This window comes from Pseudomonas sp. B21-032 (assembly GCF_024748965.1).
Taxonomy (GTDB): Bacteria; Pseudomonadota; Gammaproteobacteria; order Pseudomonadales; family Pseudomonadaceae; genus Aquipseudomonas.
This window is the reverse complement of the sequence record NZ_CP087180.1, coordinates 4,989,814-5,044,472: the sequence shown is the minus strand read 5'-3', so window position 1 is coordinate 5,044,472 and position 54,659 is coordinate 4,989,814. Positions and strand designations below refer to the sequence as shown.

56 protein-coding genes, 5 tRNA genes and 1 pseudogene (2 of these 62 only partly in view) are annotated in these 54,659 nt (G+C 62.7%); 32 read left to right on the top strand and 30 right to left on the bottom strand.

What is annotated here, in order from left to right; all coding sequences use genetic code 11:
* The 4 genes in view from ileS to ispH are tightly spaced (at most 14 nt apart) and all read left to right on the top strand, a layout consistent with a single transcriptional unit that may run on beyond the window.
* On the top strand, positions 1–2,500 hold the 3' portion of the coding sequence (ileS, locus tag LOY54_RS23285) for an isoleucine--tRNA ligase (RefSeq protein ID WP_258608076.1). Its footprint begins 332 nt before the window's first position; only the last 2,500 of its 2,832 coding nucleotides appear in the window; the start codon falls outside the window, past its left edge; the stop codon is at positions 2,498–2,500.
* Entirely contained in the window at positions 2,493–3,008 is a 516-nt protein-coding gene (lspA, locus tag LOY54_RS23280) for a signal peptidase II (protein ID WP_045200792.1), read from the top strand. The genes ileS and lspA overlap by 8 nt, the downstream gene beginning before the upstream one ends.
* A complete protein-coding gene (fkpB, locus tag LOY54_RS23275; protein ID WP_045200794.1) occupies positions 3,001–3,438 on the top strand; it encodes an FKBP-type peptidyl-prolyl cis-trans isomerase in 438 nt (145 codons plus the stop codon). The genes lspA and fkpB overlap by 8 nt, the downstream gene beginning before the upstream one ends.
* A 14-nt stretch (positions 3,439–3,452) precedes the next feature.
* Positions 3,453–4,400, top strand: a complete 948-nt coding sequence (gene ispH, locus LOY54_RS23270) for a 4-hydroxy-3-methylbut-2-enyl diphosphate reductase (RefSeq protein ID WP_093379392.1) — start codon at positions 3,453–3,455, stop codon at positions 4,398–4,400.
* Here ispH and LOY54_RS23265 read toward each other — a convergent pair.
* A complete protein-coding gene (locus LOY54_RS23265) occupies positions 4,389–4,865 on the bottom strand; it encodes a GspH/FimT family protein (RefSeq protein WP_258608075.1) in 477 nt (158 codons plus the stop codon). The genes ispH and LOY54_RS23265 overlap by 12 nt on opposite strands.
* A gap of 142 nt (positions 4,866–5,007) precedes the next feature.
* Here LOY54_RS23265 and LOY54_RS23260 point away from each other — a divergent pair, with 142 nt between their 5' ends.
* From LOY54_RS23260 to thiO, 5 genes are read left to right on the top strand one after another with little or no spacing between them, the layout of a single operon-like run.
* The gene (locus LOY54_RS23260) at positions 5,008–5,211 is read left to right on the top strand and encodes a prepilin-type N-terminal cleavage/methylation domain-containing protein (protein WP_258608074.1); all 204 of its coding nucleotides are present in this window, start codon (positions 5,008–5,010) and stop codon (positions 5,209–5,211) included.
* Positions 5,208–5,867: a PilW family protein gene (locus tag LOY54_RS23255; RefSeq protein ID WP_258608073.1), complete on the top strand. Its 660-nt coding sequence runs from the start codon at positions 5,208–5,210 to the stop codon at positions 5,865–5,867. The genes LOY54_RS23260 and LOY54_RS23255 overlap by 4 nt, the downstream gene beginning before the upstream one ends.
* Positions 5,860–6,369: a pilus assembly protein PilX gene (locus tag LOY54_RS23250; RefSeq protein WP_258608072.1), complete on the top strand. Its 510-nt coding sequence runs from the start codon at positions 5,860–5,862 to the stop codon at positions 6,367–6,369. Before LOY54_RS23255 ends, LOY54_RS23250 begins: the two co-directional genes overlap by 8 nt.
* Before the next feature lie 20 nt (positions 6,370–6,389).
* The gene (locus LOY54_RS23245) at positions 6,390–6,788 is read left to right on the top strand and encodes a type IV pilin protein (RefSeq protein WP_093387269.1); all 399 of its coding nucleotides are present in this window, start codon (positions 6,390–6,392) and stop codon (positions 6,786–6,788) included.
* A 27-nt stretch (positions 6,789–6,815) separates the two neighbouring features.
* Positions 6,816–7,919, top strand: a complete 1,104-nt coding sequence (thiO, locus tag LOY54_RS23240; RefSeq protein ID WP_258608071.1) for a glycine oxidase ThiO — start codon at positions 6,816–6,818, stop codon at positions 7,917–7,919.
* Between the two features lie 74 nt (positions 7,920–7,993).
* Here the strand turns inward: thiO and LOY54_RS23235 are convergent, their stop codons facing one another.
* Positions 7,994–8,224, bottom strand: coding sequence for a PP0621 family protein (locus tag LOY54_RS23235; protein ID WP_038998721.1), 231 nt, complete (start codon positions 8,222–8,224; stop codon positions 7,994–7,996).
* A 93-nt stretch (positions 8,225–8,317) separates the two neighbouring features.
* The gene (locus LOY54_RS23230) at positions 8,318–9,340 is read right to left on the bottom strand and encodes an outer membrane protein assembly factor BamD (protein WP_045200810.1); all 1,023 of its coding nucleotides are present in this window, start codon (positions 9,338–9,340) and stop codon (positions 8,318–8,320) included.
* Between the two features lie 150 nt (positions 9,341–9,490).
* On the opposite strand from LOY54_RS23230, the gene rluD reads away from it, so the two are divergent.
* From rluD to LOY54_RS23190, 8 genes are all read left to right on the top strand, one after another.
* Positions 9,491–10,453 (top strand): 23S rRNA pseudouridine(1911/1915/1917) synthase RluD, encoded by a 963-nt coding sequence (gene rluD, locus LOY54_RS23225; protein WP_038998723.1) that lies wholly within the window; start codon positions 9,491–9,493, stop codon positions 10,451–10,453.
* Positions 10,450–11,190 carry a peptidoglycan editing factor PgeF gene (gene pgeF, locus LOY54_RS23220; protein ID WP_258608070.1) on the top strand — a complete coding sequence of 247 codons (741 nt, stop codon included), beginning with the start codon at positions 10,450–10,452 and terminating at the stop codon, positions 11,188–11,190. The genes rluD and pgeF overlap by 4 nt, the downstream gene beginning before the upstream one ends.
* Before the next feature lie 124 nt (positions 11,191–11,314).
* On the top strand, positions 11,315–13,879 hold the full coding sequence (clpB, locus tag LOY54_RS23215; RefSeq protein ID WP_045200814.1) for an ATP-dependent chaperone ClpB: 2,565 nt from the start codon (positions 11,315–11,317) through the stop codon (positions 13,877–13,879).
* A 303-nt stretch (positions 13,880–14,182) separates the two neighbouring features.
* Positions 14,183–14,258, top strand: a tRNA-Asn gene (locus LOY54_RS23210).
* A gap of 10 nt (positions 14,259–14,268) precedes the next feature.
* Positions 14,269–14,345, top strand: a tRNA-Pro gene (locus LOY54_RS23205).
* Between the two features lie 5 nt (positions 14,346–14,350).
* Positions 14,351–14,426, top strand: a tRNA-Lys gene (locus tag LOY54_RS23200).
* Positions 14,427–14,526: 100 nt separating this feature from the next.
* Positions 14,527–14,603: transfer RNA gene (locus LOY54_RS23195), tRNA-Pro, on the top strand.
* 96 nt (positions 14,604–14,699) lie between these two features.
* Positions 14,700–15,230 carry a dihydrofolate reductase family protein gene (locus tag LOY54_RS23190; RefSeq protein ID WP_093379425.1) on the top strand — a complete coding sequence of 177 codons (531 nt, stop codon included), beginning with the start codon at positions 14,700–14,702 and terminating at the stop codon, positions 15,228–15,230.
* A gap of 134 nt (positions 15,231–15,364) precedes the next feature.
* Here the strand turns inward: LOY54_RS23190 and LOY54_RS23185 are convergent, their stop codons facing one another.
* The 3 genes from LOY54_RS23185 to LOY54_RS23175 all read right to left on the bottom strand — a co-directional run bounded on the left by LOY54_RS23185 (position 15,365) and on the right by LOY54_RS23175 (position 17,716).
* Entirely contained in the window at positions 15,365–16,660 is a 1,296-nt protein-coding gene (locus LOY54_RS23185; RefSeq protein WP_045200816.1) for an NAD(P)/FAD-dependent oxidoreductase, read from the bottom strand.
* Between the two features lie 84 nt (positions 16,661–16,744).
* Complete coding sequence (locus LOY54_RS23180) at positions 16,745–16,918, bottom strand: DUF3094 family protein (RefSeq protein WP_045200819.1); 174 nt, start codon at positions 16,916–16,918, stop codon at positions 16,745–16,747.
* 168 nt (positions 16,919–17,086) lie between these two features.
* The gene (locus tag LOY54_RS23175; protein ID WP_010220617.1) at positions 17,087–17,716 is read right to left on the bottom strand and encodes a DUF1780 domain-containing protein; all 630 of its coding nucleotides are present in this window, start codon (positions 17,714–17,716) and stop codon (positions 17,087–17,089) included.
* A gap of 122 nt (positions 17,717–17,838) precedes the next feature.
* Here LOY54_RS23175 and LOY54_RS23170 point away from each other — a divergent pair, with 122 nt between their 5' ends.
* Both LOY54_RS23170 and LOY54_RS23165 read left to right on the top strand, forming a co-directional pair.
* A complete protein-coding gene (locus LOY54_RS23170; protein ID WP_213603237.1) occupies positions 17,839–18,300 on the top strand; it encodes a hypothetical protein in 462 nt (153 codons plus the stop codon).
* A 44-nt stretch (positions 18,301–18,344) separates the two neighbouring features.
* Positions 18,345–19,034, top strand: a complete 690-nt coding sequence (locus LOY54_RS23165) for an energy-coupling factor ABC transporter permease (RefSeq protein ID WP_258608069.1) — start codon at positions 18,345–18,347, stop codon at positions 19,032–19,034.
* A gap of 4 nt (positions 19,035–19,038) precedes the next feature.
* Here the strand turns inward: LOY54_RS23165 and yacG are convergent, their stop codons facing one another.
* From yacG to LOY54_RS23145, 4 genes are read right to left on the bottom strand one after another with little or no spacing between them, the layout of a single operon-like run.
* Entirely contained in the window at positions 19,039–19,239 is a 201-nt protein-coding gene (yacG, locus tag LOY54_RS23160) for a DNA gyrase inhibitor YacG (RefSeq protein ID WP_045200825.1), read from the bottom strand.
* Entirely contained in the window at positions 19,236–19,859 is a 624-nt protein-coding gene (coaE, locus tag LOY54_RS23155; RefSeq protein WP_258608067.1) for a dephospho-CoA kinase, read from the bottom strand. The genes yacG and coaE overlap by 4 nt, the downstream gene beginning before the upstream one ends.
* Positions 19,859–20,728, bottom strand: a complete 870-nt coding sequence (locus tag LOY54_RS23150; RefSeq protein WP_258608065.1) for an A24 family peptidase — start codon at positions 20,726–20,728, stop codon at positions 19,859–19,861. Before LOY54_RS23150 ends, coaE begins: the two co-directional genes overlap by 1 nt.
* Positions 20,729–20,730: 2 nt before the next feature.
* Positions 20,731–21,939 carry a type II secretion system F family protein gene (locus LOY54_RS23145; RefSeq protein WP_258608063.1) on the bottom strand — a complete coding sequence of 403 codons (1,209 nt, stop codon included), beginning with the start codon at positions 21,937–21,939 and terminating at the stop codon, positions 20,731–20,733.
* Positions 21,940–22,156: 217 nt separating this feature from the next.
* On the opposite strand from LOY54_RS23145, the gene LOY54_RS23140 reads away from it, so the two are divergent.
* From LOY54_RS23140 to LOY54_RS23125, 4 genes are all read left to right on the top strand, one after another.
* A complete protein-coding gene (locus tag LOY54_RS23140) occupies positions 22,157–22,567 on the top strand; it encodes a pilin (RefSeq protein ID WP_093379440.1) in 411 nt (136 codons plus the stop codon).
* A 70-nt stretch (positions 22,568–22,637) separates the two neighbouring features.
* Positions 22,638–22,713: transfer RNA gene (locus LOY54_RS23135), tRNA-Thr, on the top strand.
* A 357-nt stretch (positions 22,714–23,070) separates the two neighbouring features.
* Positions 23,071–23,787: a DUF4339 domain-containing protein gene (locus LOY54_RS23130; protein ID WP_258608062.1), complete on the top strand. Its 717-nt coding sequence runs from the start codon at positions 23,071–23,073 to the stop codon at positions 23,785–23,787.
* Between the two features lie 531 nt (positions 23,788–24,318).
* Positions 24,319–24,840, top strand: coding sequence for a hypothetical protein (locus LOY54_RS23125; RefSeq protein WP_258608060.1), 522 nt, complete (start codon positions 24,319–24,321; stop codon positions 24,838–24,840).
* Between the two features lie 66 nt (positions 24,841–24,906).
* On the opposite strand, the gene LOY54_RS23120 is transcribed toward LOY54_RS23125, so the two are convergent.
* From LOY54_RS23120 to LOY54_RS23110, 3 genes are all read right to left on the bottom strand, one after another.
* On the bottom strand, positions 24,907–25,275 hold the full coding sequence (locus LOY54_RS23120) for a YcgJ family protein (protein WP_258608059.1): 369 nt from the start codon (positions 25,273–25,275) through the stop codon (positions 24,907–24,909).
* Between the two features lie 63 nt (positions 25,276–25,338).
* Positions 25,339–25,641 (bottom strand): DUF3077 domain-containing protein, encoded by a 303-nt coding sequence (locus tag LOY54_RS23115; RefSeq protein ID WP_258608058.1) that lies wholly within the window; start codon positions 25,639–25,641, stop codon positions 25,339–25,341.
* 65 nt (positions 25,642–25,706) lie between these two features.
* The gene (locus LOY54_RS23110; protein ID WP_045197124.1) at positions 25,707–25,934 is read right to left on the bottom strand and encodes a hypothetical protein; all 228 of its coding nucleotides are present in this window, start codon (positions 25,932–25,934) and stop codon (positions 25,707–25,709) included.
* A gap of 464 nt (positions 25,935–26,398) precedes the next feature.
* Here LOY54_RS23110 and LOY54_RS23105 point away from each other — a divergent pair, with 464 nt between their 5' ends.
* Positions 26,399–27,001 carry a hypothetical protein gene (locus tag LOY54_RS23105; protein WP_045197126.1) on the top strand — a complete coding sequence of 201 codons (603 nt, stop codon included), beginning with the start codon at positions 26,399–26,401 and terminating at the stop codon, positions 26,999–27,001.
* Here LOY54_RS23105 and LOY54_RS23100 read toward each other — a convergent pair.
* Positions 26,998–27,873 (bottom strand): EamA family transporter, encoded by an 876-nt coding sequence (locus LOY54_RS23100; RefSeq protein ID WP_258608057.1) that lies wholly within the window; start codon positions 27,871–27,873, stop codon positions 26,998–27,000. The genes LOY54_RS23105 and LOY54_RS23100 overlap by 4 nt on opposite strands.
* A gap of 94 nt (positions 27,874–27,967) precedes the next feature.
* Between LOY54_RS23100 and LOY54_RS23095 the strand changes: the two genes are divergently transcribed.
* The gene (locus LOY54_RS23095) at positions 27,968–28,744 is read left to right on the top strand and encodes a helix-turn-helix domain-containing protein (RefSeq protein ID WP_258608056.1); all 777 of its coding nucleotides are present in this window, start codon (positions 27,968–27,970) and stop codon (positions 28,742–28,744) included.
* Positions 28,745–28,747: 3 nt separating this feature from the next.
* Positions 28,748–29,095 carry a nucleotidyltransferase family protein gene (locus LOY54_RS23090; RefSeq protein ID WP_309475656.1) on the top strand — a complete coding sequence of 116 codons (348 nt, stop codon included), beginning with the start codon at positions 28,748–28,750 and terminating at the stop codon, positions 29,093–29,095.
* Between the two features lie 394 nt (positions 29,096–29,489).
* On the opposite strand, the gene LOY54_RS23085 is transcribed toward LOY54_RS23090, so the two are convergent.
* The 4 genes from LOY54_RS23085 to cra form a co-directional block, all read right to left on the bottom strand.
* A complete protein-coding gene (locus LOY54_RS23085; RefSeq protein ID WP_258608055.1) occupies positions 29,490–30,194 on the bottom strand; it encodes a DUF4225 domain-containing protein in 705 nt (234 codons plus the stop codon).
* A complete protein-coding gene (locus tag LOY54_RS23080) occupies positions 30,191–30,685 on the bottom strand; it encodes an Hcp family type VI secretion system effector (protein WP_093379509.1) in 495 nt (164 codons plus the stop codon). Before LOY54_RS23080 ends, LOY54_RS23085 begins: the two co-directional genes overlap by 4 nt.
* Positions 30,686–30,783: 98 nt before the next feature.
* Complete coding sequence (locus tag LOY54_RS23075; RefSeq protein WP_045197135.1) at positions 30,784–31,563, bottom strand: TatD family hydrolase; 780 nt, start codon at positions 31,561–31,563, stop codon at positions 30,784–30,786.
* A gap of 2 nt (positions 31,564–31,565) precedes the next feature.
* Complete coding sequence (gene cra / locus LOY54_RS23070; protein ID WP_258608054.1) at positions 31,566–32,561, bottom strand: catabolite repressor/activator; 996 nt, start codon at positions 32,559–32,561, stop codon at positions 31,566–31,568.
* A 424-nt stretch (positions 32,562–32,985) separates the two neighbouring features.
* Between cra and ptsP the strand changes: the two genes are divergently transcribed.
* From ptsP to LOY54_RS23055, 3 genes are read left to right on the top strand one after another with little or no spacing between them, the layout of a single operon-like run.
* Positions 32,986–35,844, top strand: a complete 2,859-nt coding sequence (gene ptsP / locus LOY54_RS23065; RefSeq protein ID WP_258608053.1) for a phosphoenolpyruvate--protein phosphotransferase — start codon at positions 32,986–32,988, stop codon at positions 35,842–35,844.
* The gene (gene pfkB / locus LOY54_RS23060) at positions 35,844–36,794 is read left to right on the top strand and encodes a 1-phosphofructokinase (RefSeq protein WP_258608052.1); all 951 of its coding nucleotides are present in this window, start codon (positions 35,844–35,846) and stop codon (positions 36,792–36,794) included. The genes ptsP and pfkB overlap by 1 nt, the downstream gene beginning before the upstream one ends.
* Positions 36,791–38,527: a PTS fructose-like transporter subunit IIB gene (locus tag LOY54_RS23055; protein WP_213603270.1), complete on the top strand. Its 1,737-nt coding sequence runs from the start codon at positions 36,791–36,793 to the stop codon at positions 38,525–38,527. The genes pfkB and LOY54_RS23055 overlap by 4 nt, the downstream gene beginning before the upstream one ends.
* Here LOY54_RS23055 and LOY54_RS23050 read toward each other — a convergent pair whose 3' ends face one another.
* The gene (locus LOY54_RS23050; protein WP_045197143.1) at positions 38,528–38,758 is read right to left on the bottom strand and encodes a DUF3820 family protein; all 231 of its coding nucleotides are present in this window, start codon (positions 38,756–38,758) and stop codon (positions 38,528–38,530) included.
* Positions 38,759–38,959: 201 nt separating this feature from the next.
* Between LOY54_RS23050 and LOY54_RS23045 the strand changes: the two genes are divergently transcribed.
* A complete protein-coding gene (locus LOY54_RS23045; RefSeq protein ID WP_045197145.1) occupies positions 38,960–39,436 on the top strand; it encodes a PA2169 family four-helix-bundle protein in 477 nt (158 codons plus the stop codon).
* On the opposite strand, the gene LOY54_RS23040 is transcribed toward LOY54_RS23045, so the two are convergent.
* The 7 genes from LOY54_RS23040 to LOY54_RS23010 all read right to left on the bottom strand — a co-directional run bounded on the left by LOY54_RS23040 (position 39,433) and on the right by LOY54_RS23010 (position 49,346).
* Positions 39,433–40,926: a diguanylate cyclase gene (locus LOY54_RS23040; protein ID WP_093387284.1), complete on the bottom strand. Its 1,494-nt coding sequence runs from the start codon at positions 40,924–40,926 to the stop codon at positions 39,433–39,435. The genes LOY54_RS23045 and LOY54_RS23040 overlap by 4 nt on opposite strands.
* A 195-nt stretch (positions 40,927–41,121) precedes the next feature.
* Positions 41,122–42,453 (bottom strand): OprD family porin, encoded by a 1,332-nt coding sequence (locus tag LOY54_RS23035; protein WP_156160193.1) that lies wholly within the window; start codon positions 42,451–42,453, stop codon positions 41,122–41,124.
* A 205-nt stretch (positions 42,454–42,658) separates the two neighbouring features.
* On the bottom strand, positions 42,659–42,874 hold the full coding sequence (locus LOY54_RS23030; protein WP_258608050.1) for a hypothetical protein: 216 nt from the start codon (positions 42,872–42,874) through the stop codon (positions 42,659–42,661).
* A 175-nt stretch (positions 42,875–43,049) separates the two neighbouring features.
* Positions 43,050–44,432 carry a heavy metal sensor histidine kinase gene (locus LOY54_RS23025; RefSeq protein ID WP_045197148.1) on the bottom strand — a complete coding sequence of 461 codons (1,383 nt, stop codon included), beginning with the start codon at positions 44,430–44,432 and terminating at the stop codon, positions 43,050–43,052.
* Complete coding sequence (locus LOY54_RS23020; protein WP_045197149.1) at positions 44,407–45,081, bottom strand: heavy metal response regulator transcription factor; 675 nt, start codon at positions 45,079–45,081, stop codon at positions 44,407–44,409. The genes LOY54_RS23025 and LOY54_RS23020 overlap by 26 nt, the downstream gene beginning before the upstream one ends.
* A 9-nt stretch (positions 45,082–45,090) precedes the next feature.
* Positions 45,091–48,183 carry a multidrug efflux RND transporter permease subunit gene (locus tag LOY54_RS23015; RefSeq protein WP_258608048.1) on the bottom strand — a complete coding sequence of 1,031 codons (3,093 nt, stop codon included), beginning with the start codon at positions 48,181–48,183 and terminating at the stop codon, positions 45,091–45,093.
* Entirely contained in the window at positions 48,180–49,346 is a 1,167-nt protein-coding gene (locus LOY54_RS23010) for an efflux RND transporter periplasmic adaptor subunit (protein ID WP_258608046.1), read from the bottom strand. The genes LOY54_RS23015 and LOY54_RS23010 overlap by 4 nt, the downstream gene beginning before the upstream one ends.
* Before the next feature lie 291 nt (positions 49,347–49,637).
* On the opposite strand from LOY54_RS23010, the pseudogene LOY54_RS27735 reads away from it, so the two are divergent.
* Positions 49,638–49,919: pseudogene (locus LOY54_RS27735) on the top strand (PAS domain-containing protein); the annotation flags it as partial.
* 216 nt (positions 49,920–50,135) lie between these two features.
* Positions 50,136–51,221, top strand: coding sequence for a methyl-accepting chemotaxis protein (locus LOY54_RS23005; RefSeq protein WP_371128667.1), 1,086 nt, complete (start codon positions 50,136–50,138; stop codon positions 51,219–51,221).
* Positions 51,222–51,227: 6 nt separating this feature from the next.
* Here the strand turns inward: LOY54_RS23005 and LOY54_RS23000 are convergent, their stop codons facing one another.
* From LOY54_RS23000 to norR, 4 genes are all read right to left on the bottom strand, one after another.
* The gene (locus LOY54_RS23000) at positions 51,228–51,977 is read right to left on the bottom strand and encodes a YkgJ family cysteine cluster protein (protein ID WP_258608044.1); all 750 of its coding nucleotides are present in this window, start codon (positions 51,975–51,977) and stop codon (positions 51,228–51,230) included.
* Positions 51,974–52,285 (bottom strand): hypothetical protein, encoded by a 312-nt coding sequence (locus LOY54_RS22995; RefSeq protein WP_093379574.1) that lies wholly within the window; start codon positions 52,283–52,285, stop codon positions 51,974–51,976. The genes LOY54_RS23000 and LOY54_RS22995 overlap by 4 nt, the downstream gene beginning before the upstream one ends.
* A gap of 79 nt (positions 52,286–52,364) precedes the next feature.
* The gene (locus tag LOY54_RS22990; RefSeq protein WP_045197161.1) at positions 52,365–53,264 is read right to left on the bottom strand and encodes a chemotaxis protein; all 900 of its coding nucleotides are present in this window, start codon (positions 53,262–53,264) and stop codon (positions 52,365–52,367) included.
* 80 nt (positions 53,265–53,344) lie between these two features.
* A protein-coding gene (gene norR, locus LOY54_RS22985; protein WP_213603281.1) for a nitric oxide reductase transcriptional regulator NorR crosses the window boundary here: on the bottom strand, positions 53,345–54,659 show its 3' portion. Its footprint extends 239 nt past the window's final position; 1,315 of the gene's 1,554 nt are visible here — the last part of the coding sequence; the start codon falls outside the window, past its right edge; it ends in the stop codon at positions 53,345–53,347.

Here is a 54,659-nt window from a genome sequence, read left to right as displayed (position 1 = left end):
CAAGCACCTGAGCGCCGACCAGACCCGCGAGCTGTGCCGCGCCTACGCCGCCGAGCAGATCGAAGGGCAGAAGACCGAGTTCATCCGCCTGGGTGTGCTGGGCGACTGGGACAACCCATACAAGACCATGAACTTCGCCAACGAAGCCGGTGAAATCCGCGCGCTGGCCGAAATGGTCAAGCACGGCTTCGTGTTCAAGGGCCTGAAACCGGTCAACTGGTGTTTCGATTGCGGTTCGGCCCTGGCCGAAGCCGAGGTCGAGTACGCCGATAAAAAATCGCAGACCATCGACGTCGCCTTCCCGGTGGTCGATGAGGCCAAGCTGGCCGCCGCGTTCGGCCTGGCTTCGCTGGCCAAGCCTGCCTCGATCGTGATCTGGACCACCACGCCGTGGACCATCCCGGCCAACCAGGCGCTGAACGTCCACCCGGAGTTCAAGTACGCCCTGGTCGATACCGGCGACAAGCTGCTGGTGCTGGCCGAAGAGCTGGTCGAGTCGTGCCTGAAGCGTTATGCGCTGGAAGGTTCGGTGATCGCCACCGCGCCAGGCTCGGCGCTTGAGCTGATCAACTTCCGTCACCCGTTCTACGATCGCCTGTCGCCGGTATACCTGGCCGACTACGTCGAGCTGGGCGCCGGTACCGGTGTGGTGCACTCCGCGCCAGCCTACGGTGAAGACGACTTCGTCACCTGCAAACGCTACGGCATGGTCAACGACGACATCCTCACCCCGGTGCAGAGCAACGGCGTGTACGTGCCGTCGCTGGAATTCTTCGGCGGCCAGTTCATCTGGAAGGCCAACCCGGCCATCGTCGAAAAACTCTCGGAAGTCGGTGCGCTGATGCACACCGAAACCATCAGCCACAGCTACATGCACTGCTGGCGCCACAAGACCCCGCTGATCTACCGCGCCACCGCGCAATGGTTCGTCGGCATGGACAAGCAGCCCGACAACGGCGACACCCTGCGCAAGCGTGCGGTCAAGGCCATCGAAGAGACCAAGTTCGTCCCGGCCTGGGGCCAGGCGCGCCTGCACTCGATGATCGCCAACCGTCCGGACTGGTGCATCTCGCGTCAGCGCAACTGGGGCGTACCGATCCCGTTCTTCCTCAACAAGCAGTCCGGCGAGCTGCACCCGCGCACCGTCGAGCTGATGGAAGAAGTGGCCAAGCGTGTCGAGAAGGAAGGCATCGAAGCCTGGTTCAAGCTCGACGCCGCCGAACTGCTCGGTGACGAGGCCGGCCAGTACGACAAGATCGCCGACACCCTCGACGTCTGGTTCGACTCCGGTACCACCCACTGGCACGTGCTGCGTGGCTCGCACAGCATCGGCCACGAAACCGGCCCGCGCGCCGACCTGTACCTGGAAGGTTCCGACCAGCACCGCGGCTGGTTCCATTCCTCGCTGCTGACCGGTTGTGCCATCGACAACCACGCACCGTACCGCGAGCTGCTGACGCACGGCTTCACCGTCGACGAGAACGGTCGCAAGATGTCCAAGTCGCTGGGTAACACCATCGAGCCGCAGAAGGTCAACGACACCCTGGGTGCCGACATCCTGCGCCTGTGGGTTTCGGCCACCGACTACTCCGGCGAGATGGCGGTTTCCGAGCAGATCCTGCAGCGCAGTGCCGACGCCTACCGGCGTATCCGCAACACCGCGCGCTTCCTGCTCTCCAACCTGTCCGGCTTCGACCCGGCCCGCGACCTGCTGCCGGCCGAAGACATGCTGGCGCTGGACCGCTGGGCGGTCGACCGTACCCTGCTGCTGCAGCGCGAGCTGGAAGAGCACTACGGCGAATACCGCTTCTGGAACGTCTACTCGAAGATCCACAACTTCTGCGTGCAGGAGCTGGGCGGCTTCTACCTGGACATCATCAAGGACCGTCAGTACACCACTGGCGCCAACAGTGTTGCCCGTCGTTCCTGCCAGACCGCGCTGTACCACATCAGCGAAGCGCTGGTGCGCTGGATCGCGCCGATCCTGGCGTTCACCGCCGACGAGCTGTGGCAGTACCTGCCGGGCGAGCGCAACGAGTCGGTGATGCTCAACACCTGGTATGAAGGCCTGAGCGAGCTGCCGGAAGGCTTCGAGCTGGGGCGTGCCTACTGGGAACGCATCATGGCCGCCAAAACCGCGGTCAACAAGGAACTGGAAAACCAGCGTGCGGCCAAGGCCATCGGTGGCAACCTGCAAGCCGAAGTCACCCTGTTCGCCGACGACGCCCTGAGCGCCGACCTGAACAAGCTGGGCGACGAGCTGCGCTTCGTGCTGATCACCTCGGCGGCCAGCGTTGCGCCATTCGCCCAGGCGCCAGCCGATGCGGTCGAGACCGAAGTCCCGGGCCTGAAACTGAAAGTGGTCAAGTCCGGCCACGCCAAGTGCGGTCGTTGCTGGCACTTCCGCGCGGACGTCGGCGCGAACCCGGAGCACCCGGAAATCTGCGCCCGTTGCGCCGACAACATCGGCGGCAAAGGCGAGGTGCGCCACTATGCCTAACCCTGGTGTGGGGCGCTTCGGGCGCCTCAGCTGGCTGTGGCTGAGCGTGCTGGTCCTGGTCCTCGACCAGGCCAGCAAGTTCTACTTCGAGGGCGCGCTGAGCCTGTACCAGCAGATCGTGGTCATTCCCGACTACTTCAGCTGGACCCTGGCCTACAACACCGGTGCCGCCTTCAGCTTCCTGGCTGACAGCTCCGGCTGGCAGCGCTGGCTGTTCGCCCTGATCGCCATAGTGGTCAGTGCCGTGCTGGTGGTCTGGCTCAAGCGCCTGGGGCGCAACGAGACCTGGCTGGCCGTCGCCCTGGCACTGGTGCTGGGGGGGGCGCTGGGCAACCTGTACGACCGCATCGTGCTCGGCCACGTAGTCGACTTCATCCTCGTGCACTGGCAGAACCGCTGGTACTTCCCGGCCTTCAACCTGGCCGACAGCGCCATTACCGTGGGTGCGGTGATGCTGGCGCTGGATATGTTCAAGAGCAAAAAGTCCGGAGAACCCGTCCATGACTGAGACCCGTATCGGCCAGAACACCGAAGTGACCCTGCACTTCGCACTGCACCTGGAAAACGGAGACACCGTCGACAGCACCTTCGACAAGGCGCCGGCGGTGTTCAAGGTCGGCGACGGCAATCTGCTGCCGGGCTTCGAAGCGGCGCTGTTCGGCTTCAAGAGCGGCGACAAGCGCACCGTGACCGTCAACCCGGAAAACGCCTTCGGCCAGCCAAACCCACAGAACGTGCAGGTCATGCCGCGTTCGCAGTTCCAGGACATGGAGTTGTCCGAGGGCCTGCTGGTGATCTTCAACGACGCCGCCAACGCCGAATTGCCCGGTGTGGTGAAAGCCTTCGATGATGCCCAGGTGACCATCGACTTCAACCATCCACTGGCCGGCAAGACCCTGAACTTCGAGGTGGAAATCCTCGCGGTCAAGGCCCTGTGAGCCTGGAGCCTGCCATGCAAATCAAACTCGCCAACCCCCGTGGCTTCTGTGCCGGTGTGGACCGGGCGATCGAGATCGTCAATCGTGCCCTTGAAGTGTTTGGCCCGCCGATCTACGTGCGTCACGAAGTGGTGCACAACAAGTTCGTGGTCGAAGACCTGCGCGCGCGCGGGGCGATTTTTGTCGAAGAACTCGACCAGGTGCCGGACGACGTCATCGTCATCTTCAGCGCCCACGGTGTTTCCCAGGCCGTGCGCCAGGAAGCGGCGGGGCGCGGCCTGAAGGTGTTCGACGCGACCTGCCCACTGGTCACCAAGGTGCATATCGAGGTGGCGCGCTACAGCCGTGACGGCCGCGAGTGCATCCTGATCGGCCACGAAGGCCACCCGGAAGTCGAAGGCACCATGGGCCAGTACGACACCAGCAACGGTGGCGCCATCTACCTGGTCGAAGACGAGGACGATGTTGCCAGCCTGCAGGTCAACGACCCGGACAAACTGGCCTTCGTCACCCAGACCACGCTGTCGATGGACGACACCAGCCGGGTGATCGATGCCCTGCGCGCGCGCTTCCCGAATATCGGCGGGCCGCGCAAGGACGACATCTGCTACGCCACCCAGAACCGTCAGGACGCGGTCAAGCAACTGGCCAACGAATGCGACGTGGTCCTGGTGGTCGGCAGCCCGAACAGCTCCAACTCCAACCGCCTGCGTGAACTGGCCGAGCGCATGTCGACCCCGGCCTACCTGATCGACGGCGCCGAAGACCTGCAAAAAAGCTGGTTCGATGGCGTTGAGCGCATTGGTATCACCGCCGGTGCTTCCGCCCCCGAGGTGCTGGTGCGTGGCGTGATCGAACAACTGCGTGCCTGGGGTGCCACGGGCGCCGAAGAGCTTGATGGCCGCGAAGAGAACATCACCTTCTCGATGCCCAAAGAGTTGCGCGTACGTTCACTGATCTGACCCGCCGGCCGCGCACAGCGGCTGCTCGCCGGGCTCTTCGCGCAGGCTGACCCGGCCTGTGTGTGCCAGTACCACCCGGTACTGGCTGAAGGGCTCGGGGCGCTGGCAAATGAACAGCGTCCCGGCCTGAAACGCTCCCCCCGCGTGCAACGGCACCCCCAGCCCACTGAAGCGCACCTGCCGGGCCACCGGTTGATTGCCGACGATGCTTGCCCGCTCAAGCCGCTGCTCGTACAGCAACTGTAGGCCATCCTGCTCGACGACCATGCGCCAGCCATTGCTCCAGTTGTCTTCCAGCGCCTGCAGGCGAACCACCTGGTTGCGCAGCAAGGCCTCGCTGCGTGCGGTGCGCAGGGCCTGGGCCAGGTCCTTGGCGGCGGCGTGCTGTTGTAGCCCGCTGCTCATGGTGTTGTAGGCCGGCAGGCTGATGTGCGTGAGCATCCCCACCAGCGCTAGCGCGAACATCATTTGTATCAGTGTTACGCCCTGTTGCTTCACCGTGCATTCCTCCCTGGAAGTGCTTCTATAGAGTCAGGCCGGCGCACCGCAGCGTCCAGTCGGGCGGGTTGGCAAAGGGCTGGGGAAAAGTCGCAGGAGGGATGGCGCCATGGATGGCGGACGGCAACAAGGAATGAGCTTGCTCGAAGTGCTGCTGGCCATGCTGGTGCTGGGGCTGGGTGTGTTTGCTGCAGCGGCTGCGCAGGTTCGGGCGCTGCAGGCCACCGACAGTGCTTTGCACAGTACTCAGGCGGCGTATCAGCAGCATGGCGCGCTCGAACAAGCGCGCATCAACGCAGGGCCAGGCCGATGAACCGGCAAGCCGGTGTCGGCCTGGTCGAAGTGTTGCTGGCCCTCAGCCTCGGCTTGGTGCTGCTACTCGGCGCCAGCCGCCTGTTTCTGGCGGCTACTCAGAGCTGGCAGGCTCAGGGCATCGCCGCACAACTGCAGGAAGACGCGCGCCTGGCGTTGCAGCGCATGGCCCAGGATATTCGCATGAGCGGCATGTTCGGCTGCTTGCGTGCGGATGCAATCAGCCATGTGAACCCGTCCTCGGCACAGGCGTTTGCCCAACCGCTGGAGGTAATCCGCGCAGCGGACGGCCAATTGCAGCAATTGAGCCTGATCAGCGCCGAAGTCGCTGGCGCCGGTGGGCGGCCGAACTGGACGCTGGTCACCGATTGCATAAGCCAGGCGCGGGTCTATCCCGATGTCCAGGCGGCGCCGGCCGGGCACTTCGCGATACCGATACGACGCCAGACCTATCGCGTTGATGGCACCAGCCTGATGCTCGGCAGCGGCGCCAGCTATGCGCCGCTGATCGACAACCTTGGTGAACTGCGCGTCGACATCATCAGGCGAGATGCCAACGTAATTGCCGGGCTACGCCTGAGCATGACCTTGCTTGATCCGCTGGCGCGGGTAAGGCCGCAGCAGTATCAACTGACAGTGGCCCTGCGCAATGGCTAGGCGCGGCAGCCAGCGTGGGGTGGTCCTGCTGGTAAGCCTGGTGCTGCTGGGGCTGTTGGCTTTGCTCGGCGTCTCGGCGATGGTCAGCGCCACCTTGCAGGGGCGCATGGCCGGCAACCTGCAGGCAGCCTTGCACGGCCTCGAGCAGGCGGAGCAGGCCTTGCTGCTGGGAGAGTCGACCGTCGTCGGCGTGCTGCCATGCTCGTACTGTTTACCGCCGCCGGAAGCTGCACGGGTGCGGGCGCCTGGCGTCTACCGCGGCGAAGGGCCGACCTCCGGCCTGAGCTGGCAAGGCGGCGCCAGCGGCTTCCACCTGGTACAGAACCTTGGCCAGAGTACCCACGCCGCGCACTGGCCCGCCAACCTGTCCGTTACCTTGTACCGGATCACCGCCGTCAGCCACGCCGGGGCAGGGCGCAGCGTGCTCGAAAGCGTTTATGCACAGGCTGTAGAAGAGGGCGCCCAGCCACCCAGGCGCATTCTCTGGCGCCAGCTTCACTAGGAGTTCGACTTATGTCCACCCTGCAGAAAGGTTTGAGCCTGATTGAACTGTTGCTTGTCGTCGCCGTGGTCGGCATTCTGGCGGGCATTGCCTATCCCAGCTACAGCGAACAGGTCCGCAAGGCCGCACGCACGGAAATCGCCGGGTTGCTGTTCGAAAGCGCGCAACTGCTCGAACGTCACTATGCCCGCAGCGGCCAGTACGCCGACAGCGAAGCCCTGGTCACCCCATTGGCGCCCGGGACCGAGCACTACCGGCTGCAGGCCGTTCGTCTTTCGACGTCATTCACCCTTACCGCCCGGCGCATTGGCGGTGGTTTGATGAACAGTGACCGCTGCGCCGATTTCGAACTCGACCAGGCCGGTGTGCGGCGCAATCCCGGCGCCGTTGATGGCGGCCGCGGCTGTTGGGGTGGCTAAGGTTTACTTCAGACGTTGGATCAATACATGACCAAGCAAGTAGTGATTGTCGGTGGCGGGGTAATCGGCCTGCTGACAGCGTTCAACCTGGCGCCCGAGGTCGGGCAGGTGGTGCTGTGTGACCGTGGCGCGCTCGGCCAGGAGTCTTCCTGGGCTGGCGGCGGCATCGTCTCGCCGCTGTACCCGTGGCGCTATAGCCCGGCGGTAACGGCCCTGGCGCATTGGTCGCAGGATTTTTATCCACAGCTGGGCGAGCGCCTGTTCGCCAGCACCGGGGTTGACCCTGAAGTGCACACCACCGGCCTGTACTGGCTGGACCTCGACGACGAAGCCGAAGCCCTGGCCTGGGCCAAGCGCGAAGGACGGCCGCTAAGTGCTGTGGATATCTCGGCGGCCTATGACGCGGTGCCGGTGCTGGGTGGCGGTTTCCGCCACGCCATCTACATGGCCGGGGTTGCCAACGTGCGTAACCCACGCCTGGTCAAATCACTCAAGGCCGCCTTGCTGGCGCTGCCGAACGTGAGCATTCGCGAGCAGTGCGAAATCACCGGCTTCAGCCGTGAGGGCGAGCGCATCACCGGGGTCGAGACTGCAACCGGGCCGATTCCGGCCGATCGCGTGGTGCTGACGGCTGGCGCCTGGAGCGGCGACTTGCTGCGGCCATTGGGCCTGGAGCTGCCGGTGGAGCCGGTGAAAGGGCAGATGATCCTGTACAAGTGCGCCGAAGACTTTTTGCCGAGCATGGTGCTGGCCAAGGGGCGTTATGCGATCCCGCGGCGCGACGGGCATATTCTGGTGGGCAGTACCCTGGAGCATGCCGGTTACGACAAGACCCCAACCGACGAAGCGCTGGAAAGCCTCAAGGCATCGGCGGTGGAGTTGCTGCCGGCGCTGGCCGACGCCACCCCGGTGGCCCATTGGGCGGGGCTGCGGCCGGGTTCGCCTGAGGGCATTCCGTACATCGGCGAGGTGCCAGGCTATGCCGGGCTGTGGCTGAACTGCGGGCATTACCGCAATGGCCTGGTGCTGGCGCCGGCGTCCTGCCAGTTGTTTGCGGATTTGTTGCTGGGGCGTGAGCCAATCATTGATCCGGCGCCATATGCACCGGCTGGGCGGGTGGCTGCTCTTTAGGGCTCATCGCGGGGCAAGCCCGCTCCTACAATCTGGCAGGAGCGGGCTTGCCCCGCGATGCAGGCGCCGCGAAATCAGCGCTGCGCCCCAGGCCCCTGCTCCAGATGCGCCTGACTGCAATACCACTGCGCCCCGCGATGCAGCGCCCGGTCACTGGGCAAATGCACGCCGCAATGGGCGCAGCGGACCATCTTCAGCGGGTCTTCGAGGCTGTTGTTTTGCCCAGCAGCATTGCTGGCCTTGAACTTGCGCCACAGCCAGAAGGCAGCAGCAATCAGGGCAATCCAGAAAAGTAGGCGAACCATGGTGTCCAGCTTTGTCAGTGAAGAGCCTTCAGTCTAGGGCTCGGGCATGAAAAAAGGGAGGCCTTGGCCTCCCTTTATCTTTTACACGATGGCTCAGTCGAACACACCGAAGGTCATGTAGCTGAACCAGGAGCGGTCTTCGTTGTTACCTTCCGCTTCGTGGTTTTCTTCTTCGATGACGTCACCGTTGGCATCTTTAGGCAGCAGCTCTTGCGGGATCGCGTCCTTGGCGTCCTGGTACTGCTTCACCACGTCCTGGTTGGCACGGGTTTCACCCGGCGGCAGCGGCGGGGCGGTATTGATCAGGCCCAGGGTGGCCTTGGACAGCCACGAACGGTTGTCGGCTTCGTTCTGCTGCGGCACGAACTGGCCATCGACCAGGCTCGGGTGGTCCGGGTAGTTGAGCTTGAGGGTTTCCAGGCTGGTGGCCGCCAGTTCGTCCAGGTGCAGGCGCATGTAGGCTTCGGTCATCACCGCCAGGCCGTCGCCGACCGATGGGGTTTCCTGGAAGTTCTCTACTACATAGCGGCCACGGTTGGCGGCAGCGACATAGGCCTGACGGGTCAGGTAGTAGTCGGCCACGTGGATTTCGTAGGAAGCCAGCAGGTTGCGCAGGTAGATCATGCGCTGCTTGGCGTCAGGCGAATAGCGGCTGTTGGGGAAGCGGCTGGTCAGCTGGGCGAATTCGTTGTACGAGTCGCGGGCAGCGCCCGGGTCACGCTTGGTCATGTCCAGCGGCAGGAAGCGCGCCAGCAGGCCGCGGTCCTGATCGAACGAGGTCAGACCCTTGAGGTAGTAGGCGTAGTCGACGTTCGGATGCTGCGGATGCAAGCGAATGAAGCGCTCGGCGGCAGACTTGGCAGCCTCCGGTTCGGCGTTTTTATAGTTCGCGTAGATCAGCTCGAGCTGGGCCTGGTCGGCGTAGCGGCCGAACGGATAGCGCGATTCCAGAGCCTTCAGCTTGCTTGTGGCGCTGGTATAGCTGTGGTTGTCCAGGTCGGCCTGCGCCTGCTGGTACAGCTCGGCTTCGCTCAGGTTTTCGTCGACGACTTCCTTCGAAGAACAAGCAGCGGTCAGTCCGAGGATGGCGATCAGCAGCAGGTGTTTCACTTGCATGGCGGCTTGCGTCCCTATGACGGCCGCTGTCTTGGGCGTGGCCGTCCTGTTATGATGAGCACCCCGATGCAACCCTCGGGGCAAAAGACGTCGTATTTAACCACAAGCGCGCAGTCGAAACCAAAGGCTGTGCCGCCCGCTGATTCGAGCATGTCCGAGATCATTCAACTTCGCGCAGAGGTGCCGTCCGAATTGGGCGGGCAACGCCTCGACCAAGTCGCCGCCCAATTGTTCGCTGAGCACTCGCGCTCGCGCCTGTCCACCTGGATCAAGGAGGGGCGCCTGACGGTCGATGGCGCTGTCCTGCGTCCGCGCGATATCGTCCACGGCGGTGCGCTGCTGGCGCTCGATGCCGAGCAGGAAGCCCAGGGCGAGTGGGTGGCCCAGGACATCGAGCTGGATATCGTCTATGAAGACGACCACATCCTGGTGATCAACAAGCCTGCCGGGCTTGTGGTCCACCCGGCTGCGGGCCACGCCGATGGCACCCTGCTCAATGCCCTGCTGCACCACGTGCCGGACATCATCAACGTGCCGCGCGCCGGTATCGTCCACCGCCTGGACAAGGACACCACCGGTCTGATGGTGGTGGCCAAGACCATCCAGGCGCAGACCCAGCTGGTTGCCCAGTTGCAAAGCCGCAGCGTCAGCCGCATCTATGAATGCATCGTGATCGGTGTGGTCACGGCCGGCGGCAAGATCAACGCGCCGATCGGTCGCCACGGCGGTCAGCGCCAGCGCATGGCGGTCACCGAAGGCGGCAAGCCTGCGGTCAGCCACTATCGCGTGCTGGAGCGCTTCCGCTCGCACACCCACGTGCGGGTCAAGCTCGAAACCGGGCGTACCCACCAGATCCGCGTGCACATGGCCCACGTCAACTTCCCGTTGGTCGGCGACCCGGTCTACGGCGGGCGCTTCCGCATTCCGCCAGCGGCCAGCCTGACCATGGTCGACGCGCTCAAGACCTTCCCGCGCCAGGCCCTGCATGCACGCTTCCTGGAGCTCGATCACCCGGTGACCGGCGAGCGCATGGGTTGGGAATCGGCGCTGCCGGACGACTTCGTCTGGCTGCTGTCGCTGCTCAAGCAGGACCGCGAGGCGTTCGTCGGATGAGCGAGCTGACGCAAGCGCTGCTGTTCCCGGACTGGCCTGCGCCAGCCGGGGTGCGCGCCTGCGTCACTACGCGCAGCGGCGGGGTCAGCCTGCCGCCCTATGAAAGTTTCAACCTCGGAGACCATGTTGGCGATGCGCCAGCAGCGGTGGCCGAGAACCGCCGGCGCCTGACCGCCGAGTTCGGCATCCAGCCAGCCTGGCTCAAGCAGGTGCATGGCGTAGTTGTAGCCGATGCCGACCCTGGCGTTATTGCCGAGGCTGATGCCAGCTACAGCGATACCCCCGGCATTGCCTGCACGGTCATGACCGCCGACTGCTTGCCGGTGCTGTTCTGCGACCGAGCCGGCACCCGCGTAGCCGCCGCCCACGCGGGCTGGCGCGGGCTGGCCAACGGTGTGCTGGAGGCGACTCTGGAACGCTTGGCACTGCCGCCCGAAGAGGTGCTGGTGTGGCTGGGCCCGGCTATTGGCCCGCAAGCCTTTGAAGTCGGCCTTGAGGTTCGTGATGCGTTCACGACCGTTCATCCGGAAACTGCCCAGGCCTTCGTGCCCGGTGCCCAGCCCGGCAAGCTGATGGCCGACATCTACCAGCTGGCCCGCCTTCGCCTTGCAGCGCGCGGCGTCAATGCCGTCTATGGTGGTGGCTTGTGCACCGTCAGCGACCCGCGCTTCTATTCTTATCGGCGCACCCCGCAGGGTGGCCGCTTCGCTTCGCTGGTCTGGCTGGCAGCGCGCTGACCTGGATCAAGCCCGCCTAGCTTGAATCTTCCAGAATCACCCTTATCTACAGTGGTATCTCTGGCAGGTTTTTCTTCATCAGGTGTGTCCATCGCTCCGACCTGCCCATAAAGGAAGGTAACCCATGCGAATAGACCGTTTGACCAGCAAGCTGCAATTAGCATTATCCGATTCCCAATCCCTGGCCGTGGGTATGGACCATCCGGCCATCGAGCCTGCGCACCTGGTGCAGGCCCTGATCGATCAGCAGGGCGGTTCGATCAAGCCGCTGCTGATGCAGGTCGGCTTTGACGTCAACAGCCTGCGCAAGGCGTTGAGCAAAGAGCTCGACCAGCTGCCGAAAATCCAGAACCCGACCGGCGACGTCAACATGTCCCAGGACCTGGCGCGTCTGCTCAACCAGGCCGACCGCCTGGCCCAGCAGAAGGGCGACCAGTTCATCTCCAGCGAGCTTGTGCTGCTGGCGGCCATGGACGAGAACAGCAAGCTTGGCAAGTTGCTGCTCAGCCAGGGCGTGAGCAAAAAGGCCCTGGAGAATGCCATCAGCAACCTGCGCGGCGGCGAGGCGGTCAATGACCCCAACGCCGAAGAGTCGCGCCAGGCCCTGGACAAATACACCGTCGACCTGACCAAGCGCGCCGAAGACGGCAAGCTTGACCCGGTGATCGGCCGTGACGATGAAATCCGCCGGACCATCCAGGTGCTGCAACGCCGGACCAAGAACAACCCGGTGCTGATCGGTGAGCCTGGCGTCGGTAAGACCGCCATCGCCGAAGGCCTGGCCCAGCGCATCATTAATGGTGAAGTGCCGGACGGCCTTAAAGGCAAGCGCCTGCTGTCTCTGGACATGGGCGCGCTGATTGCCGGTGCCAAGTTTCGCGGTGAGTTCGAAGAGCGCCTCAAAGGCTTGCTCAACGAGCTGTCCAAGCAGGAAGGGCAGATCATCCTGTTCATCGACGAGCTGCACACCATGGTCGGTGCCGGTAAAGGCGAAGGCTCGATGGACGCCGGCAACATGCTCAAGCCGGCCCTGGCCCGTGGTGAACTGCACTGCGTCGGCGCCACTACGCTGAACGAGTACCGCCAGTACATTGAAAAAGACGCAGCGCTTGAGCGGCGTTTCCAGAAGGTGCTGGTAGAAGAGCCGAGCGAAGAAGACACCATCGCCATCCTGCGTGGCCTCAAAGAACGTTACGAGGTGCACCACAAGGTGGCGATCACCGACGGCGCGATCATCGCCGCGGCCAAGCTCAGCCATCGCTACATCACTGACCGGCAGCTGCCGGACAAGGCCATCGACCTGATCGACGAAGCGGCCAGCCGCATCCGCATGGAGATCGACTCCAAGCCGGAAGTGCTCGACCGCCTGGAGCGCCGCCTGATTCAACTGAAGGTTGAGTCCCAGGCGCTGAAGAAAGAGGACGACGAGGCCGCGCTCAAACGCCTGGAGAAACTCACCGAAGAGATCGCCCGGCTGGAGCGCGAGTACGCTGACCTGGAAGAGATCTGGACCTCGGAAAAAGCCGAAGTACAGGGCTCGGCGCAGATCCAGCAGAAAATCGAGCAATCGCGTCAGGAGCTCGAAGCGGCCCGGCGCAAGGGCGACCTCAGCCGCATGGCCGAGCTGCAGTACGGGGTGATCCCGGACCTGGAGCGCAGCCTGCAGATGGTCGACCAGCACGGCAAGGCGGAAAACCAGCTGCTGCGTAACAAGGTGACTGAAGAAGAGATCGCCGAAGTCGTGTCGAAGTGGACCGGCATCCCGGTGTCGAAGATGCTCGAAGGCGAGCGGGAAAAACTGCTGAAGATGGAAAGCCTGCTGCACGAGCGGGTGATCGGCCAGGAAGAAGCCGTGGTGGCAGTGTCCAACGCCGTGCGCCGTTCGCGTGCCGGCCTTTCGGACCCGAACCGCCCGAGCGGCTCGTTCCTGTTCCTCGGCCCGACCGGTGTCGGTAAAACCGAGCTGTGCAAGGCGCTGGCGGAATTTCTCTTCGACACTGAAGAGGCCATGGTGCGCATCGACATGTCCGAGTTCATGGAGAAACACTCCGTGGCTCGCCTGATCGGTGCACCACCAGGCTACGTAGGGTATGAAGAGGGCGGCTACCTGACCGAAGCCGTGCGGCGCAAACCTTATGCGGTGGTGCTGCTGGACGAGGTCGAGAAGGCCCACCCGGATGTGTTCAACGTGTTGCTGCAGGTGCTGGAAGACGGTCGCCTGACTGACAGCCACGGGCGGACGGTGGATTTCCGTAATACCGTGATCGTCATGACCTCCAACCTGGGCTCTTCGCAGATCCAGGAACTGGTGGGCGATCGTGAAGCACAGCGTGCGGCGGTGATGGATGCCGTGGGTTCGCACTTCCGGCCGGAGTTCATCAACCGGATCGACGAAGTGGTGGTGTTCGAACCGCTGGGTCGCGAGCAGATTGCCGGCATCACCCAGATCCAGCTCGGCCGCCTGCGCAGCCGTCTGGCCGAACGTGAGCTGAGCCTTGAGCTGAGCCCCGAGGCGCTGGATAAACTGATCGCCGTCGGTTACGACCCGGTCTATGGCGCACGGCCGCTGAAACGGGCGATCCAGCGCTGGATCGAGAACCCGTTGGCGCAGTTGATCCTGTCGGGCCAGTTCCTGCCAGGCAGCGCCATCACGGCGAAGGTCGAGGGCGAAGAGATCGTCTTCGCCTGAGTTTTCGGCGGGTTACGCTAAGGCCTCGAATTTCGAGGCCTTTTTTCTTTGCATTTTTTCTCGAGTGCTTGTAAAGTGCGCCCCGCTGTATGTCGCCCCGCAGCTTCCCGGCAAAATTGGGAATCTGAAAAAAAGTTGCAAATCAGTAAGTTGAATGCAAATTAGGGGTTGACAAGGGTTTTGAAGGTTGTAGAATAGCGCGCCTCAGAGACATGAACGCAGCGATGCACAAGGTCGAAGAGTTCGAAGCGGTAGTGATACAGCACTCGAAATTGCAGCACTGTTGTAATTGAAATTGATAGTTCCGCGATAGCTCAGTCGGTAGAGCAAATGACTGTTAATCATTGGGTCCCAGGTTCGAGTCCTGGTCGCGGAGCCAAATTTCAAGCCGGGGTATAGCGCAGTCCGGTAGCGCGCCTGCTTTGGGAGCAGGATGTCAGGAGTTCGAATCCCCTTACCCCGACCATCTTAGGGTCGTTAGCTCAGTTGGTAGAGCAGTTGGCTTTTAACCAATTGGTCGTAGGTTCGAATCCTACACGACCCACCATTTTTGAATCCGGTACGCTGGGTTCAAATCTTAAAAGGTTGGTTTGCCATTAGCAGCCAGCCATAAAAAAAGGCACCTTAATCGGAGCCTTTTTTTTTACCGGGGTATAGCGCAGTCCGGTAGCGCGCCTGCTTTGGGAGCAGGATGTCAGGAGTTCGAATCCCCTTACCCCGACCATCTTCAGAAAGAAGGGCACCTTGCAAAAGGTGCCCTTTTTTCGTTTCTGCGCCCTGGCTGATACTATCCGGCTATTTCCTGCAAAGGAGTTGCGCCGTGCCCCTGAAAACCTCCGTGTACATCGCCACCAGCCTCGATGGTTTCATCGCCCGTGAGAGCGGTGAGCTGGACTGGCTGATGGTTGCCACCAGCTCCAGTGACGATCACGGCTATGCGGCGTACATGGCCACCATCGACACCCTGGTCATGGGCCGCAACACCTTCGAGAAGGTCCTGACCTTTGGCGAGTGGCCGTATCCGCACAAGCGCGTGGTGGTGCTGAGCAGCACCTTGCAGCAGGCCGATATGCAGCATGGCGTTGAAGTGCACCCGGGGCCGGTCGCCGACCTGGTCGAGCACCTGAATGAAACAGGCGCCAAGGGCCTGTACCTCGATGGCGGGCAGGTGATTCAGAGCTTCTTGCGCGAAGGCCGGCTGGATGAACTGACCATCACCCGCATACCGGTGTTGCTGGGCAGCGGCATCCCGCTGTTCGGGGCCCTGGCGAAGGACGTGACGCTGCAGCATATGCGCAGCACCACCTTTGAAAGCGGCTTTGTGCAGAGTACTTATCGGGTACTGAAATAAACAATGCCGACGCCATCGCGGGTCAAGTCGGGTCGCCGCACCGCCGCTCCCACAGAAACACCGCCATACCTGTAGGAGCGGCGGTGCGACGCCTCGACTTGACCCGCGATGAGGCCCTCAAAGCCAATACAAACTCAGTGCAGCTTCAACCGCGGCTCAGTCCCGCGACCAATCCGGCTGCCGAGCATCAGCATCAGCGTACGGAAAGTCCCGTACAGCGCCATCTGGTGCATGCGATACAGCGACACATAGAACATCCGCGCCAACCAGCCCTCGAGCATCACGCTACCGGTCAGGTTGCCCATCAGGTTACCCACCGCCGAGAAGCGCGACAGCGACACCAGCGAGCCGTAATCCCGGTACGCATAAGTCGGCAACGGCTTGCCTTCCAGGCGCGCCTTGAGCCCCTTGGCCAGCAACGACGCCTGCTGATGCGCAGCCTGTGCCCGTGGCGGCACGTTGCGGTCGCTACCCGGTTGCGGGCAGGCAGCACAGTCGCCAAAGGCGAAAATGTTGTCGTCCAGAGTAGTCTGCAGGGTAGGGCGTACCACCAGCTGGTTGATGCGGTTGGTTTCCAGGCCGTCGATGTCTTTGAGGAACCCCGGCGCCCGAATACCCGCCGCCCACACCTTGAGGCTGGCCTGAATCACCTCGCCATTGCTGGTGCGCAGCTCATCGGCGGTCACTTCACTGACTGCCGCGTTGGTCATCACCGTTACACCGAGTTTTTCCAGGGTCTTGTGCACCGGCACGCTGATGCGCTCCGGCAGGGCTGGCAGCACCCGCGGGCCGGCTTCGATCAGGGTGATGTGCATGTCTTTTGGCTGGATACGATCCAGGCCATAAGCCGCCAGCTCGTGGGCCGCGTGATGCAGCTCGGCGGCAAGCTCGACACCGGTGGCACCGGCACCAACGATGGCCACGCTGATTTTTTCATGGGCCTGATCACCTGCGTGGGCACGCAGGTAATGGTTGAGCAGTTGCTGGTGGAAACGCTCGGCCTGCTTGCGGGTGTCGAGGAACAGGCAATGCTGCGCCGCGCCCAGGGTGCCGAAGTCGTTGGTGTTGCTGCCCACCGCGATCACCAGGGTGTCGTAGCCCAGGGTGCGCGCAGGCAGCAGCTCGCGGCCGTCTTCATCGAGGGTCGCGGCCAGCTGGATCTGCTTGGTTTCGCGGTCCAGGCCGCTCATGCGCCCGAGCTGGAACTGGAAGTGATTCCACTTGGCCTGGGCCACGTAGTTCAGTTCGTCTTCGGAAGAGTTGAGCGAGCCTGCCGCCACTTCGTGCAGCAGCGGCTTCCAGATGTGCGTCAGGTTGGCGTCGACCAGGGTAATGCTGGCGCTACCCTTTTTGCCAAGGGTCTTACCCAGGCGGGTCGCCAGTTCCAGGCCGCCGGCGCCGCCGCCGACAATCACTATACGGTGAGTCATGGAGATATCTCATAAGGTTTACGGAATTCGGGTCTTGAGTGGTAGGCCGCACGGGGCGGGCGTTGTGGGCGAGCGCAAGGCAGCTCATAGCACCAGTTGACTCAAGAGGCGGCTCAACAAGCCGAGCGCAACCGTTACGGCCACCACCAGCACAAGGAGCAGCCAGGGCCGGAAAGGCTTGCGCTCGACTTGGTGCTGAGGGGCTTGCAGGTATTCATCGACACGACGCTGGTCATCGGGATTCAGGCGGCTGGTCATGAGGGCCTCGTCAGATAGACGCTTGTGACTGTGGGAAAGCTACAGTGTTCACTGTAGTAGCTTGAAGGTCGCCCATCTTTCAGTCACTTGGCTGTCTTTATAACGAATGATTGCGCTTTGTATCACCGGCGCAGAATTTATGCCATCGGGCTTTGGCAGGGGGCCAGCTCAGAGGCTGATTCCGACATCAAAAACGATGCTGCGCCCCAGATTGCCACGCAAGAAATCCGGCGCATCGGGGTGGGCAAACAACACCCGGGCGAAGGTCGGGCCCACCAGCGACAACGAGCGCCAGCCCTGGCGCAGGTATTCGGTGGGTGGCGGGAAGTGGCTATTGAGGTCGAGCACTTCGCGCTTGAGGCTGGCGAAGGCAATGATGTCCAGCTCGCTCAGGTCGAGGCCGCGTTCTTGATAGTTGTGCGATTTTTTCCGCAGGGTCGGTGCCAGGCGCTGCAGCAGTTCCTGGGCGCTGATCCGCCGTGGCCGGGCTTCGCGGCGCACCAGCTGGCTCAAGGAGAAAGCACTGCGCCGGCGCTGCAGCTCTTCGCGCCACTCGTCGTTCAGGCGCCGGCCCTCATCGAGGACAAAAAATACCTCGAAGGCGGCATCGCGAAACAGCACGTCAGGCGGCTCTTGCCCGGCGGCGGCAAAATCTTCGCTGCGGTAGGGAATATTCAGGCCTTGCAGCAGGCGCTGGCAGACCCAACGCTCACGTTCCCATTTACGGGCATTGGATAGAAACGCATTGGCTTGTTCGGCCTGAATGGTGAGCAGGCGCAAGTAGTCTGAGTCGTCCATGGGCACAAGCTTAGCGTTCAATTGAGCTTTGCAGGAAATGTCTGCAAGGCCATTGCTGCAACGCCGGGCCAGCGCCTAGACTGCGCACCCGTTGTGGGCTCAGTGAATATCAGGGAAGAAACATGAGCGTAGTGAAGATGGGCGGCATATTCGGTTCCGGCACGGTGGTCTGTGCCCTGGTGGTGTACGGCGTGGGCTTTTTGTTCTGGACGCCTACCGTGCCTTACGACACCCCGGATGGCCGCTATGTAGTGCTCAAGGAGGGCGACTCAGCGCCCTACAGCGTCAAACTCATCGACCATCGCGGCGCAGAAGACGAAATCGTGCGCAGCTACGCTGAGTTCAACCCCAAGGTGCTCAGCGTCATGCCCGGCGATTACCGCTTGCGTCTGACCCTGAACGAGTTCGCTTGCTACGGCGCCTGGGCCGATGTGCAGGTGTCGGCGACCACCGTCAGCGTGGTCGAGCTGCAGCGCAACCCGAGTTGCCAGCCAGCAGACTGGCTGGTTGAAGGCGCAGTGTTCCGCCTGTTCGAGGCACCCAAAGCACCGGCGGAGGCTGATCAAGCCAGCCCCGAGGTGTAGACTGCCCCAGGTCTATTGCCTTACTCGCACAAGGGTTATTTGCCGTGATCAGTGCCGCCGTACTTTCCAGCCAGACCCTGACCATCGCCTGGGTCGTCTACGTGCCCGTGCTGTTCTGGGCGGTGGCGCGTACCCGCTGGCTGGAACTGTTCGCCGACAGCCGGCGCCAGCACTTGCTGTTTGGTACGGTGTTCGCCTTGTTTGCCCTGTGGCTGGTACGCCGCGACTTCGACACCGGGGTGTCGTATCACTTTATCGGCATGACCGCCGTCACCCTGCTGCTGGACTGGCCGCTGGCGATTGTCGGTGGCTTGCTGGCGCAGCTCGGCCTGCTGGCGCTGGGGCGTCAGGACCTGGCGGCGATGGGGGTCAATGGCCTGCTGTTGATCGGCCTGCCGGTGCTGGTCACCGAGGTGTGCGCGATCCTGGTGGAGCGAGCCCAGCCGCGCAACCTGTTCGTCTATATCTTCTGTTCAGGCTTTTTTGCCGCGGCGCTGTCGGCACTCTTGTGCCTGCTCGGTGGGCTGGGGTTGCTGTGGATGGACGGGCGGTTCGTCATGCCGGAGTGGATCGAGGACTTTATCGGCTACCTGTGGCTGATCATCTTCCCCGAAGCCTTCATCAACGGCATGGTGGTCAGCGCCCTGGTGGTGTTCTGCCCGGAGTGGCTGGAGACCTTCAACCGGACCCGCTACCTGCAGGCCCCGTGGAAGGATGACGACCCCGAGCGCTGAGGCCTCAGTGACGCGGGTCGAGCTCGCCGGAGAACAGCTCGTCTTCGGCATCCGGAGCGACCGGAATCTTGTGCTCTTCCGAGGCCCAGGCACCCAGGTCGATCAGCTTGCAGCGGTCGGAACAGAACGGCCTAAACGCGCTGGCGGCGCTCCATTCCACAGGGGCGCCACAGGTCGGGCAATCTACGGTCGTTGGTTGGCTCATGCTTGGCCTCCTCGCAAAGTCAGGTAAAAGTGGTGCAGGCGGTCGACCTCCGAATGCAGCCAGGCCAGGTCGCGGTCGTTGACGATCACGTCGTGAGCGTGGCTAAGGCGTTGTTCACGGCTGGCCTGGGCCTTGAGGATGGCCTGCACCTGCTCAGTGCTGGTCTGGTCGCGCAGCAGGGTGCGTTGCACCTGCAGTGCCTGCGGCGCATCGATCACCAGCAGGCGGTCGGTGCGTTTGTACTGGCCAGACTCGACCATCAACGGCGAAACAAACACCGCGTAGGGCGACTCGGCCTTGGCCAGGTAGCTGAAGATCTCCTGGCCGATCAAGGGATGCAGCAGCGCTTCGAGCCACCGCCGCTGCTGCGGGTCGGCGAAGATCAGCTCGCGTAGGGCGGCGCGGTTGAGCTGGCCGTCTTCGAGCAGCACCCCCGGGCCGAAACGCTCGACGATACTCGCCAGCGCCGGGCGGCCCGGCTCGACCACCCAGCGCGCGGCCTGGTCGGCGTCGACCAGGTGCACACCCAGCTCGACAAAGCGCTGCGCGGCGGCGCTCTTGCCACTGCCGATGCCGCCGGTAAGGCCGAGAATCCAGGGGGTGAAAGCAGCGGTGGTCATCAGAATCCGGAATATTTCAGATAGGAAGTGGTTATTTGACCACCCCAGAGCAGCGCGATCCAGCCCGCAATGGCCAGATAGGGACCAAAGGGGATCGGCGTGCTCGCCTGCTTGCGCTGCAGGCGCAGCATAACCAGGCCGATCACCGCCCCCAGCAGCGACGACAACAGCAAGGTCAGCGGCAAAATCTGCCAGCCGCCCCAGGCGCCGAGCATGGCCAGCAACTTGAAATCGCCATAGCCCATGCCCTCTTTGCCGGTGACCAGCTTGAACACCCAGAACACCGACCACAGGCTCAGGTAACCGGCCACCGTGCCCCACAGGGCATCCTCCAGCGGCACGAACAGCTCAAAGGCATTGGCGATCAGCCCCAGCCACAACAACGGCAGCACCAGGGCATCGGGCAACAGATGGTGCTCGATATCGATCAAGCTCATGGCCAGCAGGCCCCAACTCAGCACCATCAACGCCAGGGCCGCGGCGGTAAAACCCAGATGCCAGGCGGCAAACAGCGTCAGCGCCCCGCAGGCAATTTCCACCAGCGGGTAGCGCGGGCTGATGCGCGCCTGGCAAGCGGAACAGCGCCCGCGCAAGGCCAGGTAACTCACCACCGGTATGTTTTCCCACGGGCGAATGCGGTGGGCGCAATGCGGGCATTGCGAGGGCGGTAAAAACAGGTCGAAGCGCGGCGCTTGTGCCTCGCTGGGCAACGCCAGCACCTCACGGGCCTCGGCCTGCCATTGGCGTTCGAGCATGATCGGCAGGCGATGCACCAGCACATTGAGAAAACTGCCGACAATCAGCCCGAGCAACAGGGCGAAGCTCAGGTACATCAGTGGCTGGCTGGCCAGGGTGTTCAACAGGTTCATGGTCAGATCACATTGCCCAGCTGGAAGATTGGCAGGTACATGGCGATCACCAGGCTGCCCACCAGCAACCCCAGGATCAGCACGATCAACGGCTCGAGCATGGCCGTGAGGGTGTCGAGCAGGTGGTCGATGGCCTGTTCATAATGGCTGGCGATCCTGGCGAGCATATCGTCCAGCGTGCCGGCTGTCTCGCCAATGGCGCACATCTGCACCACCAACGGTGGGAACAACCCGCTGGCGCGCAACGCCACGTTCAAGGCCAGGCCACTGGCAAGGTCTTCGCGCACCTTGTGCACCGCCTGCTCATACAACGGATTGCCGCAGGCCCCGGCAACCGGCCCCAGCGCCTCCACCAGCGGCACCCCGGCGGCAAACGAGGTCGACAGGGTACGGGCAAAGCGGGCGAGGGCGGCGTGCCTGAGCAGGCTGCCGAGCACCGGCAAGCGCAGCGCCACGCGCACCAGCCACAAACGCGCCCCAGGCTTGTGCCGATAAGCCCAAACCAGCGCACTGCAAGCGCCGCCAAACGTTATCAACAGCCACCCAAGGTGCGCCCCCAACCACTGCGACAAATTGATCACCTGTTGAGTAAACGCCGGCAGCTCGGCACCAAAACCGCCGAACAACGACTGAAAGCGCGGCACCACCTCCAGCAATAACAACGCCGACACCCCAAAGCCCACCAGCAACACCAGCAGTGGATAGGTCATGGCCTTTTTCAGCCGCATGCGCAGGGCCTGGCGTTGCTCCTGCAGCGCCGCCACCTGGGCCAGCACCGTCTCCAGGCTGCCGGACTGCTCACCGGCATCCACCAGGTTGCAGTACAGCCGATCGAAGTACTGCGGGTGGCGGCGCAGCGCAGTGGCCAGGCTGCTGCCAGCGGCGATATCGGCCTTGATCGCCCCCAGCAGGCTGGCCAGCGCCGGGTTAGTGCTGCTCTGGGCCACTACATCCAACGCCTGCAACAGCGCCACCCCGGCCTTGACCAAGGTGGCCAGCTGGCGGCTGAACTGGCTCAGCGCCTTGCCATCCAGTGGCCGCCGCCATTGCCACAGTGGCTGGCGCACACTGGCGATACGCCCCGGGCGAATCCCGCGTTGGCGCAACTGCGCCCTGATCAACGCCGGGCTGCGCGCCGCACTCTGGCCGCTGATCAAGGCGCCCTGAGCGTTAGTGCCTTGCCAGCTGTACATCCGGTTGCTTTCGGTCATCGCCACATCCTTGTTGCGCTGCCTTACACAAGCCTGGTAACAGCTCCAGGCCCCGAGTGGCGAGCAGGGTTGCCCGCCGCCCACTAGAGTAGTCGAGCCAGAGCGACCGAATGACTGTCACGGGGTGACAAAAGGTGTCTGTTCGGGCCTACTGGCGCGCCTGCTGGCGCCGCACCACTGCGGCCGGCATGAACTGATTTTGTGAGGGAGAGTGTCCATGAAAGGGCAACGCGGTATTACCTTGATCGAACTGATGATCGTGGTGGCGATCATCGGCATTCTGGCGACCATCGCCTTACCGATTTACACCAACAGCCAGGTCCGCACTAAAGCCACGGCGGCCCTGGTAGAAATTTCTGCCCTGAAGACCGCCTTCGACCTGCGCCTGAACGAAGGCAAAGACATCGCCAACGTCGCCGCCCTGGGCGGCCAGGAGCGCACCGCCCACTGCGCCATCGCCGCCAGCGGCACCGCGGCTACGGGCGTGGGCAGCATCGTCTGCACCCTGATCGACGCCCCGGCCATCGCCACCGACAAAACCATCACCCTGACCCGCGCCGCAAGCGGCTGGGCCTGCACCAGCACCCTCAACGAAGACCTCGCCCCGGCAGGCTGCAAAGCCCTCTGAAACAGAAGCAATTGCTGTTAATAAACAGTGATTTGCGTAAGCGATCCGGCAGTGGTAGCGTTATCGCCACGCCGGTGTAGCTCAGTCGGTAGAGCAGCGCACTCGTAACGCGAAGGTCGCAGGTTCGATTCCTGTCTCCGGCACCACATCCAGCTCCATTGCATTCCGCTGAATGCTTTGGAAGTCCTCTAAACCGGCCTTCTAGCCGGTTTTCGTTTCCACGACCCACCGTCGGGAACCATCAAAATCCTCAATAATAGAGGGGGGTTGGGGTACAGCGTCTTTCCTGAATGGAGAACGTACCCCAATGCCACGTTTAGCCACTCCGCTCAGTGATCTCAAATGCCGCACGGCCAAACCGCGTGATCGCACCATCAAGTCATTTCGAAAGCGCCGCAAGCAGTATGAGAGGCAGACCCCCTCTCAAGCCTTTGGATCTAATGCCGATAGTGTCTTATAGCCATCTTCTGGTTGATGGTTAATTGAGGCGTAGGAGATGAGGGATGTCTGAAGGATCTTGGTATTATGCACTGAATGGATCACGTCAGGGGCCGTTCACTGTCGAGCAAATGAGAGCGTTCGTAGCGTCGAGCGCTATTCATGCTGAAACGAAGGTATGGGCAGGAGCGGGGGAGTGGGTCTCCCTGAAAGAAACGGATCTTGCTAGCAGTATCGATCGCCCTGTAGGGCCACCTCCACTTGCGGCCGGTGAAGTAGACAACCGCTTTGTCTGGGGCTTGGTAGGGATTCAACTGGTGGGTGGTGCCATCGAACTCATCTCTGGCATCAGCTTGTGGTGGGTGTTTTTGATCCTCAACGTCGGCCTCTGCGTTGCAGATGAAAAACGCCTGAAAGCTGCCGGCCATTCTGCACCCACAACCTGGTGGGTATTCCTCATTCCGGTGTACCTATGGAAGCGTGCGAACCTTCTGGGGCAGAAAAAAAACTATTTTTATGCATGGGTAGCAGCTTTCGTGGTCTCCCTGCTCCTGGCGGCAGCCGGTGGTGAATCGGCAGTTGAGGAAGCGGCGTGCCCGCTGGTCACTGAGATCATCCATAAGCAGTTTTACCAGTCCTCGTCCTGCGTGGCCGTAACCATCGATGATGAGCCCAAGTCAGGCTTCTATCGAGCCACTGCGCTGCTGGATAACGGAAACGAGATCGACATCACCATCGAAAAGAAAGGTGAGAATATCTTCGTGCGAGTCCCTCAGCAGTAAGCTGAGCAGCAGTTGAAGAAAAGCCCGGTTGCAGTGCCGGGCTTTTCGGGTTCCAGACAGGTTAATGCGGGGGGGGCTTTCCCACCTCTACTGTTGCATCGGAATTTCTGTTGGGACGGTATAGCGCCGCGCAATCCAGCCTTTGAGGATTTCACCTGAAACATCAACGGAAACCCGTATCCATACCTCCTAATCCTCCAGTACCTCAAGAACTGCTCCGATTCTGGGAAACGCTTTAATTTCTGACTTTTCGGCAGGTTGAATCCTGAGATTAACCTTGTCTACGATCAACACTCGGTGACCTAACAGCAAGCTCGCGTGTTCTTGAGGAATTTGAGCAATAGATTCCTTAACCTCTGCTGGGCTTTTCGCAAACCCAACAAATCCCGCATTGTGCAGACTTTGTTGTTTCTGGCTTCACCTGATGTCTTGTTGCCTATCTGCTGGTCCGAGGACTAGTTAGGGACATTCAGGTGGTACCAACGATGAGTTTTGCGGATAATCGAGGTCATGGAATCATGGAGTGTCAGTGTGAAGAAATGGAAATTAGCTTTAGTTGGCGTGGCGTCACTGTTCCTCGCAGCCTGCGAGAAAGCACCCTCTTATGAGTTTGAGGGCACATATTTCATAACTGAAGGTGAAAATTGCACGATTCCGGAAAGTGCGGAAGACAACGAGAATTATTTTTTAGAAATAACCAAGCACGTACACACTGGAAGCGTGTCGTACTCCGCCAAGCTCCCATCAGTTGCAAAAGCCGAAATGCCCATTACTAGCGTGAAAAACGCCTCGCCCACTAAAGACAATGAACTCATGTTCAACTTCACTCACGCCAAAGGCTTCGGCGCCGTGCCAGGGAGCTCAAAGATGAGCTTCGAAATTTCTGTAGTTCCTAATCAGAACAAAGAAAACCATCTCTGGCTAACTAAACAAAAGGCCATCATGGTTCGGGACGAGAAAGTAACCGAGTACGATGTTCTTGATAATTTGAGAAGATTTTTCGAACTCGGGAAGGCCGGCGCTTGCTTGAGAAAGGGGACAGCGACGAGCTGAGTACAACAGGGCGGCGGTGTTGGCGAGGATAACCAGACGCGTTCAACCTCGCCCGCCACCTTTTGGTCATTCGCCAAACAGCGCCTTGGTATATTTTTTGGAGATGATCCCGGATCGCTTCCCGTCCGCGCCGTAGTAGCGATCTTCGCGACATAACCGCTCTTTCACGTCGCAGAATATCCCGTTAACGAAGGTGAATTCGGTCAGGTCTACGTCACTCGATGTGAAGATGTCGGTCGTCGCTGCCTTTTTGCCTAAGTACTTTTCCGTTAGCTCGCGGGAGATGCCTTTGTCATTGGCGCACACGTAACGGTCGCAGAGCACGCCCGACTCTGGCGTTTTCAGTGCGGCTCGCTGTTTGGCCTGTGCGGGCATCACGCCCACGGCCAGCAGCAGCGCCAAAGAGAACAGTAGAGGTGATTTATTCATACTCATTGGGCTTCATTCCGTGGGTTTCAGATTTACGCAAGCCGTGGCGCAGCAGGTTAGCAGACCATACTAAGGCAAAGAGGTTTCTGCGAGACCAGGCGATTCATTTGCCGTCGCCAAATCCTCGATCAATGCCTTCGCCATCCCACTGAGAAAATGAGCCGCACAAGTCATCGCTTCATCTTCTTCAATCATCACGTGATGAGTCAGCTTGCTCACGCAGCCCATCAACAAAGCTGCCTGTTCCAGCACAAATTCCACACTGTGCCCTGGCTCAACCCGAAACAGTCGTTCGGTGGTCTTCCCGCCCGGGCCTTCGCCGAAGGTGCCGACGCCTATCGTTTTCAGAGCTGAAGCATGATCATCGTTCATCCGTACCTCCCAAAGCAGGCAGCCAGCATTGCCCAGGCAACACTGGCGCTCTTCTGAAATTTAACTCAGTGCTTCAACTGAACCTTGCTCAAAGCCACTTCAATCAAGCTTCGGGCGTGTTCGATCTCATGCATGGTCGCCAAGGTCAGTACTTGCTCAGGCGGCCTGGGATGGAGCAGCACTGTCTGCTGAGCAATCGTCAGCGCGCGGACCAAGTATCCAGACGTCTGGACGAGAAGGTCTTCAAGGGATTGGTTGGGATGATGCGGTGGGTCGGGGACGATTTTGAGCATGCAAACCTCTAGAGTCATTGAGGCTGCTACAGACCTGCTGTCAAACAAGTAGGTGGCAGCGGTACGCGGGTTGACAGACCGAGGACTCTAGAAACTCGGCGCACACGAGGTGCCCCACGTACTGCCGCCATAAAGCGTGCACGTGTTCTAGAGATCTGGAGGCCTGTCAAAGCCTGTCGTTAAAGGTCAACGACCGGTCGAGACTAGAGTGAGGCCAATGCCATCGCAATGGTTTACGCGCGGCAAAAGTATGATTGGGAAATGGACTACATGGAATCAGGAAATTCTGAAGATTTCCGCCGTTAAAGTACCGTTCTCGCGACTATTCGTTACAAATCCACGCTCCACGCTGGTGACCCTGCCATCAGCCACGCCATCATAGGAGGTCACCGCAACCTGGCCTGTCCAGGCGCTGCGTTTTATACGAAGGGCAACGAAAGCCCTCTTTTCTGCTGGGGCGATGGATGAAACAAGGGCGAGTGTGGGCGCTGATGTTGATGGTTGCGGTCTTGTCGGGCTGCGCCACGGCGCCGCCGAGGGATCAGAACAATCTGTGCAATATCTACCGCCAGTACCCGGACTGGTACGAAGATTCGCTGAAGATGCAGCAGCAGTTCGGCACGCCGCAACATGTGGCGATGGCGATCATGAAGCAGGAAAGCAGCTTCGTCTCCGATGCGCTGCCGCCCCGCGATTATTTGCTGTGGGTAATTCCGTGGGGGCGGGTGAGTTCGGCCTATGGTTATGCACAGGCCCAGGACCCGGTCTGGGGTGAGTACAAATCCGGCACCGGCAATGGCGGCTCGCGCGATAACTTCGATGACGCGGTGATGTTCATCGGCTGGTACACCGCCGGCACCCAGCGCCAGTTGGGGATTTCCAAGTGGGATACCTACAACCAGTACCTGGCTTATCACGAAGGGCGCGGCGGTTTTAGTCGTGGGACTTATCGCAGCAAGCCGTGGCTGATGCAGGTGGCGCGCAAGGTGGAGGCGCAGTCGCGGGTCTATGGCGCCCAGCTCAAGGCCTGTCGCCAGGAGCTGGAAGATGATCGCGGTTGGTTCTAGACCGTTCGGCGCAGCAGCGGGCGGGTCTTGATCAGGCCCGCTGCAAGGGCCGCCAGAATCAGGGCAATGGCGATGCCTTCGTTGCCGTCGATGTGGTGGCCGAGCATGACGATGGAGCCGGTTATGCCGAATATCGGGATCAGCAACGACAGCGGCGCAACGGTTGAAACCGGGTACTCGCGCAGCAACAGGTTCCAGCCCCAGTAGCAGAAGTGCGTCGCCGCGTAGACCTGGAACACCAGCGATAGCAGGGCGATGCCCTCAAGGTGGCTGGCCAGGGCGGTGAACGGCGCGCTGCCATGGTTGAGCCAGGTGAGCAGCAGCAAGGGGATCGGCGGGAAGAGGCTGGCCCACACCACAAAGGCAAACATCTCACGCACTTTCGAGCGTTTGATGATGACGTTGCCAACGCTCCAGCTGAAGGCGCTGACCAGCAATACGCTGTAGCCCGCGGTCGTCGCCTGGCCGGGGCTGCTGGCGATAATGCAGATCAAACCCAGGGCGGCGAGTACCACGCCAACGCACTGGCCAAGGCTCATGCCTTCGCGAAACAGCAGCACGCCCCAGCCCAAGGTGAAGAAGGCACTGAACTGGATCAGCAGGGCAGCGGTGCCGGGTGGCACGCCCAGGCTGATGCCTAAGTTGATCAGCGCCCACATTGCCACGCCGAAGATCAAACCATAGGCGGCCAGCCAGCCCAGGGCCACGGGCGGGCGTTTGATGAACAACACCCAGGGCAGGGCGGCGAGGCTGAAGCGCAGGGCGGTAAGCAACAGCGGGTCGATCTCGGCCAGGGCCAGTTTGCTGATGGGGAAGTTCAGGCCCCAGACGGCGGTCACCAGCACGGCGAGCAGCAAGTGTTTTGGTTGCATGGTGTTGTTATCCACAGGCGGGCAGGGCGCAACTATGCGCAATGTAAGTTTGGCCCGCTTGCGCTATCGGGTCGCATATCGGTAGATTCGGGCCATGATTGAAATTGACCCGTCTGAACACATTCCCCGCGATGCGGTGGTGACCGCCGTTGATTATGCCGATGGCCATCACTTCGCCTTGCATACCCATCAGCGCGGGCAGTTCGCCTACGCGGCCTGTGGGGTGATCACTGTGTTCACGCGCGAGGGCAACTGGGTGGTGCCACCGCAACGGGCGATCTGGGTGCCGGCGCAGGTGCCCCATGAGATGGTCATGAGCGGGCCGGTGACCATGCTCAACACCTATATCAGCAACGAGGCGGCGGCACGTTTGGCGCTGCCGGGGTTGTGTCAGGTATTCGATGTGTCGGCGTTTTTGCGCCAGTTGCTGATTCAGGCAGCAGACGTGCCGGCGTTGTATGCGCAAGAACAGCGCGACGGTCATTTGATGGCCTTGCTGCTGTACGAAATCGCCAGCATGGCGCCGCTGTCGCTGAATGCCCCGCTGCCGGATGATCCGCGCCTGGCCCAGGCGTGCCAGCGGCTGTTGCAGCAACCCTCGCTTGAGGTGAGCATCGATGACATGGCCCGGCAGGTGGGCCGGAGCCGGCGTACGTTTACCCGGCTGTTTCGTCAGCAAACCGGTATCAGCTATGTTGAATGGCGCCAGCAGGCATGCCTGTTGGCAGCGGTGGTGCGCCTGGGCAATGGCGAGCCGATCACCCGGGTGGCGGTGGACCTGGGCTATAGCAGCCCGAGTGCGTTTACCAGTGTGTTTCGCAAGGTGCTGGGGGCGGCGCCGAGTCGGTATTTCAGCAAGGATGCGCTATGAATCATGGCGCGCATGCACAGCCGCAACGGCGATGCGCCCTACGGTTCATCCGCCGAAGCGATGTCTTTCTGGTGTGAAACGGCTACCGCCATTGCGGTAAGACGCACTGCCGATGACAGGTGTGAAGTGTCGGCGCCTTTGGGGCTTGATGACTTGTTCGCGCTGCTGCTCAGGCCGAGTCGGCGCTTTGTGGTGGATAAGCGGCAGGTTTATGAAGAGCGTATTGCGGGCAAGGCGTGGTTGAGTAAGTGGCCACGGTATAGGAGGGCGCATGAACTACCATTAAAGCCATCGTTCCCCAATAGACGGCGCCAAACAGCATGTTGTAAGCAAGGCAAATATAAAATTTAGAATAGTTAAGATTGGGTCCGGAAAAGTGTCTTTTTAACTGCCGAGTAATGAATAGCCCGGCGCTGGCGATAGAGAAGAATATTAGCATGGTCATTTTTCGCTGAGCTCGTACTCGGGAATTATAACTTTCGTGGATAAGCCAATCCGTGAAATAGGACTAATAGCATCGAAAGCCAGCCTATCAGGGGGTGGTCATCAAGCCGGTAGGTTCTACCATCAAAGTAAACAAATTGCTCATGGTTGATTAGGTGTAGGTAGCAGGCGCTAAAATACACATTGCAGGTTATGCAAATCAGGGTTTTTACCCATCCCAAGTCAGGGCCTGAGAAGAGTTTTTTTAATAACAGTGCTAGGGTAATGCCAAGCGTCGCAAATCCAAGAAAAGCGATAATTATCATTTTTTGAGTTCTTTATAGATCTGCTCGCTGGTACTTAAATCGGTCGCGATCTCAGTAGTTAGTGATAAACCTCCCAGTCTTTTGAATCCGCGCTCATAGTCTGATTTCAAGTATCGAAACAATCGCCAGCTGTCTTTCTTTAGAACGTACCGACTAAGGCCATATACGGAAAGACCTAAATCAACACTGCCATAAGCTATATTGCCCTCCCGGCTCTGATGGCCCAGCATTTTTGCTGCATGCTGGTACCCTTTTCTGACCGGCCCCTGCGTATCGTTTCTGCTCAATAATAAGTTTTGACTGTTTTCATAAATGTTGTTCGCTCCATGGGCCATAAGCGGTACGCCAAACAGTACGCACAGGGTTCCCACCGAGGCGTAGCAAATGCCTCCCCCTGCGGCTACTTGAGCCGTACCCGCTGCCAGGCCCAACCCTTTGTTGAAAATTTCGCCCGACTGCCTAAGCAAACTCCTCTGCTCTTCCTGGATTTCTCTAAGCCCTTCCTCAGGGCTCAAGCGTCGCTGCTCGACATCATCGACCACGCGCTTGGCGTAGTACGCCAGCTCGCGGTTGAATTGCATGCGTACACCATCATCCTGAAGATGTCGGGCACTGATCGAGCAGGCGTAGCTGGTCAGGCGTGCGGCGGCGCTACTGACTTCCCATAGATCGTGTGAGCGCAGTTCAGGTTTTTTCTTCATTCGCTCCATTGCTCGTCCCCCCAAAAGGCATGACCGCTGGTGCCTGCCAGGTGATGAGTCCAGAAAATGTCGCGATAGCGGATGGCAAGGTGTTCCTGGGCATTCATGTCGTGCTGGAGAACCGCGTGGGGTACATCGATTCTCAAATCGACGACCATCCCGCCCCTGAGTTCTATGGTGTAGTACTTCTCATGGTGGCCGCTGGAAGAGATTCGAAAGAAGTTGATCAGGCACTTCAGCTCCTCTCGATTGGCCAGCGCCTGAGCCAGTAACGGTGATGCCTTGTCTATGTTTTTGGTGATGACAATCGGGCGGTGGGTAGCGTTCTGGGTGTTGCCGAGGTTGGAAAGGTTATGACTGTACGCCAGCACCATGATCTCGTCGCAATGCCCGGACTGATACTTGTTGCCCATTGAGTCTGCGGTGGAGCAGCCAGCCGAGATCAACCCTTGCTGCCTGCCGGTGATGGTCATGTATCCATGATTGGCCATAAGCGTTACTCCCTGTAGTCAGAGAGCGCAGCCTAGATTCGAATAAGCAGATGGGTATGTAGGTCGTTTCCGAAAATTGTTGCTTTGGCCTGAAAGATTTACGCCCAGCCAAACAACTCACAAGCATTACCCGTACTCACCTCAGCCAGCCGCTCAACCTCAATCCCCATGATCGCGGCCAGCGCCTGGGCAATCTGCGGCAGGTGCTCCGGGCTGTTGCGCACGCCGGGGAACATCACCGGGGCCATGTCTGGCGCGTCGGTTTCCAGCACCACGCTGTCGAGCGGTAACTGTGGCAGCACCTTGTGCAAGCGCAGCGCCTGCGGCCAGGTCGCGGCGCCGCCGAGGCCGAGTTTGAAGCCGAGCTTGTGGTACTCGCGGGCTTCTTCGACGCTGCCGGCAAAGGCGTGGATGATGCCGCCGCGCTTGAGTTTGTAGCGTTTGAGCGTGGCGATCACCACGGCGTGGCTGCGGCGCACGTGCAGCAGGGCGGGCAGGTTGCAGTCTGCGGCCAGTTGCAGCTGGGCTTCGAACAGCGCTTGCTGGCGTTCGCGGTCGAGTTCGGGCAGGTAGTAATCCAGGCCGAATTCGCCGACTGCGCACAGCTGACGCTCACCTTGCAGGCGGGTCAGCCAATCGCCCAATTCGACAAGGTGCTCGGGGCGGTGCTGGTCTAGGTAGACCGGGTGCAGGCCGAACGCGGCATAAAGTTGCGAGTCGCTGCGCACCAGGTCCCAGACGCGCTGCCAATTATCCTGATGCACCCCCAGCACCACCATGCGCTCGACCCCACCGGCCCGGGCGTTGGCCATTAAGGCCGGGCGGTCGGGGTCGAAGTCTGGAAAGTCCAGGTGGGTGTGGGTGTCGATCAGGCGCATGTTCAGGCCGGGAAGATTCGCTGTTTGAAGGTTCGACCGATGGCGTGCACGCCAGGTTGGTATTGCTTCTGTTCAACGGCGGCGAGGGCCAGTTTTAGCGCGGTTTCAGCGATCAGGCCGTGTTGCTGGGCCATGGCGTTGACCGGCAGCGGCAGGAAGTCGAGCAGCTGGTTGTCACCGAAGGTGCCCAGTTGCAGGCGGCGCGAGTCGGCCGGGCGCGCTTGCAGTACGTCGAACACGCCTTGCAGCAGTACGTAGGAAGTGGTTACCAAGGCATCGGGCAGGCGGCCGAGGTCTTCGAGCAGCTGGTTCATCAGGCGCTGGCCGCACTCGCGGCTGAAGGCTTCGCCTTGCAGGCGGCTGACGTTACCGCCGAAGCCTTCCAGGGCCTGGTCGAAACCACCGACGCGGGCCTGGCTGACGCTCAGCTCCGGGCGCGCACCGATCAGGGCGATGTGCGCAGGCTGGGTGGCCAACAGGCTGCGGGTCAGTTGCTGGCTGGCGTTGCGGTCGTCGCTGACGATCGAGCAGAAGTGCGCGGGGTCGAGGCTGCGGTCGATGGCGATGATCGGCATGCCCTTGGCTTGCAGTTCGCGGTAGCTGTCGTCTTCTGGCGGCAGGCAACTGGCGACGAACAGGGCGTCGCAACGGCGGGCGCGAAACAGCTGCTGCAGCTGGCGCTCGCTGTCGGGCTGGTCGTCGCTGCTGGCGATCAGCAGTTGGTAACCCTGGGCCCGGGCGCGTTGTTCCAGTTGCTTGGCGATGCGCGCGTAGCTGGGGTTTTCCAGGTCGGGGAGGATGAAGCCGAGGGTACGCGTGTGCCGGCTGCGCAAACCTGCAGCCTGGGGGTTGGGGGTAAAGCCATGGGCTTCGACCACCGCCTGCACCCGCTCGACAGTGCTTTTGCTGATGCGTTGCTGTTCGGCCTTGCCATTGATGACGTAGCTGGCGGTGGTGACGGACACACCGGCCAGACGCGCGATATCGCTGAGTTTCACCGCATTTTCCTTGTTATTACCGAGACTGGCTGCAAAGCCTGACCGGGTATTGTCGCCGATCCTGGAAGGATGGCGCAGACGACCATTGTCGCAATTGTCCTACAACATGGGCAATGTTGTTCACAGTTGGAGCGCAGTACCTGTAGGAGCGGGCTTGCCCCGCGATGAGGCCAGTACAGCTCACACATCATTACGACCGCTTCGCATTCGATCGCAGGGCAAGCCCGCTCCTACAGCAATACGACAAGCAGGGCTTCATTCATCCCACATTATCGAGTAACGTGCTCGTGAATCTAGATTAAACGTTTCAGCAGGCGATTTACTGCCGATCCCTTTGCCTGGACAGGGCCATTGCAACTGGCCCTTAGCTGAACAATTCACAACAATACCTCAGCACCGCCCTGGTGCTGCAAAGGAGAAGGTCATGCTCGAGCTCACCGTGGAGCAGATATCCATGGGCCAGTCGGCTGTGGATAAGTCGGCGGCGCTGCACCTGTTGGCTGAGCGCCTGGTCAGCGACGGCCTGGTTGCCGAAGGCTATCTGGCCGGCCTGCAAGCCCGTGAAGCGCAAGGCTCGACCTTCCTCGGCCAAGGTATTGCCATCCCCCACGGCACCCCCGCAACCCGCGAGCTGGTGCATGCCACCGGCGTGCGCCTGCTGCAGTTCCCCGAAGGGGTCGACTGGGGCGATGGCCAGATCGTCTACCTGGCCATTGGCATCGCCGCCCGCTCCGATGAGCACCTGCGCCTGCTGCAACTGCTGACCCGCGCCCTGGGCGAGACCGATCTGGCCGAAGCCCTGCGCCGTGCCAGCTCTGCTGAGGCATTGCTGAAGTTGCTGCAAGGCGCGCCGCAAGAGCTGGCGCTGGATGCGCAGATGATCGGCCTGGGCGTGCCCGCCGAAGATTTTGACGAGCTGGTATGGCGCGCCGCACGCCTGCTGACCCGCGCGCAGTGTGTCGGCGGCGGCTTTGCCGGGGTGTTGCAGCAGCTCGACCCGCTGCCGCTGGGCGAGGGGCTGTGGTGGCTGCACAGCGAGCAGGCGGTGCGCCAGCCGGGCCTGGCCTTCGTCACCCCGCAGCAACCGCTGCGCCACAATGGCCAGCCGGTGCAGGGCCTGTTCTGCCTGGCCAGCCTTGGCGCTGCGCATCAGGCCTTGCTTGAGCGCCTGTGCACGCTGTTGATCGAAGGCCGCGGCCAGGAGCTGTGCCGCGCCACCAACAGCCGCACCGTGCTGGAAGTGCTGGGCGGCGAGCTGCCTGCCGACTGGCCCAGCGCGCGTATCGGCCTGGCCAATGCTCACGGCCTGCATGCGCGGCCGGCCAAGGAGCTGGCGCAACTGGCGAAAAACTTCGATGGCGAGATTCGCCTGCGCCTGGTCGACAGCGGCCGGCCGGCGGTGTCGGCCAAGAGCCTGAGCAAGCTGCTGAGCCTCGGCGCCCGGCGTGGGCAGATGCTGGAAATCATCGCCGAACCCGCCATTGCCGGCGATGCCTTGCCGGCGTTGCTGGCCGCGATTGAAGCGGGCCTGGGCGAAGAGGTGGAGGCGCTGGCGCCCGTCGTCGAGGCGGTCATCGACGTGCTGGCCGAGCCAGAGCTTGTGCCACCGGCAGCGGGCGCGCTGATCCACGGCGTTGCCGCCGCGCCGGGCATTGCCAGCGGCCCGGCGCATATCCAGGTATTGCGCGAGTTCGACTACCCGATGCGCGGTGAGTCGCTGCCCATCGAGCGGCAACGCCTGCAGCAAGCGTTGGCCAATGTGAACCACGAAATCGAAGCGCTGACCCAGCGCAGCCCGGCCAAGGCTATCCGCGAGATTTTCGTCACCCACCAGGAGATGCTCGCCGACCCGGACCTCAGCGACGAAGTCGACCAGCGCCTGAGCCAGGGCGAAAGCGCCGCCGCTGCGTGGATGGCGGTCATCGATGCCGCCGCGCGCCAGCAGGAGTCCTTGCACGATGCGCTGCTTGCCGAACGTGCCGCCGACCTGCGCGATATCGGCCGACGGGTATTGGCCCAACTGTGTGGCGAAGCCGACGTGCCGGCGCCGCAGCAACCCTATGTGTTGGTGATGGAAGAGGTCGGCCCCTCCGATGTGGCGCGCCTCGACCCACAACGGGTAGCCGGGATTCTGACCGCTCGGGGCGGCGCCACCGCCCACAGCGCCATCGTCGCTCGTGCCCTGGGCATCCCCGCTGTGGTGGGGGCGGGCGACGCCGTGCTGCTGATTGCCCCGGGCACGCCGCTGCTGCTCGACGGCCAGCGCGGGCGCCTGACCGTCGCCCCCGCTGCTGACCAACTCGAACGGGCCCTGGCTGAACGCGACTGCCGCGAGCAACGCCTGCAGGCCGCCAAGGCCCGGCGCCTGGAGCCTGCAATCACCCGCGACGGCCATGCCATCGAGGTGTTCGCCAATATCGGCGAAAGCGCCGGGATCGAAGCGGTGGTTGATCAGGGCGCCGAAGGCGTTGGCCTGCTGCGCACCGAACTGATCTTCATGGCCCACCCGCAAGCCCCCGACGAAGCCGTGCAAGAGGCCGAGTACCGCCGCGTGCTCGATGGCCTTGCTGGCCGGCCGCTGGTGGTGCGCACCCTCGATGTCGGCGGCGACAAACCCTTGCCTTACTGGCCGATCGCCAAGGAAGAAAACCCCTTCCTCGGCGTGCGCGGCATTCGCTTGACCCTGCAACGCCCGCAGGTAATGGAAAGCCAGCTGCGCGCCTTGCTCCGCGCTGCTGGCGACCGGCCGCTGCGGATCATGTTCCCGATGGTCGGCCAGCTCGAAGAGTGGCGCCAGGCGCGGGCCATGGTCGAGCGCCTGCGCGAGGAAATCAGCGTCAGCGACCTGCAACTGGGGATCATGATCGAGGTGCCATCGGCCGCCTTGCTGGCGCCGGTGCTGGCCCAGGAAGTGGACTTTTTCAGCGTCGGCACCAACGACCTGACCCAGTACACCCTGGCCATCGACCGCGGCCACCCGAGCCTTTCGGCGCAAGCCGACGGCCTGCACCCGGCGGTGCTGCAACTGATCGACATTACCGTGCGCGCCGCCCATGCCCATGGCAAGTGGGTCGGCGTGTGCGGCGAGCTGGCGGCCGATCCGCAGGCGGTGGCGCTGCTGCTCGGCCTTGGCGTCGATGAGCTGAGCGTTGCTGCGCGCAGCATCGCCGAGGTGAAAGCCGAAGTACGTGAACTGAACTTTGAACATGCCCAAAAGCTTGCGCGCCAAGCCTTGCTGCAGGGCAGTGCCGGCGCAGTGCGGGCACTGCTGGAGACCCGTTGATGGCCAAGATACTGACCCTGACCCTGAACCCGGCGCTGGACCTTACTGTCCGCCTCGACAGCCTGCTGGCCGGCCAGGTCAACCGCAGCCAGGCGCAGCACAGCCATGCCGCCGGCAAGGGCCTGAACGTTGCCCAGGTACTGGCTGATCTTGGCCATAGCGTGACGGTGGGCGGCTTTCTCGGTCGCGACAACCTGGAGCCGTTCGAGGCCCTGATCGGCCGCCGTGGCTTTGCCGATTGCTTCGTGCGGGTAGCCGGCGAGACCCGCTGCAACATCAAGCTGGTCGAAGCCTGCGGCCAGGTCACCGATATCAACGGCCCCGGCCCGCAGGTCGATGAGCAGGCGCGTCTGGAACTGCTGACCCGCCTGGAGCAGATCGCCCCCGGTCACGCTGCGGTGGTGGTCGCCGGCAGCCTGCCGCAGGGCATCAGCCCGCAGTGGTTGCAGATGCTCCTGGCCCGGCTCAAGGCCATGGGCCTGAAAGTGGCTCTGGACACTAGCGGTGAAGCCTTGCGGGCCGGGCTTGCCTGCGGGCCGTGGCTGGTCAAGCCGAACACCGATGAGCTGAGCGAAGTGCTTGGCACTGCGGTGCATGATGTTGCCCAGCAGCAACAAGCTGCATCCCGGTTGATCGGCCAGGGTGTCGAACATGTGGTGGTGTCCCAGGGCGAGCAGGGCGTCAACTGGTTCCGCCAGGGCAGCGTCCTCAGCGCCGTGCCGCCCAAGGTCACGGTAGCCAGTACCGTCGGCGCCGGCGATTCGCTGCTGGCGGGCATGGTCCATGGCCTGCTGAGCGCCGACACGCCGGCGCAAACCCTGCGCCGGGCCACGGCGATTGCCGCCCAGGCGGTGACCCAGATCGGTTTCGGCATCAACGACCGGGCGCAACTGGCGCAACTGGAAAGCCAGGTGCAGCTGACAGAAGCACAACAAGAGGCTTGCAGATGAACATTGCCATCGTCACCGCCTGCCCCAATGGCCAGGTCTCCAGTGTGCTCAGTGCGCGCCTGCTGGAAGCGGCCGCGCTGCGCCAGGGCTGGAGCACCAGCGTTGAAGTGCACGACCCGCAGCAACCCGAGCGGCAGTTATCGGCGGCGGCGATCGCTGCCGCCGACTGGGTGCTGGTGGTCAACACCGGCCCGCTGGAGCTGCGCCGTTTCGCCGGCAAGCGCCTGTACCAGAGCACCCCGGCGCAAGCCCTGGCGGATGTCGAAAACTTTCTCCGTGAAGCGGCCGAAAAGGCTGTGGTTTATCAGCCCGAAGCCGAGCCGGTTGCAGCGCCGGTAGAGCGCAGCGCGAAGATTGTCGCGGTCACTGCCTGCCCGACTGGCGTCGCCCATACCTTCATGGCCGCCGAGGCCTTGCAGCAGGCGGCGCAGCAGCTGGGCTACCAGCTCAGCGTCGAGACCCAGGGCTCGGTGGGGGCGCGTAACCCCTTGTCGGCAGCGGCCATTGCCGACGCCGACGTGGTGCTGCTGGCCGCCGATATCGAGGTGCCCACCGCGCGCTTTGCCGGCAAGCGCATCTACCGCTGCGGCACCGGGGTTGCCCTCAAGCAGGCCCAGGCGACACTGAAAAAAGCCCTGGCCGAAGCCCGCGAAGAAGCTGCCGCGCAAGGTGCAAACGCAGCGCCTGCGCGCAGCGAAAAAACCGGGGTGTACAAGCACCTGCTCACCGGCGTGTCGTTCATGCTGCCGATGGTGGTGGCCGGCGGTTTGCTGATCGCGCTGTCGTTTGTGTTCGGTATCGAGGCTTACAAAGAGCCCGGCACCCTGCCTGCAGCATTGATGCAAATCGGCGGTGACGCGGCGTTCAAACTGATGGTGCCGCTGCTGGCCGGTTACATCGCTTATTCGATTGCCGACCGCCCAGGGCTGGCGCCGGGGATGATTGGTGGCTTGCTCGCCAGTACCTTAGGCGCGGGTTTTATCGGCGGTATCGTCGCAGGCTTTCTCGCCGGTTACAGCGCCAAGGCCATCAGCCGCTGGGCGCGCCTGCCCAGCAGCCTTGAGGCGCTCAAGCCGATCCTGATCATCCCGCTGCTGGCCAGCCTGTTCACTGGCCTGGTGATGATTTACGTGGTCGGCAAGCCGGTGGCCGGCATGCTCGAAGGCCTGACCCATTTTCTCGACAGCATGGGCACCACCAACGCGATTCTGCTCGGCGTGCTGCTCGGCGGGATGATGTGCGTCGACCTCGGCGGGCCGATCAACAAGGCGGCCTATGCGTTCTCTGTCGGGCTGCTGGCGTCGCAGAGTTATGCACCGATGGCCGCGACCATGGCCGCCGGCATGGTGCCGCCGATTGGCCTGGGCATCGCCAGCTTCATCGCCCGGCGCAAATTCGCCCAGAGCGAGCGCGAAGCTGGCAAGGCGGCGCTGGTGCTGGGCCTGTGTTTTATTTCCGAGGGGGCGATTCCGTTTGCCGCCAAAGACCCGCTGCGGGTGATCCCGGCCAGCGTCGTCGGCGGTGCGCTGACCGGCGCCTTGTCGATGTACTTCGGCTGCAAGCTGATGGCGCCCCATGGCGGCCTGTTCGTCATGCTGATCCCCAATGCGATCAACCATGCCGTGTTGTACTTGCTGGCGATCGTCGCCGGCAGCCTGCTGACGGCAGTGGTGTATGCCGTGCTCAAGCGTGGTGAAGGGGTGGAGCTGACTGTGCAGCCGGCCAAGGCCTGATCAGTTGCGCGGGCGCGGGTACTTCTTGCGCAGGGGGACCAGCAGGTCGCTCAGGCCGTTGTGATCGACCTCGTGCATCAGCGCCAGCAGGGCCCCCAGTTCGCCCTTGGGAAAGCCCTGGCGGGCGAACCAGTTGAGGTAGTGACCAGGCAGATCGGCAATCAGCCGGCCCTGGTACTTGCCGTAGGGCATTTCGCGGGTGACCAGCAGGACGAGGGCTTCCGGGTTCATGGCAAGGCTGTTCTTTGAAGAGGTGGGCCAACATACATGCAATCTGCATGAAGGCCAAAGGACAGTTCATGCAGAACGCGTGCAAGTGATAAGTTCATTTAATTTCAAGGTATTGAAAGTTAACGATATTTTTTATGTTCGCCGGCTGGCACGAACCCTGCTCCGTTCTATTGCACTTCCCTCATGCAAAGGAGCAACGTCATGACTACCCCCAACAAAGAAGTGGTCTCGGTTCTCAACGAACTGATCGAGTTCAGCAAGGATGGCGAAAAGGGTTTCAAAACCTCTGCCGAGGATGTGAAAAATCCGCAGCTCAAAAGCTACTTCATCCAGCGTGCCGGTGAGTGCGGTAGCGCCGCCGCCGAACTGCAACAGCAAGTGCGCAGCCTCGGTGGCGACCCGGAAACCTCGACCAGCGTCAGCGGTGACCTGCACCGTGGTTGGGTCAACCTGAAGTCGATGCTCACCGGCAAGGATGAAGAAGCGGTGCTCAACGAAGTCGAGCGCGGCGAGGACCACGCCCTGAAAGCCTACAAGGACGCCCTGGAAAAACTGGCTCGCCTCAACACCCTGCCAAGCAGCGAGGTGTACGCCCTGGTTGAACGCCAGTACCACGGTGTGCAGCGCAATCATGACCAGGTCAAGGCCCTGCGCAACCAGGCTCGCGCCAGCTCTTAACGCGCAGCCTCGACCCGGTTGCGGCCGTTGCCCTTGGCACGGTAAAGCGCCTCGTCGGCATCGCCCAGCAAGGTCGCAAGATCTTGCTGGGCGCCTGGCGTGTGGCAACCGATGCCGATACTGACGGTCACCGGCGCCGTGTCAGCGCCAAACGGTGGCAATGCCTCGACGGCTGCGCGAATGCGTTCGGCCAGCAGCAGTGCCCCCGGCAGTTCAGTCTCCGGCAACACCACCAGAAATTCCTCACCCCCATAGCGTGCGGCCAGGTCGGCCGGGCGGCGAATGCTGCTGGCAATCGCTGCGGCCACCTGGCGCAAGGCGGCATCGCCACCCGGGTGGCCATGGCGATCGTTGAAGGCCTTGAAGTGATCGACATCGACCATCAGCACCGCCAGCGGCCGGGCATTGCGCAGGCTTCGCGCCCATTCCTGGCGCAGCACCTGGTCCAGGCGCCGGCGGTTGGCAAGGCCGGTCAGGCTGTCGGTGGCGGCCAGCGCCGCCAGGCCTTGTTCGGCGCTCTGCCGGCGGCGCAATTCGCGACCCAATAGCAGGGTCAGCCAGAGAATGCCGATGCACAGCACGCCGGTGGCGACGCTGACCAGCACGGCGGTGCGCCGCCACGACTCGAAGACTTCGTCGGCGGAGTGGGCGACGATGACGATCAGCGGCAAGTCGCCAACCCGGGCGAAGGTAAACAGCCGTTCTTTGCCGGTGCGGGTGGAAACCCCGGCAAAGGTGCCGCTGACATCGGCGCGCATGCGCTGGAAGTTCGGCCGGTCGCTGTAGTTCTGGCCGATTTTCGGCTCGTCCGGGCTGCCCGGCTGGCGTACCAGCAGGGCGCCGTCGGTGTTCATCAGGTTGATGCTGCTGTCGGTGCCGATGTCCAGGCGCTGGAACAGCGTGCTGAAGTACGACAGGCGCAAGGCCCCGGCAGCCACGCCGAGAAACTCGCCGTGGGGCCCGGAGATGCGCCGGCTGAAGCTGATGCACCAGTCCAGGTCGCCCAGCCGCGCCTTGAACGGCTGGCCGATGACCAGGCCCAGGTCGGGGTTGTCGCGATGCTGCTGGAAGTCCTTGCTGTCGGCGAAATTGGCCTGGCGCGGGATGGCGCTGGTGGAGTCTGCAACCACGTCGCCCTTGGCATCGAGCCAGAGGATATCGCCACGTACCGGTGCGGTAACGGCCTGGTTGAAGAGAATCTGCTGGCGCAGCTCGACCGGCACGGCGAGCAGTTCCGGGCGCTGCACGGCCCAGATCAGGCCTTGCAGGGAAAGGTCATAGAGTTCGACATTGCGCACGATGTCGCTTTCGATCAGCTGCACTATGTTGCTGGCCGAGCGTGCGGCAGCCTGTTCGACGCTGCTGCGTTCGCGCATCAACAGGAAGGTGACGATGGCGACGATGGCGAGCACCGCGAGGCAACTGCCCAGGTTGAGGATCAGCTCCGGATGAGACTTGTACAGGGCGGATCGCTGGGATCGGGTGGGCAACGTCATGGTCACTGATGCCGAAGACCGTCTGGAAAGTGCGGTATTACTGCGCGGCGGCCGTATTCTAGGGGCGCGGGGATTGTCGGACAAGGATTTAATGGTGACATTCTGACGAATGTGGGAGCGGGCTTGCCCCGCGATTGCAACGGGTCAGACCCATCGCATCGCGAGTCAAGCTCGCGCCTACAGGTTCGATCAGAAAATGTTCAGCGGGTAGTCAACGATCACCCGGTACTCGTCGACATCGTTGTCGATGTGCGAGTAGCCCTGGGTGCCTCGGTGCGAGGCCCAGCGCAGCAGTACCGAGAGGTCCTTGAGCTGGCCTTGCTGGAACACGTACTGCAGGTCGACGTCACGTTCCCAGTGCTGGGCGTTCTCGCCGTCGGCGTTGTACCAGTGGCCGTAGCCGACGCTGTTGGGGTCGACCTTGCTCATGTCCAGCTCACCGCGCGAGTAGGACACAATCGAGGTCAGGCCGGGGATGCCAGCACCGGCGAAGTCGTAGGCGTACTTGAGCTTCCACGAGCGCTCGTTGGGGCCGTTGAAGTCCGAGTAGATCTGCGAGTTGTCGAGAAAGACGCTGTCGCCCTGGTTGATGTAGTCGAACGGGGTGTTGCCGTTGACCCGCTGGTACACCGCGGTGAGGCTGTTGTAGCCGACGTTGACGGTGAAATGCAGGCTGTAGGTGTTGTTGTCGATGTGCCCGAGCAGCGCCTGGCCGGTGTCCTGGGTGTGGTAGAAATGCAGGCCGGGGTTGAGGCTGACCAGCTCGTTGAGCTGCCAGGTGTAGTCCAGATCGAAGTAGTACTGGTTCCAGATGTCCTTGAGCTCGGCGGCATACAGGCTCGAGGTCAGGTTCGGTACGCCGCTCCAGGCCACCCCGGCCCAGTTCAGGTGGCGGCTGTCGCGCTCGTCCTGCAACTTGCCGTAGAAGGTGTCGATGCGCCGATGGCCGCTCTGGTTGTAGGGCTTGGTGAAGCTGGCCTGGCCGGCTTCGAGCATCACCCCGTCAAAGCTGTTGTTGGTGACGCTGACGCCACGGAAGGTCTGCGGCAGCATGCGCGACTCACCGCCGGCGATCACCGGGTTGGTGAGGAACAGGTCGCCGGCCTTGAGCTCGGTGTCGAAGGCTTTCATCTTCAGCGCAGCGCCGGCAGTGGAGAACGAATCGTGGGCCTTGCCCGGTTCGCCATCGCCCTTGGTGTTGATCGGCAAAATACTCGAGCCGGAGGTACCGCCACCGCCGTCGAGTTTCAGCCCGAGCATGGCGTGGGCATCGAGGCCGAAACCGACCGTGCCCGGGGTGTAGCCCGATTCGAATTTGCCGAGAAAACCCTGGCCCCATTCGCGGTTGTCACGCACGCCTGGCAGCAGCTGGTTGCGGTTCAGGTAGTAGTTGCGAGCGTGCACATTGAGGCTCGACCCTTCGATGAAGCCTTCGGCTTTTTCCTCGTCGGCCTGGGCGCTGCAGGGCATCGTTGCAGCCAATGCAACGAACAGTGGGGTGAAGCGTAAAGCAGTGTTCACCGGTGTGGACTCCTTGGGGTGAATGTACGGCAGTTTTTATTGTGTGAAAGACGGTCTTGTTATGAACAAACGAGCCAGCGCGCTGGCATTTTTCGACACACGAAAAAAAGCCGCTGATCGGCAGCGGCTTTGAAAGACAACCGCACAGGCGCTCAAGTCACCTGTACGGCCATCGAGGGAGTCGAAGGAGTGGAGCGTGGCGCTATCAGCTATCGGAAGCGTCACTCGCTTGAGCCTTGGAAGCGGTCTGTTCCAGGCCTTTGGCCTGCTCGGAACGTTGCGCGGCGAAGGCTTCCTGAACGACGGCGGCGCGCTCGGCATTACGGGCAACAAAGGCCGGGGATTCTTCAGCCATGGCCAGTGGCGACAGCAACAGGGACGACAGGACGAATACGCTGGCAACACCCATACTGTTGGACATTTGCAACAACCTTCTTGCTTGGCAAGTGTGGATTAGGTTTGACTAAATTAGTCGGAAATGGGTGATAGAAACAGTTACTTTTAGGATAAGCACTGTTGCGTCAAAGGTAATAGTCATCGCGGGTCAAGCCCGCTCCCACAATGGATCTGTGTACACCGGACCCGCGATGAGGCCCTCAAGCCGGCAACAGGATCCCGAAGGTATTGGCCCCCGCCTGGCTGCGCACGAACACGCTGCCGCCATGCATCAGCGCAATCGCCTTGACGATCGCCAGCCCCAGCCCGTGGTTGCCGGCGCCGCTGTTGCTGCGCGCCGCATCCACCCGGTAGAAGCGCTCGAACAGCATCGCCAGGTGTTCCTCGCCAATTGCCGGCCCCGGGTTGCTCACGGCGATGCTTACCTGGCCGTGCTGCTCCTCGATTCGCACCTGGATCACCTGCTCGGGCAAGGTGTGCTGCACCGCGTTGTTCAGCAGGTTGATCAGCGCCCGGCGCAACTGGGCCTTTTCGATGCGCGCCTGGGCATCGCCGCTGACCTGCACGCTGATGCGCGCGTCCTCGAGGATGTAGTCCAGGTAGTCGAGAGTGGTCGCCACTTCTTCGGCCAGCGAGGTGCTGGTCAGCGCCGTGGCCTTGCTGCCCTGGTCGGCGCTGGCGAGGAAGAGCATGTCGTTGATGATGCTGCGCAGGCGCTCGAGTTCTTCAAGGTTCGATTGCAGCACCTCGAAGTAGTGCTCGGCGCTGCGCCCACGGGTCAGGGCGACCTGAGTCTGGCCGATCAGGTTGGTCAGCGGCGAGCGCAGTTCATGGGCGACGTCGGCGTTGAAGGCTTCCAGGCGGCTGTAAGCCTGGTCGACGCGCTCCAGGGTCGAGTTGAAGGCGCTGGCGAACTGCGCCAGCTCCGGGGCGAGGTCGGCCAGTTGCAGGCGCCCGCTCAGGCGCGGTGGCGCCAGCTTTTGAGCTTCGGCCGAGAGTGCCAGCAACGGCCGCAAGCCATAGCGCGCCACCCAGTAACCGAGCAACGAGGCCAGCACCACGCCCAGCACCGACAGGCTGATGATCGCCACCAGCAAGGTGTGCTGGGTGTGCCAGAAAGTCTCGGTGTCGATGCCGATCAAAAAGCGCAGGGCCGGGCGCTTGCCCATGGCCGGCAGTTCGCTGACCAGTACCTTGTAAGGGTAGGGGCTGGCGGCCAGGTGCAGGTCGCGCATGCCCAGCCGGCCCTGGGCAAAGGTGCGGATGCTGGCGTCTGGCTGGCCATACTCGAACGGGCTACCGTCGCTGACCACCCAGAAGCGGATGCGCCGGTCTTCTTCGCTGAGCAAATTGAGCTTGTTGGTGATCTTCTGCCAGTGCTCGCGGGTGTCGTAGCGGGTCAGCGACGACTCCAGCACGCTGAAGCGCGCTTCAAGCTCGGCGGTGGGCAGCAGGTCGAGGCTGCGGTCGACCTGCTTGTACAGCGCGGTACCGATCACCAGGAACACACCCAGTGCCACCAGGGTGAACAGCGCGCTCAGGCGCAGGGCGATGGAGTTAGTCGGCACGGTTTTCCAGAACATAGCCCATGCCTCGGATGGTGTGCAGCAGTTTGGTTTCGAAAGGCCCGTCGAGCTTGGCGCGCAGGCGCTTGATCGCTACCTCGACGACGTTGGCGTCGCTGTCGAAATTGATATCCCAGACCAGCTCGGCAATCGCCGTTTTCGACAGAATTTCGCCATGCCGGCGGGCCAGCACGCTGAGCAGCGAGAACTCCTTGGCGGTCAGCTCCAGGCGCTGCCCGGCGCGGCTGGCCTTGCGGCTGATCAGGTCGACCCAGAGGTCGGCGACCTGGATCTGCACCGGCTCATGGCCGCCGCCACGGCGGGTCAGGGCTTGCAGGCGGGCGACCAGTTCGAGGAACGAGAACGGCTTGCCGAGGTAGTCGTCGGCGCCTTCGCGCAGGCCGTGGATGCGGTCTTCGACCCGCTCGCGGGCGGTGAGCATGATCACCGGCGTCTGCTTGCGCGCTCGCAGGGCGCGCAGCACACCGTAGCCGTCCAGGCCCGGGAGCATCACATCGAGGACGATCACCGCATAGTCGCCTTCCAGGGCCATGTGCAGGCCATCGATACCGTCGCGCGCCAGGTCCACGGTAAAGCCTTGCTCGCTGAGGCCGCGGTGCAGGTAGTCGGCGGTCTTTTGTTCGTCTTCGATAATCAGCACACGCATGGTCGGCTCTCAACTGGCATCGGTTTGCGCCATGGTCACGGCCGTCTGGCGCCGGTGGAACAGGCGTTCCAGGGCCAAGTATATGACCGGTGTGGTGAACAGTGTCAGCGCCTGGCTGACCAGCAGCCCGCCGACCACGGCAATGCCCAGCGGCTGGCGCAGCTCGGCGCCGGCGCCCATGCCGAACATCAGCGGCACGGCGCCAAGCAGGGCGGCGAGGGTGGTCATCATGATCGGCCGAAAACGTGTCAGGCAGGCTTTGTGGATCGCCTCTTCGGCGCTCAGGCCCTGGTGGCGCTGAGCGTCGAGGGCAAAATCGATGAGCAGGATGCCGTTCTTCTTGACGATGCCAATCAGCAGCACGATGCCGATCAAGCCCATGATCGAAAAATCCTCGCCCGACAGCCACAACAGCGCCAGGGCGCCGAGCCCGGCCGAGGGCAGGGTGGAGATGATGGTCAGCGGATGGACGAAGCTCTCGTAGAGCACGCCGAGGATGATGTACACCGCCACCAGCGCCGCGAGGATCAGCCACGGCTGGCTCGACAGCGAACTCTGGAAGGCCTGGGCCGCACCCTGGAAGGTGCCGATGATCGAATCGGGCATGCCCAGTTCGCGCTGGGTGCGTTCAAGAATCTGCACCGCGTCGCCCAAGGCCACACCGGGGGCCAGGTTGAACGACAAGTTGGCGGCCGGGAACAGGCCGTCATGGGCAATCGACAACGGCCCGGTGCTCGGCGCCGCGACCTTGGCCAGCACCGACAACGGCACCATCTCGCCGCTCAAGGGCGAGCGCAGGTAGAAGTAGTTGAGGCTCTCGGCCTTGCCGCGCTGGCGGGCGTCGAGTTCGAGGATCACCTTGTACTGGTTGGTCTCGGTCTGGAACTCGCTGATCTGCCGCTGGCCGAAGGCATCGTAGAGCGCCTGGTCGACGTCGGTGGTGGTCAGGCCGAAACGCGCCGCGGCCTTGCGGTCGATGTCGATGCGGGTGACGCTGGCGCCCAGTTGCAGGTCGTTGGACAGGTCGCGAAAGGCCGGGTTGGCCTTCAGCCGCTCGGTCAGGCGCTGGGTCCAGAGGTTCAGCGCCGGGCCGTCGTTGCTCTTGAGCACGTACTGGTACTGGCTGCGGCTTGGTCCGGAGCTGAGGTTGATGTCCTGGCCGGCGCGCAGGTACAGGACCACGCCCGGCACCTTGGCCAGCTTCGGCCGCAGGCGGTCGATGAATTCGCTGGCCGAAACGTCGCGATCGCCACGGTCCTTGAGGGCGATCCAGAAGCGGCCGTTGGCGATGGTCTGGTTGCTGCCGGTCACTCCGACAGCATGGGAGAAGGCTCGCACGGCCGGGTCGGCCTCGACGATCCTGGCCAGCGCCTTATGTTTTTCGAGCATGTCCGGGTAGGAGACATCGGCCGCCGCCTCGCTGGTGCCGAGCACGAAGCCGGTGTCCTGCACCGGGAAGAAGCCTTTGGGGATGGCAATGTAACCGACCACCGCCAGGGCGAAGGTCAGGCCGAACAGGCCCAGCATCAGCCGCTGGTGGGCCAGGGCCTTGACCAGCCCGCGCTCGTACCAGCCGAGCAGGCGGCTCGGGGTGTCCTGCGCGTTGTGTTGCGGGCGGCGCATGAACAGGGCGCAGAGGGTCGGCGCCAGGGTCAGCGACACTACCACGGAAATCAGGATGGTCGAGGTGGCGGTGAGGGCGAACTCCTTGAACAGCCGCCCGACCACGCCGCCCATGAACAGCAGCGGAATGAACGCGGCAATCAGCGAAAAACTGATCGACACCACGGTAAAGCCGATTTCGCCCGAGCCCTTGATCGCCGCCTCGCGCATGCCGTCACCGGCTTCCAGGTGACGGTGGATGTTCTCCACTACCACGATCGCGTCATCGACCACAAAGCCCACGGAGATGACGATGGCCACCAGGGTCAGGTTGTTCAGGCTGAAACCGAACAGGTACATCAGGGCGAAGCTGGCCACCAGCGACACACCGAGCACGCTCGACACGATCAGGGTTGCCGACCATTGGCGCAGGAACAGCGCCATCACCCCGATCACCAGCAGCACGGCGATCATCAGGGTGATCTCCACCTCGTGCAGCGAGGCGCGGATGGTCTGGGTGCGGTCGTTGAGCACCGACACCTGCACGGATGCCGGCAGCATCTGCTCAAGCCCCGGCAAGGCCGCCATGATGCCGTCGACGGTATCGACGATGTTCGCCCCGGGCTGGCGGAACACCACCAGGTTCAGGCCCTGCTGCTCGCCGGACCAGGCTTTGACGTAAGCGTTTTCGGCGCCATTGATGACCTTGGCAACATCCTGCAGGTGCACCGGCGCGCCGTCGCGGTACGAGACGATCAGCTGGGCGTATTCCTCAGGGTGGAACAACTGGTCGTTGGTGGCGATGGTCGACACGCTGTTCTGCCCGTACAGCGCGCCCTTGGCCAGGTTCAGGCTGGTCTGCTGGATGGCCTGGCGCAGGTCGGCCAGGGTCAGGCCCAGGGCTGCAAGTTTTTCTGGCTGGGCCTGTACGCGGATGGCCGGGCGCAACTGCCCGGTGATGTTGATCAGGCCGACCCCGTCGATCTGGCTCAACTGGCGGGCCAGCAGGGTTTCGGCGTAATCACTGAGCTCGTTGGCCGGCATCTGCGCCGAGCTCACGGTAAGAATCAGCACCGGGCTGTCGGCCGGGTTGACCTTGCGCCAGGTCGGCGGGCTGGGCATGTCCTGGGGCAGGCGCGCGGTGGCGGTGTTGATTGCTGCCTGGACTTCCTGGGCGGCGGTGTCGATGCTCTTGTCGAGGGTGAACTGCAAGATCAGGTTGGTCGAGCCCAGGGCGCTGCTGGAGGTCATCTGGGTCATGCCGGGGATGGCGCTGAACTGCACCTCCAGCGGCGTGGCCACCGACGAGGCCATGGTTTGCGGGCTGGCGCCGGGCAGTTGCGCGGTAACCTGGATGGTCGGGAAATCGGCTTCGGGCAATGGCGCCACCGGCAGGCGCGGAAAGGCGATGACCCCGAGCAGCACCAGGGCGAAGGTCAGCAGCAGGGTGGCGATCGGGCGGTCGATGCACCAGGCGCTGATCGAGCCGCGCGGGTTCATGGCTGCACCTTGGCGCTGGTCACGTCTTCTGGCGGCGGCGCCTCAGGGGCGATTTCGACATGGGCGCCGGGCTTGAGCCGCGACTGGCCGTCGGACACCAACCGGTCGCCAGCTGCGACCCCGGCAATGATGTTCAGCACGCTGTCCTGGTAAAGCACCTTGACCGGCACGCTGTCGACCTTGTCGCCATTGAGGCGGTACACGTAATGGCCGTCGATGCCGCGCTGCACCACTTGCGGCGGCACTACCAGGGCTTTTTGATCCAGCGCGGTCTGCAGCTTGAGGGTCACCAGTTGCCCGGGCCACAGCCGCGCATCCGGGTTGGCGAACTCGGCCTTGACCCGGATGGTGCCGGTGTTGGCCGCCACCTGGTTGTCGATCAGGCTAAGCCTGCCCTCGCCCAGCAGCGTGCCGCCGCTGTCGCCGTCGCCTTCCAGGTAGGCTTGCACCACCGCCGGGGTTGGCGCGGTGAGCAGGCCCTGCAGGGTTGGCAGCAATTGCTGCGGCAGCGAGAACTCGACACCGATCGGGTCGATCTGGGTCACGCTGAACAGCCCCTGGGTGTCGGCCACGCGCAGGAAGTTGCCCTCGTCGACATTGCGAATACCGACCCGGCCGGTCACCGGCGAGCGAATCTGCGTGTACGATAGTTGCACTTGAGCGGCGGCAATCGCCGCCTGGTTGCCGAGTACCGTGGCCTTGAGCTGGTTGAACAGCGCCTGCTGCTGGTCGAGGGTCTGTTTTGAGACGCCGTTGTCGGTGCTCAGCAGGCGGTAGCGCTTGAGGTCGACCTCGGCCACCTGCAACTGCGCCTGGCTCTGGCCCAGTTGGGCCTTGGCCTGTTCGAGGCTGGCGCGGATCGAACGGTCGTCGATGGTGGCCAGCAGGTCGCCTTGCTTGACCGCCTGGCCTTCCTTGACCAGCAACTGCGTCAGCAGCCCTTCGACCTGCGGGCGAATCACCACGCTGTGCAGCGACAGCACCGAACCGATGCCGCTGACAAAGCGCGGCACGTCCTGCTGCTTGACGCTGACCACGCGCACCGGGATGGCGCTGGTGCTGGCGGATTTTTCCTGGGTTGGGCGATTGCCCAGCCACAGCGCGGCGCCTGCCACGGCGATGAGCAGGGCGCAGATAACGAGGGAACGACGCTTGATTCGCATGCTTGCAGGGCACCGCGGACGGAAGGGTGAGTATTTAGCGTTATAGCTGCTCAATCAGGTCAGCAGCGTGACCGCTAACTGACAGCGCTGACAGGTTTGGCGTACACCGCTCCTTTGTGGGAGCGGGCTTGACCCGCGATGAGGCCCGACCTGCCAACACAGCAGATTCTGTGTATTTCAGCTCGGTAATGGCCAAGTGCCAATATCCTGAGCTGGATCAAGATTGCGCAAAAATTTGCCACTAGAGTCGTACGCCCTGCCGATTCTCCCCGACAAAAACGAGTGCCTCCGATGAAGAGCAATTTGCCTGTGACCGGTCGCAATGTGGATTATCCCGGTGACGCCAATATCCTTTCCACCACTGACCTGACCAGCCAGATCACCTACGCCAATGACGATTTCATCAAGATCAGTGGCTTTACCCGCGAAGAGTTGATCGGCAACCCCCACCATATCGTCCGCCACCCGGACATGCCGCCCCAGGCTTTCGCGCAGATGTGGCAAACGCTGAAGAGCGGCCGCTCATGGATGGGCCTGGTGAAAAACCGTTGCAAGAACGGCGACCATTACTGGGTCAGCGCCTTTGTTACGCCCATCTCCAGCAACGGTCAGGCCATGGAGTACCAGTCGGTGCGGACCAAGCCCAGTGCCGAGCAGGTCGAGGCCGCTGAGCGTTGTTACGCCCACCTGCGCAGTGGCCGCAACCGCTGGTGGCAGCGTCTGCCGGTGCTGGGGTTGGGCTGGCAGTTGTGGGGCGGGGTGACCCTGGCGTTGGCGGCGGTGTTTGCCATCAGTCGCCTGCTGCTGCCGGTGCTGCCATGGCAAGGTGCGCTGGAGCTGATTGTGGCCAGCGGCCTGGCGGCGTTGATGATCTTCATTGCCCTGCGCCCGCTGGAGCGCCTGCGCGTGCAGGCTCAGGCGATTGCCGACAACCCCTTGAGCCAGCAGCTGTACACCGGCCGGCGCGACGGCATCGGCCAGATCGACTTCGCCCTGCGCATGCTCAAGGGCCAGTTGGGTGCGGTGGTCGGGCGTATCGGCGATACCTCGCGGCGCCTGGCCGGGCATACCGGCAGCCTTGCCCAGTCGCTGCAAAGCAGCCACAGCAACAGCCTGGAGCAACAAAGCGAAGCCGACCAGGTGGCCACCGCGATCAACCAGATGGCCGCCAGCGTTGCCCAGGTTGCCAGCAGCGCCCAGCAAGCCTCGCAGGCTGCCGACCAGGCCGAAGGGGAAACCCAGGCCGGCCATCAACTGGTCGATCTCAACCGCAGCGCCATCCAGAACCTGGCCAACTCGCTGAATTCGGCCACCGAAGTTATCCACAATCTGGAAAGCCACAGCAGCGAGATCACCGGGGTGCTCGAGGTGATTCGCGGCATCGCCGAGCAGACCAACCTACTGGCCCTCAACGCTGCCATCGAAGCAGCGCGAGCCGGTGACCAGGGCCGTGGTTTTGCCGTGGTTGCCGACGAAGTCCGCGGCCTGGCCCAGCGCACCGCGCAGTCGACCCACGAGATCCAGCGGATGATCAGCGCTCTGCAAAATGGTGCGCGCGAAGCGGTGCAGGTCATGCAGCAGAGCAGCGAACATGCCGGGCACAGTGTCGAACAGGCGCAGCGCGCCGCCAGCGCCCTGGACGGCATCAGCCTGCGGGTCAACCAGATCAGTGAAATGAGCCTGCAGATTGCCGCGGCAGTCGAGCAGCAAAGCCAGGTCAGCGAGAGCATCAACCGCAACATCATCAGCATTCGCCAGGCCAGCGAAGCCACCGTGCAGGTCGGCCAGCAGAGCCACCTGAGCGCCACCGACGTGGCCGGGCTGGCGCAAGACCTGCGCCGGCTGGCCGATGAGTTCTGGCGGCGCTGCCAGTAGGGTGATTCAAAAACCGATGAAGCTGTAGTACAGGCTCGGCTCGCTGCGCACCTGCGCGCCGCAGGCTTCAAGCTCGGCGCTCAGTTGCGGATCGACCACATGCAGCGTCCACGGCGCCAGCGGCTGCTCCAGCGCCGGTTGTTGCAGGGCCTGGGCAAGCGCGGCAGTGTCGGGCAGGTATGCGGTAAAGCCATTGCCCTTGAGCGCGCTGACATCGATGCCCAGCGCCTGGCAGATGGCAACCTTGGCACGGATATCATCGCGATCGGCCTGGCGCGAACGCTCGATCAGCTCCGCCAGGCGCTTATCGACCAATTGATTGCCGTGGATCAGCGCCGGGCCGCTTTGCCAGGCTTCGCCCGGGCAGTCCTTGGCTTCGGGGCGCAGCGGGATGTGCGGGTTGATTTCCATCGGGTAGATGCGGCACACCAGCGGGCGGATCTCGTAGATGCCGCAGCGGTTGTCGTCATCCAGGTTGCGGCAGCGGCCGGGGTTGAAGGCAGCGAAGGTGATGGTCACCCAGGCTTCGCTGCTGCCGCAGGGCACCGGCCAGGAGCGGCGCATGGCGTGCTCGCGCTGCTCGGCCGGCAGGCCCAGGCCGTTGGCGAGGAAGGCTTCGACCAGGACGATGACCTGGCCGCCAGAGCCAGCCCAGTGGCGGGCTTCGCTCAAGGTCAGGGGCACATGATGCCCGGTGCAGCATTTGCCACAGCCGGTGCAGTCGAAACGGATATCGGAGGCAGGTGCGCTGTTCACGGTTGGCCGGGTGCCCACTCGGTGACGAAAGCCGCCTTGCGTTTTTTATCGAACAGGCACAGCTCGGTGCCTTTGCGGTTGTTCATGTGTTTTTGCGGGTAGCGGCCTTCGAGCAGCAAGGCGCTGTAACCGACGCGGTCGTCGAACTCGGCGGCCTTGCCCAGGGCCTTGACCTGTTTGAGCTGGCTGGCGGCGATGCAGCTTTTCAGGACCTGCTGTTCATGCTCGCTCCAGGCCTGGCTGCTGGAAGCCTGGGCGCCGGCACTGAACACAGCGCAGCCGAGCAGGGTGAAGAGGAGGGCTTTCATGGCGGGTACTCGCAAAGGTGTGCGCACAATTGTGCCTGAGCCTCAGGCACATTCAAGCGCAGCGCTTCGCGGGTATGTGTCAGCGTTCTTCGAAGGCCACGGTGCGCGCGGCGACGATCAGGCAGTCGGTCAGCTCCGGCGAGGAGAACTTGGTCAGCACCGCGTTGGCGCCGGCATCCTTGGCTTTGTCGCTGTTCATGGCGCTGTCCAGTGAGGTGTGCAGCAGCACGTAGAGGTGCTGGAAGTCAGGGGTTTCGCGCAGGGTGCGGGTGAAGGCGTAGCCGTCCATCTCCGACATCTCGATGTCCGATACCACTACGTTGATCTCGCGCTCGGTGCCTTGCAGTTCCAGCAGGGTGTTGATTGCATCCTTGGCGCTGCGCGCGGTGTGGCACTCGATGCCGAGGTTGCGCAGGGTGTGCACCGACTGCTGCAGGGCCACCTGGCTGTCATCGACCACCAGAATGTTGGTGGCGGCCAGTACCGCAGCATCTTCGGCATTGAGCTCGGAGCTGGCCACCTCATGGGGCGGCGGGGCGATGCCGTGGATGACCTTCTCGATATCCAGCACCTGCACCAGGGTGTTGTCGACCCGGGTTACGCCGGTGATGAACGACTTGCTCCCCGAGCCGTAGGGCGGCGGCTTGATGTCGGTGCTCAGGCAATGGACGATCTTGCTCACCGCCTGCACGTGCAGGCCCTGTTTGGAGCGGCTGATGTCGGTGACGATCAGGCAGCCGCCGTCCGGGTCTGCCAGCGGCCGTTCGCCGATGGCCCGGGACAGGTCGATGACCGACAGCGAGTTGCCGCGCAGGGTGGCCACGCCTTTGACGTGGGGGTGCGACTCCGGCAGCTTGGTCAGCGGCGGGCAAGGGATGATTTCACTGACCTTGAGCAGGTTGATCGCCATCAGCTTGCCGCTGCGCAGGGTAAACAGCAGCAGCGACAGCGAGTCCGCGCGGGCATTTTGCGACGCCATAGGCACCTTCAGGGCAGAGTAATAGGGGGAGATGCCAGGTTATCGACCCGGCAGCCCGTGGCTTTAATCACTCGGTGAAATCAGCGTAGACCCAAGCGCCTCGCCAGGCGACTGAGATTGGCCCGGTCCAGGCCCAGCTCGCGGGCGGTGCTGGCCCAGTTGTGCTGGTGGCGCTCCAGGCAGGCCTGGATCAGCTGGCGCTGGTAGTCATCCAGGGCCTGGCGCAGGTCGCCAACGGGCAGCGGCGCTTCGACCAGCGGCTGTGTTTCGGCTTGTGTCGGCAGCGCCTCGAGCGGGCGCAGGTCCAGGTCAGCGGCCTCCAGGGTGAGGATTTTCGGCCGCTGTGCATGTTGACCCAGGGCCTTGAGCGCCGAGCGGCCGATCAGGTGTTCCAGCTCGCGCACGTTGCCCGGCCAGCTGTAGGCAAGCAACGCGGCCTGGGCTTCGGCGCTCAGGCGCAGGCTACCGAGGCCCATGCGCGAGCGGTTCTGTTCCAGAAAGTAGCCGCTGAGCAGCAGCACATCGCGCCCACGCTCACGCAGCGACGGTACCAGCAGCGGATACACGCTCAGGCGGTGGTAGAAGTCGGCGCGGTAACGCCCGGCGCGCACTTCTTCGGCCAGGTCGCGGTTGGTGGCGGCGATCAGGCGCACATCGACGCGGTGCTCCTGGTCCGAGCCCAGGCGTTGCAACTGGCCGCTTTGCAGCACGCGCAACAGCTTGGCCTGCACGCTCAGCGACAACTCGCCGACTTCATCGAGAAACAACGTGCCGCCATTGGCCAGCTCGAACTTGCCACGGCGCTCGCCGACCGCGCCGGTAAAGGCGCCACGCACATGGCCGAACAGCTCGCTCTCGACCAGAGTGTCGGGCAGCGCCGCACAGTTGAGGCTGATCATCGGCCGCTCGGCGCGGCTCGAGGCCTGGTGGATGGCCTGGGCCACCAACTCCTTGCCGACCCCGGTTTCGCCGGTGATCAACACCGTCAGGTCGCTGCTGCCGACCAGGCGGATTTCTTCCAGCAGGCGTTTGTGCGCCTTGCTCTGGCCGATCAGTTCTTTGTGCTGTTGGCCGCTGGCCTGGCGATACACCTCGGCGCGCTGGTGTTCGTCTTCGGCGCGCAAGGCCAGTTGTTCGATGCGCTCGGCAACATTGACCGTAGCCGCGGCCAGACTGGCAAAGGCCTGCAGGGCATCGAGCTCGACCTGCTGGAACTGCTCCGGGTCGAGCGCATCGAGGGTGATCAGGCCCCAGGGCTGTTCGTCGACAAACAGCGGGCAGCCCATGCAGTCGTGGACCTCAAGCTGATGATGCAGGCCTTCGACCAGGCCGTCATAAGGGTCGGGCAAGTCGCTGTCGCTGGCGAAGCGGGTGGGCTCTTCGCGGCTGAGGATG

Excerpts from the sequence above, each read along its gene's own strand:
- LOY54_RS23095 (WP_258608056.1), top strand. The coding sequence starts at position 27,968 with ATGATTGAAATTGACCCGTCTGAACACATTCCCCGCGATGCGGTGGTG.
- LOY54_RS23260 (WP_258608074.1), top strand. The coding sequence starts at position 5,008 with ATGGATGGCGGACGGCAACAAGGAATGAGCTTGCTCGAAGTGCTGCTG.
- coaE (WP_258608067.1), bottom strand. The coding sequence starts at position 19,859 with ATGACCACCGCTGCTTTCACCCCCTGGATTCTCGGCCTTACCGGCGGC.
- LOY54_RS23120 (WP_258608059.1), bottom strand. The coding sequence starts at position 25,275 with ATGAGTATGAATAAATCACCTCTACTGTTCTCTTTGGCGCTGCTGCTG.
- LOY54_RS23010 (WP_258608046.1), bottom strand. The coding sequence starts at position 49,346 with ATGCGAATCAAGCGTCGTTCCCTCGTTATCTGCGCCCTGCTCATCGCC.
- LOY54_RS23230 (WP_045200810.1), bottom strand. The coding sequence starts at position 9,340 with ATGCAAGTGAAACACCTGCTGCTGATCGCCATCCTCGGACTGACCGCT.
- LOY54_RS23110 (WP_045197124.1), bottom strand. The coding sequence starts at position 25,934 with ATGCTCAAAATCGTCCCCGACCCACCGCATCATCCCAACCAATCCCTT.
- LOY54_RS23175 (WP_010220617.1), bottom strand. The coding sequence starts at position 17,716 with ATGGACGACTCAGACTACTTGCGCCTGCTCACCATTCAGGCCGAACAA.
- LOY54_RS23150 (WP_258608065.1), bottom strand. The coding sequence starts at position 20,728 with ATGAACCTGTTGAACACCCTGGCCAGCCAGCCACTGATGTACCTGAGC.
- LOY54_RS23250 (WP_258608072.1), top strand. The coding sequence starts at position 5,860 with ATGGCTAGGCGCGGCAGCCAGCGTGGGGTGGTCCTGCTGGTAAGCCTG.
- LOY54_RS23025 (WP_045197148.1), bottom strand. The coding sequence starts at position 44,432 with ATGTTCTGGAAAACCGTGCCGACTAACTCCATCGCCCTGCGCCTGAGC.
- LOY54_RS23100 (WP_258608057.1), bottom strand. The coding sequence starts at position 27,873 with ATGCAACCAAAACACTTGCTGCTCGCCGTGCTGGTGACCGCCGTCTGG.
- LOY54_RS23015 (WP_258608048.1), bottom strand. The coding sequence starts at position 48,183 with ATGAACCCGCGCGGCTCGATCAGCGCCTGGTGCATCGACCGCCCGATC.
- LOY54_RS23255 (WP_258608073.1), top strand. The coding sequence starts at position 5,208 with ATGAACCGGCAAGCCGGTGTCGGCCTGGTCGAAGTGTTGCTGGCCCTC.
- LOY54_RS23020 (WP_045197149.1), bottom strand. The coding sequence starts at position 45,081 with ATGCGTGTGCTGATTATCGAAGACGAACAAAAGACCGCCGACTACCTG.
- LOY54_RS23180 (WP_045200819.1), bottom strand. The coding sequence starts at position 16,918 with ATGACCAGCCGCCTGAATCCCGATGACCAGCGTCGTGTCGATGAATAC.
- LOY54_RS23185 (WP_045200816.1), bottom strand. The coding sequence starts at position 16,660 with ATGACTCACCGTATAGTGATTGTCGGCGGCGGCGCCGGCGGCCTGGAA.
- LOY54_RS23075 (WP_045197135.1), bottom strand. The coding sequence starts at position 31,563 with ATGCGCCTGATCGACACCCACACCCACCTGGACTTTCCAGACTTCGAC.
- LOY54_RS23235 (WP_038998721.1), bottom strand. The coding sequence starts at position 8,224 with ATGGTTCGCCTACTTTTCTGGATTGCCCTGATTGCTGCTGCCTTCTGG.
- LOY54_RS23140 (WP_093379440.1), top strand. The coding sequence starts at position 22,157 with ATGAAAGGGCAACGCGGTATTACCTTGATCGAACTGATGATCGTGGTG.
- lspA (WP_045200792.1), top strand. The coding sequence starts at position 2,493 with ATGCCTAACCCTGGTGTGGGGCGCTTCGGGCGCCTCAGCTGGCTGTGG.
- LOY54_RS23115 (WP_258608058.1), bottom strand. The coding sequence starts at position 25,641 with ATGAACGATGATCATGCTTCAGCTCTGAAAACGATAGGCGTCGGCACC.
- pgeF (WP_258608070.1), top strand. The coding sequence starts at position 10,450 with ATGAGCGAGCTGACGCAAGCGCTGCTGTTCCCGGACTGGCCTGCGCCA.
- LOY54_RS23080 (WP_093379509.1), bottom strand. The coding sequence starts at position 30,685 with ATGGCCAATCATGGATACATGACCATCACCGGCAGGCAGCAAGGGTTG.
- LOY54_RS23130 (WP_258608062.1), top strand. The coding sequence starts at position 23,071 with ATGTCTGAAGGATCTTGGTATTATGCACTGAATGGATCACGTCAGGGG.
- LOY54_RS23170 (WP_213603237.1), top strand. The coding sequence starts at position 17,839 with ATGAGCGTAGTGAAGATGGGCGGCATATTCGGTTCCGGCACGGTGGTC.
- clpB (WP_045200814.1), top strand. The coding sequence starts at position 11,315 with ATGCGAATAGACCGTTTGACCAGCAAGCTGCAATTAGCATTATCCGAT.
- LOY54_RS23050 (WP_045197143.1), bottom strand. The coding sequence starts at position 38,758 with ATGAACCCGGAAGCCCTCGTCCTGCTGGTCACCCGCGAAATGCCCTAC.
- LOY54_RS23030 (WP_258608050.1), bottom strand. The coding sequence starts at position 42,874 with ATGTCCAACAGTATGGGTGTTGCCAGCGTATTCGTCCTGTCGTCCCTG.
- thiO (WP_258608071.1), top strand. The coding sequence starts at position 6,816 with ATGACCAAGCAAGTAGTGATTGTCGGTGGCGGGGTAATCGGCCTGCTG.
- LOY54_RS23055 (WP_213603270.1), top strand. The coding sequence starts at position 36,791 with ATGAACATTGCCATCGTCACCGCCTGCCCCAATGGCCAGGTCTCCAGT.
- LOY54_RS23085 (WP_258608055.1), bottom strand. The coding sequence starts at position 30,194 with ATGAAGAAAAAACCTGAACTGCGCTCACACGATCTATGGGAAGTCAGT.
- LOY54_RS23265 (WP_258608075.1), bottom strand. The coding sequence starts at position 4,865 with ATGTTCGCGCTAGCGCTGGTGGGGATGCTCACGCACATCAGCCTGCCG.
- LOY54_RS23105 (WP_045197126.1), top strand. The coding sequence starts at position 26,399 with ATGAAACAAGGGCGAGTGTGGGCGCTGATGTTGATGGTTGCGGTCTTG.
- LOY54_RS23045 (WP_045197145.1), top strand. The coding sequence starts at position 38,960 with ATGACTACCCCCAACAAAGAAGTGGTCTCGGTTCTCAACGAACTGATC.
- pfkB (WP_258608052.1), top strand. The coding sequence starts at position 35,844 with ATGGCCAAGATACTGACCCTGACCCTGAACCCGGCGCTGGACCTTACT.
- yacG (WP_045200825.1), bottom strand. The coding sequence starts at position 19,239 with ATGAGCCAACCAACGACCGTAGATTGCCCGACCTGTGGCGCCCCTGTG.
- LOY54_RS22995 (WP_093379574.1), bottom strand. The coding sequence starts at position 52,285 with ATGAAAGCCCTCCTCTTCACCCTGCTCGGCTGCGCTGTGTTCAGTGCC.
- ptsP (WP_258608053.1), top strand. The coding sequence starts at position 32,986 with ATGCTCGAGCTCACCGTGGAGCAGATATCCATGGGCCAGTCGGCTGTG.
- fkpB (WP_045200794.1), top strand. The coding sequence starts at position 3,001 with ATGACTGAGACCCGTATCGGCCAGAACACCGAAGTGACCCTGCACTTC.
- LOY54_RS23090 (WP_309475656.1), top strand. The coding sequence starts at position 28,748 with ATGGCGCGCATGCACAGCCGCAACGGCGATGCGCCCTACGGTTCATCC.
- LOY54_RS23145 (WP_258608063.1), bottom strand. The coding sequence starts at position 21,939 with ATGACCGAAAGCAACCGGATGTACAGCTGGCAAGGCACTAACGCTCAG.
- ispH (WP_093379392.1), top strand. The coding sequence starts at position 3,453 with ATGCAAATCAAACTCGCCAACCCCCGTGGCTTCTGTGCCGGTGTGGAC.
- LOY54_RS22990 (WP_045197161.1), bottom strand. The coding sequence starts at position 53,264 with ATGGCGTCGCAAAATGCCCGCGCGGACTCGCTGTCGCTGCTGCTGTTT.
- rluD (WP_038998723.1), top strand. The coding sequence starts at position 9,491 with ATGTCCGAGATCATTCAACTTCGCGCAGAGGTGCCGTCCGAATTGGGC.